Consider the following 57,105-nt stretch of genomic DNA (forward strand, 5'->3'; position numbering starts at 1 on the left):
ACGATCGAGAGGGTCGCGAGAGCGACTCTCTTTTTTGATCAAGAACATGGCGCGGGAAAACCTCGCCATTCTAGGGCGGGGATGCGCCTTGCGTCTTAACTTCCACTTTACCATTCCCAAGATGTTGTGTGAAAATAGGGGTATGTTCCAAACCATGCTGAAATACAAGGCTGAATGGTCTGGAAAGATGTATATTGAAATTGACCGATTCTTTCCCTCATCGAAAACCTGTCATGTTTGCCTCAATCAAGTTGATAGTTTACCTCTCGATGTTCGGGAGTGGACTTGTGACTGTCAACGATTATTGCGCGTCGAGATAGAGAAAAGCGAAAAAATGCCGTAAAATGTCCTCTAAATTTGGAGATGACAGATGGCAGATTGGAAAGAGATTGCAGGTGGAGTAACCGCACCCAGAGGTTATCAAGCGGCGGGAATTACAGCAGGGTTAAAACCTTCAGGAGCACCAGATTTAGCTTTAATTTTCTCAGAAACAGAGGCGATCGCGGCAGGGGTGTTTACCCAAACAATGGTTAGGGCGGCTTGTGTAGATTATTGTCGCCAGCGTTTGCAAGCTAAAGCGAGTGCGAGAGCAATTTTGTGCAATGCTGGACAAGCAAATGCAGCTACCGGAGAACAAGGTTGGCAAGATGCACTCTTAACTGCCAAGCTTTTAGGGAAACAAATGAATATTTCCCCAGACTCAATTTTATTAGCATCCACAGGTGTAATCGGACAACGAATAAAGATGGATGCTTTTCGCAGTGGGATACCTAAATTGGTAGCTGCACTTTCTCCAGAGGGAGGTGATGCAGCAGCGAAAGCAATTATTACCACTGATTTAAAAACGAAAGCGATCGCGCTAGAAACAACAATTGGCGATCGCCCCGTTAGAATTGGTGGTATTGCTAAAGGTTCGGGTATGATTCATCCGAATATGGCAACCATGCTATCGTTTGTGACTTGCGATGCCGCAGTTTCGACTCATTTATGGCAAGAAATGTTAAGCCGCGCCGCCCAAAAAAGCTTTAATCAAATTACCGTCGATGGCGATACTAGCACCAACGATACCTTAATTGCCTTGGCAAATGGTCAATCTCGCACTCCCGCAATTACGGAAATGAGTGTAGAGGCTGAGAAACTAGAAGCCATGTTAACCGCAGTTTGCCAACATTTAGCCAAAGCAGTCGCGCGTGATGGTGAGGGCGCTACTTGTTTAATTGAAGCACAAGTTTCTGGTGCAGAAAACGAATCAGCAGCCCTAAAAGTCGCTAAAACCATCGTCGGTTCATCTTTAGTTAAATCTGCCATTTTTGGACGCGATCCTAACTGGGGACGCATTGCCGCCGCCGCCGGACGTGCAGGCGTACAATTTAAACAAGAAGACTTACAAGTCAAGCTAGGAAACATTTTGTTAATGGAAAATGGTCAACCTTTAGCTTTCGATCGCCAAGCAGCCAGCGAATACTTGAAACAAGCTGCGGCTGGGGCTTATTTACAAGACGATACGGTGTTAATTTCCGTTAAAATCGGCGCTGGTGATGGTAGTGGTAAAGCTTGGGGCTGCGACCTCAGTTATGATTATGTAAAGATCAATGCGGAGTACACCACTTAAGCGCATCTTTATCTTTACTCATGGTTAGGAAAATTGGTCTAATTTGCCTCACCTTTTGCTTAACAATAGCGATTATTGCAGTTTATTGGACACCACTACAAGCTTCAAGTGCGTTAGAATCGCGCATCTTTCGTTTGGAAACGGAAAACAATCAACTAAAATCGCGTCTTAACCGCTTAGAAAATCAAGTTTCTCGACTCGGAGGATTGGATCTTGCTCCTACTACTAGGAGAATTAATCCTCCTCCGAGAGTTCCCCCGGAAGGGATGAGGGGAAATTTATCTTCCGATCCCATGTTTGACCAACTTGCTACTTTAGTAATTGAATTGAAAGAAAGAATTCAAACTTTAGAAGCCGAAGTTGCTCAATTAAAGAAAAATTGATGATTGGGGATTAAGGACTGGAGATTGGGTATTGCTAACTGATAACTGATAACTGCTAACTGATACCTGTTAACTGTTAACTGTTATCTGATTTATCTGCATCACTAACACTATATTCCTTGGCAGCTTCATAGTCTGATTCTACATCAATTTCTGGTGTTTTTTCTTGACCAGATTGCATATTTTCCGCAGCAAGCTGGGCTTCATGACTACTACTTGCTTCTTCTGGTGAAGTTTTTAGTTGTTCTGACATTTAACAAATCCTTTTGAATTAATATTACTTGGTTGATGATAGTAATCATATCAATAACCAAAATAACTTTTTAAACCTCCTAAGACATACCTGTAATCTCTGTCTAAAGGAATAAGTTTTTTCTCGATCCCCGAAAAATTAATCAATTCTGTCTTTTGGCAGGTTACTTAACTTTAGGTATTTTGTTAATCCTAAATAAGAAAGTAAATTGAAGATAATTTTAAATTATGCCTACTCAACAACAACAAGCTAAAACTAATACTTCTTTATCTCCTGAAACTCAAAAAGTAATAGATGCTTTTAATAAGCTCGGTACCGATGACAAACTCGCATTATTGTACTATGCTTATGAAGAAATGGGAGAGCAAATAACTCCTGCTGCTCCTAGTGCAGCCGAGCCAGAACTTGCACCTAAGTTATTAGGAGATTACCTGGAATTGTCCGACGACGAACAACTGCAAATTATGCGCGATATTGCGGAAAAGAAAGACACTGAATGGTCGCGCTTATATGGCGGATTAAAAGCTAATAATCAGCTCGTAGTTTGGTATTCTTGGGCGCAAGAAATGGGCAATAAAGTTGTAGATTTCCCTCAAGATTACAAAGCTAATTCAGCAACGAATAAAGCGCTAGAAAATATAGAAAAACTAGAGTTTGAACAACAAATTTCTTTCTTGCGTCAGGTGGCTAGTGAAATGGGCTATAGTGAAGTTAAACCTACTCCGACACAGCAAGAAACTGGCAAAACTCCAAGTTTGTAAAGCCCGAATGAAGAAAGTTTTTTTAAGCTAAGGTAGGGTGGTTTTAAGCCACTCTACAAATTTATTTGACTAAGAGAACTTTTTTGAAATCTTCTTGATTATAGTTACAGGCGCAAATTGGATATTTTCCACTCATTACTGTAAATTCTCTTTTTGATAAGACCTTAAATTAATTAATGCCGATCGATTAACGCTTTGTAGCGCTTACTCCTAAATAGACTCCCAGCAGAACAATCCCAAAAGCGATCGCATTCCAGAGATTGAGAGTTTCTCGAAAGGCAAACCAAGCAGCGATCGCCGACAAAACCGGATCTAATAACAATACTAATGCAACCAAGCTCGCTGAGAGTTTGCTAGTGCTATAAGCAAACAGCCCTAACGCCACTAATTGACCCACAATCGCCAATGCAGCCACAGCTAGCCAGCCATTAAATGAAACTGGAAAGAGTCGTTCCCCCAAGATCAGAGTCACCACAAAATTAACCGCCACTCCGGTTAAGGAAGCCCAGAACAAGATCTTCAAGCTGCTTACTCTAGTTCCCAGACGTTCTGTTCCCATCAGTTGCATCGCGAAGAAAACTGCTGAAGCTAAGGCTAAAAGATCGCCTTGAATTTTGTGAACATCCAATTGAATGTCATTAATACTCAGGGTTACTGTGCCAATTAAAGCAATGCTAGTTCCCAGCAAAAATCGGCGCTCAAATCGAGTTTGAAAAACTAACCAACCCCCCAGTGTCGTAAATAAAGGAGTTAAGTTGTGCATCAAAGCCGAATTAGCTACACTGGTTTGAGTCAGCGACCATGCCCAAACTACAGGCATCGCAGCAAAAGAAATTAAAGTAACTCCCCAAATCAAATATTGGTAACTAGACTCTGCTTCATTTGTCTCAGCTTCCAAATTCGCCTGCTGCTGAGACACTGATAAATTAGCTTCCGATTTCGGGAATCGAAGTGCCTGGAATCCTTGCCAACTAGCCAAAATCAACGCCGCAATCCAACAGCGATTAAAAATTGTCGCCTCTGGACTCAGTTCCATCTCACACCAACGAACTAAGAGTGGTACAAAAGCAGCAGCGATCAACCCAACGGCAAGAGCTGCGATCGCCAGCCAATGACTAGGTTTTTTTTCTTCGACTGCTTCTGCTCTTTCAGTAGCTAGTTGGCTATTCATACTAGATTTCTCTACTGTGAATAATTTTTAATCGGCACAAAATCAAGGTCAGTCAAAGTTTTCTGCTTCTCTCCTGACAAATAATTCCTTAAAGTGTCCTTCCACTGATTAATCCGACGCAAGAAACACTCTTTCGTATACCAAGCGCGACGGCAACTCAGAACAGTATTGGGCGTTTCCAGAAAAAAGTCTACTACCAGTAAATCCAGCGCCACACCACCAATTTCTCCCCGATTTAGGGCATCACGCACCGCCATCATATCCATTACATCATCTGGAGATGTATTAACAATCAAAGCAGTGGATTTCATCCGTTTGAGGGTATCAGCATTAATCATGTGGTGAGAATCATGATTCAAGGGAGTAGTCAGAAAAATTACGTCAGAGGTTTCCAGGAGTGTATCTAAACTGACACTTTTGGCAAAGCTACTTTGACGTGGAGAGCGGTTGTAATACTGCAACTCCATGTTGAAACCACTCAACAACCGTGCCACGTAACTACCAATGTTACCAAAGCCAATAATTCCTGCTGTTTTACCAGCTAGTTCTGTACCAGGATAATCGAAGCAATCGGTGTTGCCCTGACGCACTTCCCGGTTAAGATCGGGAATTTTACGCATAGCAGACATCATCAAGGCTACCGCGTGTTCTGCCACTGACGAGCCAGTATAATTTTCGGTATTGAAAATCTGGATACCGTGTTGGCGACAGTATTCTGAATCAATAAAGTGGGTGGAAATAGTCGTAGCAATAATTGCCTCTAGGTTAGGCATTTGCTGCAAATACTCCGCCGTCAGATTCATGTAAGTAGTGATGATGATGTGGCTGTCAGCATGAGTTTTAATTGCTTCGCTCAGTGAAAAAGCACTACCAGTTTTCTGATACCAGGCAACCTCCAATTGCTCCCTGAGATCGTCTAAGTGATTTTCAGGGATTGGTTCGCGATCGTTTAAGATCAAACACTTCTTTTTCATCGGTTAATCCTCAGTATCAACTACCTGGTAAATACAATAAATGACTTTGCGATCGCCATATCCTTCACGCTTGGGCAAATACACTACCGGATCGCTAACACTTTCTCGGCGTAGTTCTCCACGTTGCTCAAACCCAGAAAGGACTTTACCATAGTTGTACTGCTTAAACAATACTTCTTGCTGAGTAAATACTAGATATCCCTGGGGACGTACTAAGCGGCGAAATTCCTGCAAGACTGGGGTGGGGTCGGCAATTAGGGAAAAGACTCCAACACAAGCGATCGCTGCAAAACTGTTTTCCGCAAAAGGGTATGGTGTTTTACTCAAATCCTGCAAACTCAGAAAATTATAGTGACCTGTGGCTTCTGCTTGAGCTAGCATCTCTGGTGAAATATCAATCCCAGTAATGTTTTGATAGCCTAAATCTACTAACGCCTGTCCTACTAATCCAGTACCACAACCTGCATCGAGAATAGGTTGGTCTGTGGGTATGTAATGATGCAAAGCCTCTGCTGCGGTGCGATAACACTGATATCCCCAATCATCAACTGATTGGTTATAAACGGGCGCAAAGTTAGTATAGCGTTCTACTACATCCAAGTTCTTTAAGTCAGTTTGGGAAAGGTCAGAAAGTTTTAATTTCTTGTTCATAGTTTTAGTCTTCTCAAGATTAAAGATACAATTAACTTTTGATCGCCAAAACGGGGTTATGTCCTTAAGACTTTTGTCTCTACTCAAGCGACCCGAAATAAGTATACTATCTGAGCATTTGAGTCTTGCAATTGCATCAATACTTTTTTTATAGACATTCCCGAAAAATTGTTAACCCCCCAAACCTAAATAGTTACTGTACTATTAAATCATAATTTACCATTTAACATCCTTGACATAAAGTAAAAATAATGATATTTATATATTATTTGCTGCTTTATTCTTCTTCAAAAATTTATTTTACTGAGGTAGTTAATGATTACTTCTCAAAGTCAATTCGTTAATGAAATTGAGATATCTAGTTCAGATATTCACTCTTTTAGTAAGCAAGGATTTCTCAAACTAAAAAAGTTGTTTACTCCTCAAGCAATAGAGTATTTTAAAGAGTTGACACTCGCTCAAATAGCAGCACCTGCTGGATTTTATCCCAATTCTGAGATGTCAAAACTAAAATATGGAATCAATAACTCTGTAATCAAAGAAATGTACTCATCCAGAGAGTTTGATGTCTTCAATAAACTTACTCAGAAAAAGCTCTTATTTTTGCAAGGTGTTGGCTTCCAAATGGATACAGAAAAAAAAGGTTTTGACTGGCACGTAGGAGTGTTCAGCTTTAATTTTTTGATGCCAGAAGATTTTGCTTGTTCTTTGTGGATACCATTAGATCCTATTAACACTAGACAGCAACATGGTGGAATGGCTTATGTTCCCAAAAATGTTGTTTCCGCAGACACATATTTCTTTCTTGTAGACAGACTAATTAGAGAAGATGATTTCCTGGAAGCTCTTAGTTTAGGTCAATTTAACAATTTTTATCATGCTCCTGAAATGGAAGCTTTTTTACTAGAAAAAGACAAGATAGAAGATGATTTTGAAATTGGTGATGCTCTACTTTTTGACAAATTTGTTTGGCATAGAAGTTGCCCTCTTAAACCAGGAAATTTAAAATCTAGAACTGCATTTGTGATGCGATTTTCTGGCGACAAATCGCGCTACTCGAAAACATTGCTAAATCGGCTTGATTTAGCAATGGAAAGACTAAACTATAATACTCAAACCAAACTGGGTTCTAAATTTTCGGAACTTAGTGATGGTGATTTAATCTTAGAGATGAACAAAAATTATGTTGGGGCAAAAGCTAGTGTTTAATTTACGTATATTTAGCTACTTTTGAAAAAGTTTTAATTTTTTGTTCATCGTTTTAGTCTTCTCAAGATTAGACATTAGCGATACTTTTCTTCGTGCGCCCATGTCGAATACTGACACCTGTTTTGGGGTCGTCAGCAGTTTCTACTTCAAAGAACTTTTGTGTTTCAAAAATGCCGTTATATTGCTTTTCACGCAGGGCAGAATCAGGAACTTTCTCTAAGGGAATGTAGCGGTGATGTTGTTGATTGTCCAGGTTATAAGGCTCGTTACTCACCACATTGTAAGTACAAAATAACGCTACGCGAATGTCATTTGTTTCATTGAGATCGGAACCATGTAAGGTGTTGGCATGGAAGAACACAGCATCACCCTGTTGCAACTCGCAGTAAACAATTTCCAAACGATCCAGCACAATTTTTAAGCGTTCTGGATCTGCACAACTAGAGTTAGAATTAGGCAGCATCACATTTTCTATCCTTCCCAGATGGTGAGAACCCTTAGCAATCTGTAAACAGCCGTTCTTGCGGGTATTTTCATTAATAGCAATACAACAGCTAACAAGTTTAGGATATAAACAATAATCCTCGTACCAGGTACCAAAACCTTGATGCCAAGCAACCGAACCCTCTGTTGGCTTTTTCAAGACTATTTTCGAGTGCCAATGATAGCATTCCTCGCCTTCGAGTGCTTCTGCTGCATCCACTACGCGAGCCATACGAGGTATAACACCGAGCATACTATCTCCTAGCTCACTCCAAACGGAAAGCTTAAAGCCAATTCCACCATAATCAACTTCCGATTGGGTATTATTTAAGCTACGATCGCGATCGCAAGCTTGTCGTAGGGGTTCGATTTCCTCTGGAGCAAAAAAGTTACGGACAATAACATAGCCATGCTCGTGGTAGTGAGCAATTTGTGCTTGGGTCAAGGGAAATTCGGTTTTGATTTTATTCATGAAAGTCAATCTCAATGTTTTTGGACTAATTTGTGCTGAATGTTGAATGAAGAAAGCTCACATAGCTTAGGTTAATCTTGCCTCAAGCTTCTGTTTTGCTGCCTCTTGACCAGCAATACGCCCAAATACCAGACATTCAGTTATAGAAGTGGTACTCAAACGTGACACACCGTGAACGCCACCAGTTACCTCACCCGCAGCATATAAACCCTCAATAACTTTGCCCTCAGTATTAAGAACCTGAGCCTGGGAATTAATCCGCAAACCGCCCGTAGTATAGTGAACTTTGGGCCACAAGCGGACAGCGTAATAGGGAGGCTTTAGGGGTTGGGAAACTGGTGGAATGGGTTTACCAAAATCATCATCGTGACCTTGGATAACAAAGTGATTGTACCGTTCCAACGTATCTAGTAAAACTGAGTAGGGTAGGCTGTAATGAGCAGCTAAATCCTCCAAATTATCAAAAGCATATACTACTTGACGCCGTAAACATTTATCAATAGGCTGTCCAGATAAAGCGACACCTTGAGCATCAGCAATACCTATACAAGGGGATGCGATCGCCAACATCGCATCTACGTGAGTTTTTCGGTCTGCTAACTCGTTAACAAAGCGCTTCCCCGTTTCAGGATGAATTAAAACCCCGTAAGGAAACACTGTATAGCTAGCTAGCAAAGCTGCGACTCCGTAACCTTTTTCATCTGGTGAGGTAAATGGAGCTAGTTGAATATGTTCTAAATCCACCGTGTCAGCACCAATACGCATTGCCTCTTCCAGAGCTTCGGCAGTAGCATGGGGCATATTTGTACAACCAATCTCCCCCCCTAATTTGGCATCGAATTGTTGACGAAATTGAACGTCAGCAGAGAAACCACCAGTAGCTAATATTACTGCTTTTCGAGCATGAATCCATTGTGCATCTTGCTTTCTGTTCAAGAAAGGAACCACCTGAACGCCGTTAACTCGCCCACGGTCATCCAAAGACAACTTAGTCATTTGCCAACCATTTCGAGGTATCACTCCCAGACTTTTCAGCTTCTGCAACATAGGCTTGATAATCGTAGTTCCGATCGCTTTTTTGGGTGTCAAACTACGAGCTACTCTATGTCCAGCAAATTGATTTGGGCTTTGTCGAAAAGCAATACCTAAATCCTCTATTAACCAGTTACAGATATCTGGTGTATGCTCTGCAAGAGTTTTTACCAGAGACAATTGGTTGGTATTCCGCCCAGCTTTGAGCATATCCTCCAATAAATATTCAGGACTATCTTCAATCTGAGCTTGTTGCTGTAGAGAACAGCCTGTTGCCACTAGCACTCCATCGCTGATAATCGAATTACCACCGCAACTCGCACGCTTTTCCAAAAGGATCGCCGCAGCCCCCAGGTTAGCTACTTGAATAGCCGCCATCAAGCCAGCAAAGCCACTGCCAACTACGATTACATCGGTTGTTTCATTCCAAGGAAGCTGATAATTCATTTTTTCTACTTAACATAACCAGCTATCAAGACACTTCATTGTTTTTCTGCCTAGATATCAATCCCAAGTTATCCTGGTGGAAGTGTTTCAACTGCCTGAAATTTAATTTCCTGATGAGAGCTTATTTGCTCATCCCATTCTTCGTGAATGTCGTCTTCTATGGCAGCTTGCCGTCCAGCAATACGACCAAAGACAAGACACTCAGTAATCGCGCAGCATCCCAGGCGGCAAACACCATGAATACCACCAGTAACCTCACCAGCAGCATAAAATCTGGGGATAACTTTTCCGGCTTTGTCCAACACTGCCGCTTGGGGGTTAATCCGGACTCCGCCCATAGTGGAATGTGCCTTGGGCCACAAACGAACGCTATAGAAAGGTGGGTTTAAAGGCTTGGCTTTTGCGGGAATGGGTTTACCAAACTCTTCATCTAAGTGCTTCTCGACATAGCTATTGTAGGTTTGGAGTGTTTCTTCCAGCGCCTTCTCTGGAAGTTGATGATAGTCTGCTAGAGCAGCCAGAGAATCAAAACGCCGGGTCACAGTGTCATCCATGTGTTCGTGAATCATCTCACCAACATTTTCCAAGCCCTGTTGGTCAACAATTCCAACGGGAAAGTTTTCCAAAGCCATCATCGCCTCAGCACGAGTTTTGCGGTCTGTCCATTCGTTGACGAAACGCTTTCCTGTAGCTGGGTTGACCATAAATCCGTAGGGAAAGATTGCATAACTAGCAAATACGGCGGCAACTCCTCTACCCTGCTCATCTGGGGAAGCACAGGGCAACATTTGCAAATGCTCCATGTCAATTAAGGCTGCACCAGCACGTTCAGCAATCCGGAGAGTTTCGCCAGTGGAATCGCTGAGACTGGTTCGCAGAGCATCTTTACCTGCTGCTTCACCACTGAAACCGCCACTAGCCAGGATTATTGCCTTTTTAGCTTCGATTGTGAGACTTTCTGCCCGATCTGGAGTAGAAACTAGAGAGGCTCTAACTGCGATCGCTGTGCCTTGGGAGGTTTGGTAAATCTCTTCCAGGCAAGTGTTAAGACGGATATCCACCTTCAGGCTTGCAGCCCGCTCTAACATGGGATTGATAATGTTTCTTCCTTGGATTTCTTCGACACTGTGGCATCGTGGTACGGAATGACCGCCAAGTTGTTCTAGCCTGTCCATAAACTCGATCCCAAAGTCTTGACGCAGCCACTGTAGCACCTCAAAGGAATGGATACAAACAAGACGCACAAGTTCTGGGTCATTCGTACGTCCTGCCCGCATCATGTCTTCAAACATCAGACGAGTAGAATCTACAACACCGTGGCGGCTCTGCATAACTACATCTACTGCTGCTAATGCACCGCCACTAATCCAGGAGTTACCTCCGTAAGAATCCCGCTTTTCTAAGACAATTACTGAACAGCCTGCTTGGGCAGCTTCGATCGCTGCTGCTAGACCTGCAAAACCACTACCAATTACAATTACGTCAGTGCTTTCATCCCAAGAAGTCTTAGACATAAGCTTCCACCTCCCCGAACACCTGTTCAATTTTCGTGTAAGGTTGGCGGGGAATTTGTTGCAGATAATGGGCTGTTTTCTCCCCATATCTTTCCATCAGTGGCTCTACCCAAAGCTGTGCCAAATTTTTAGCACCAACTAAGTAGTAAAGATAACTCTTTTCTGCTGGCATGGGTACGTCAAAACGGCTCAGTCGCTCCAGAGGCTCGTAACGATAGGGCTTGTTGGGTTCCTTTTGCTGCACAAGTGCGATCGCATATTGCAACTTAGTATTGCCGCTACCTAAGCCTAGTCCATTGACTGTACCATCAATTACTTGACAGCCTGCTTCCAAAGCCATCAACGCATTGACGGTAGCAAATCCGGTGTTGTCATGAGCATGAAAACCAAACAATCCTTGCCAATTTTCCCGCACGATTTCCACTATCCTACTGATATCTTCTGGTCGGCAAGCTCCCCGTGAATCGGCGAGGTAAAATACATCTACTACACCCGATTGTTGGACTTTTTGAGCAGTAGCCGCGAACTGTTGCGGTAGCAAAGTGGAAATATTGACCAAGTTTAAGCTAGTCGCAATGCCGTACTCACTAGCTGCTGCTGCAACTCGCAAAGCGTCGTCTACTTCTTCGACGGTACAGGGAATTCTGACTAAATCTAAGACTTCTTGGCGACTGGCAAATAAGGTTTTTGGCTCTTTTTCACTTAAACTAATCATTACCGCCAGGTTGATTTTGCCTTTGGTATGTTCGCGCAGTTCGCTAAGTAAATCAGCGTCACAACGTGCAGCTAAGGGTTTGTCTGGCTTATCGCTGATGTAACCTACCTCAATAGCTTCGATGCCAGTTTCTGCCACACCTCCTACTACGGCAAAAATTTCCTCGCGAGAAAATGACCAGCCATTCAAGTAACCAGCATCTCGCAAAGTGGCATCCAGTACACTATGAGCATCTAGGAAAAAACTTGTCTGCTTGATAGTTTGTTTTCTCACGATCGTTTGTAGTAGTTCAGATTTATACTCTAACGAACTGCTCGGAGGTTTGCACTAAAGTGCTAGCTTTATCCAGTTTGGCTTGGCTGGTAGCAATCCGTGACTGATAAAATTCCTGGCGGTTGGGATTAATCTCTATCAAAGACTGATAATAGGCAATCTCAAATTCGATTCCTTTCCAGATAGAAGCGGTTACATCTGTTACTCGATTAAGGTCAAACATGGTGTGGATAGTGCTGAGACGGTCAATATTAAATTTTTGAAGAGAGACTGCACTATTAGGATTAACAAAGCCTCCTACAGAAACATGTTTACCCAGACGACGTACTTGATTAGCTAAATCTTGAGTGATTTGGACAACTTCAGGATTATCCACATTGTTCATCTGCATCGAAAGGGATAAATCTAAACGCCCGATAACCACTGTATCAATTTCCTTAAAGTAAGGACTGTTGAGGATTTCATCCAACTTGTGATATCCCTGAATTGTCTCAATATTGATGGCTAAAGTTGGATTAATTTCACTTTCTTCGTAAGCTTTTTGAGTTGTAATGACAAATTTTTCTAGGGCATATTCAGACTCGACCATCGGACAAAGAATTCCATTGACACCTATTGCCCGTAAGTGACGCAAATCTGTTCTAGCTTCTGAACCAGCAATTTTAACGAAAATAGGAATCTCTTTTTGACCTATTCTATAAAGATAATCAATCTCTGAATAGTTCATATCTTCCCACTCGGTTCCAGCTTTGAGTGCATATAAACCATACTGAGAATTCATGAGCTTGAGCATAGCTGTTAAATTGCTCACAAGTAAAATACTCCATTAGTTAGATTGATTAATTAGAGTGAAACAGGGTAAGCTTATCTAATTTAGTGATTATAATCGCAAAAATTTAAAATGCAAATAATTAGTCGGAAATTTGGGTAAAAGTTGCTTATTTATCAGTACATTTATTCTATTAAAGTCTCAAGTTTAACTGGCTTCGAGTAAAAGAAAAAAGCTTTGCTTAGTTTGTTTTGGTTATAGCTGAAGAGTTTTGTTCGAGCGAGTAAAGGTGCTGATGTATAAAGCTTAAAAATACTTATTGGATCGCGCGTTTTGAGATCGACTCAAATAAGGCTTGTTAATAAGATTTGTTACAATTTTAGTTGTTGCCCTATTGCGTAATTAAGTTTAAAAGCTGAGGATTATTATATTGGAGAGGGAATTATTAATGAATGCTAAATTCCACGTACCTAGATCGGTTAAGTTTCCCGAAGCGATCGATCTCGCTCAGTCTTTACTAGCACGCATGGAAGCAGGTAAAATAAGTGAAGAGAAAATTAAAATGGCGATCGCGTCTTTGGTTTCTACGGAAGAGGGTGCAAGAGGTTTCTTTGTCACTTATCTTACCGATGAGAGAAGTTTAGCAGATCGTCCTTCACCTGCAACGATCGCTGCTTTGGAAACTTCTCCAGAAATCGTCGCTGAGTTATTAGTGAAAAACATCGCGATGTCAGCAGCAATGGTTGTTTCCCATCGTCGCAATCATAATGAAAAAATGGCACAGGATTCCGAGCGCGTGTGTCGGCGAACTGCTAATCTAATTAAAGAGGTAAACTTAGTTTCTTTACCTAAGAAATTACAGCAATTACAAGAAAGCGCAGCGACAGGAGAAGGAAGTTATCAAGAGTTTCTCCAGCGTTGGAATTACGATCGCGAACAAAGAGAAGTTATCCTACAAGCTATAGGAGAAATTAATTATTAGATTCGTATAGTTGAGAAACTTTACTTACCACCCAACTTAAAATTGCTCCCAGCATGAGAATGCCGATCGCGGGAGTAAAAATAGGCTCCCAAAGTTTATACCATAAATCCAGACCAAAGGGAAGATCCAGAGTACGACCCAAAACGGCGATCGCTAACCAGATAAAACTTAGAATAACTAAAAATACATCGAACACTAACAAACGATTCAGCCAAATCAGAAATTGCTCTTTCATGCTGTTTTCTGTCAACTCGCGACCCCACAAATATCATAAGCCAATTTTGTCCACTTCTCGCAGCAAATTAGCTTTGATTTCTAGAAAACAAATTTAAAGACGAGAATCTAACAACTCCCAAAGTGATTCATCCGTAAAATCATTAACCACCAACGACGCACCCAAAGCTTGTAAAAATTGGCGATCGTGAGTAGTAGCCACACCAATAGTATAAATCCCCGCCGCCACAGCCGCACGAATGCCCGAAGGAGAATCTTCAAAAGCAACTACCGTATCTGGGGTAAGATTGAGAAGTGCGATCGCGCGATCGTAAGGCATGGGATCGGGTTTGCCTGCGGGTAAATCATCTCCTAAAATTACTATAGGGAAAACTTCCTTTAACGCCAAAGCTGTTAACATAAATTCTGCATTTTCACGCGGTGCATTCGTTACTACAGCTTTTTTTAATCCAGAAACATCGATCCAATTTAACAACTTATCTAAACCTGCTAAACGTTGTAATTGTGACGAAGCTAATTCTCGAAAACGCCTTTCTTTTTCAAGAGCAAACTCTCTCCCCGCTTCAACTGAAAGTTGCGGTAAAATATCTTTAATAATTTCTTGATTTTGCCTTCCACTAATATTCTTCTTATAGAAAACAGAATCTATTTCCAAATCGTATTCCCGCAACATATTTTGCCAAATATTAAAGTGTAGCGGATCTGTATTTGCTAAAGTCCCATCTAAATCTAGAAGTATACCAGCTAACATTATCGATTGTTTTTTAACTACCAAATTATTATATCAAATATCAAAAATCTAATCTGGTTTTTTAAAGCTAAGTTTGCCAATTCTTTTTAGCAAAAATCAATGTTTATAACTAAAAAAATGCCTGTATTTACTCGAGCTTTTTAATGATTATCAAAAAATAGCCCGAAAATTTATGCGTTAAGCTGGGATTTTTGACTAAGTAATTGCGTATATAATGAGCGTTTAAACATCGAGCTTATCTCAACATTTAAACGCTCATTAATTCCTTAACTTTTATCTAATTTTGAGGCAAGGCGCAACTAAAGCAGGAGGATTAACGATTAAACTTGCTGGTAACTTATCTGCTTTTTGGGCAATAATAGGCAAAGCATTACGCATTTTTGCGGCAACTTGAACCGTTTTTAAGTCGTAGGTAGTCGTTGCTAGTTTGGGATATAAACCAATTCCAACAATTGGGATTAACAAACAAAGGGCGATAAAAACTTCTCTTGGTTTAGCGTCGGCGGAAAAACTAGGTATTTCTAAACCAGATTTATTCTCACCGAAGAATACTTCACGTAACATCGATAGTAGATAAATCGGTGTCAAAATTAAACCTACAGAAGCGAGAAAGACTACTACAACCTTGAAATTTGAACTGTAAACATCGCTATTAGTAACACCGAGGAAAACTGTCAATTCGCTGACGAAACCACTCATTCCCGGTAGGGCTAAAGAAGCCATTGATGCGGCGGTGAAAAGGGCAAAAATTTTCGGCATTTGTTTGCCAATACCACCCATTGTATCCATCATTAAAGTGTGAGTGCGATCGTAGGTTGCACCGGAAAGAAAGAATAATGCTGCGGCAATTAAGCCGTGGGAAACCATTTGCAATACTGCGCCATTTAAACCTAATTCGGTAAAGGAAGCAATACCGATTAAAACAAAGCCCATGTGGGAAATAGATGAACAAGCTAAACGCCGTTTTAAGTTAACTTGTCCAAAAGCTGTTAAGGCACCATAAACGATATTAACTACTCCGAGAATTACTAAAACTGGCGCAAATTTAATGTGGGCGGAGGGTAACATTTCAATGTTCATCCGAATTAATCCGTAGCCACCCATTTTTAACAGTACGCCTGCTAAAATCATCGAAACTGGTGCGGATGCTTGGGAATGTGCGTCGGGAAGCCAAGTGTGAAGTGGAAATATTGGTAATTTGACTCCAAAAGCAATTAAGAAACCGACGTAAGCAAACATTTCTATTGCTAAGGGATAATGCTTCATTCCTAATTCGGCGATGTCAAAGGTGATGGTATCGCCAGAGAATGCCATTAATAAGGCTGCGACGAGAATGAAGATAGAAGCAGCAGCAGTATAAAGAATAAATTTAGTTGCAGCGTAGAGACGTTTTTCTCCGCCCCAGATGGAAATTAAAAGGTAAACCGGGACTAACTCTAATTCCCACATAATGAAGAAGAGAAGTAAGTCTTTGGCTGCAAAAACGCCAATTTGGGCGCTGTATAAAATTAGGATTAAGAAGTAATAAAGTTTGGGTTTGCGTTGTACGCCAAAGGAGGCTAAAAGTGCGAGTGTGGTTACTAAGCTAGATAAGACTATTAATGGCATTGATAAGCCATCAACACCGACAGCCCAGTTTAAGCCTAGCTGGGGTATCCAAGTATAAGTTTCTGTAAGTTGGAATTGGGTGTTGTTGAGGTTGTAGTGATGCCAAAAAGTATAAATAGTCAGGGCGAAGTTGGCTAAACCTATACTCAGGGCGTACCAACGTACTGTTTTGCCTTCTTTGTCGGGAATGATGGGGATGAGGAGGGCAGCGATCGCTGGAAGTGTTATTATCGCTGTCAGCCAGGGAAATTGTAAATCTACCATTGTCAATAGGAAAATATGCCTAGCGCTTCTTCCCTATTCTATTAACTTTTATTAACAACTGTAAAGAGGTATTGAGAAAAAAGTTGGAGACAAGGAAGAGAGGGAAGACAAGGAGGAAGCGGATAGCAAACTGTTCACTGTTCACTGATAACTGAATTCCCAATTCCCAATCCCCTCCTCCCCAATCCCCTCCTCCCCAATCCCCAATCCCCAATCCCCTCCTCCCCAATCCCTAACTGCTAACAGCCCCTTGGGTATCGAGGGAAAGACACATACCTTCGGCAGTTACTCCTTGGGTTTGCCAAGCTGCTATCATTGCCTCAGCGACTGCTTCTTGGCGTTTGGGGCTGGTTAAAGCGAGTAAAGTGGGTCCCGCCCCACTAATAACCATTCCGTATGCGCCAGCAGATATGGCAGCAGAATGTAGTGTTTCGTAACCTTTAATTAATCCTTGACGATATGGCTGATGTATGGTATCGTTCAGAGCAACTTCTAGCCAATCTGGTTGATTGATTTCGAGGGCGCGTAAAAGTAAGCCGAGACGGGAAACATTGAAAATTGCATCGACACGGCTGATTTGTTGCGGTAATACCGATCGCGCTTCTTCTGTAGATAATTCAAAGTCGGGAATGGCGACAACGGGAATAATCTCTTGATGCCAGGGAATTTGGCAAATTGACCAGTTATCAAGGCTTTGAACGGCGAGGCGACAACCGCCAATTAATGCAGGAACGACGTTATCGGGATGACCTTCGATCGCGATCGCTAATTTAACGATCTCTGATTGGTTTAAAGGTTTTCCGGCTAATTCGTTTGCACCCATTAAACCCCCAGCGATCGCGGTTGCAGAACTTCCTAAACCTCTAGCTAAAGCTATGCCTAAATTAATCTCGATCTCTACTGCGGGTGGAGTTTTGCCCAAATATTGGTAAAATTCAACAAAAGATTTATAAACTAAATTACTCGCATCAGTAGTAACTCGTTCGGCTTCTTTTCCAGTAACTTGAATTTGTAATGCTGGACTAGATTGGTTTGCCAAAGTAAATTTAAATTCGTTATATAGCGTCAACGCCGCCCCCAGACAGTCGAAACCGGGACCGAGATTTGCAGTTGTCGCAGGAACTTTAACCGTAACAGTAGAAACAACAGCCATAGTTTTAGATTAAGTGATTGGGGACTGGTGATTGGGGATTGGGAGTTCAATTATCAGTAAACAGTGAACAGTTTATTCGCTAATTGCTTCTTGTCTCCAATCTCTACTGATAACTGATAACTGATAAATGTTTGCTGACTAATTTTTCCCGATGCAAATAAAAAGCTTGCGAAGAGTGTCTTAACAGGAAGAACTTCTGCTGCTATTTAGCTTAAACAGTTCCCGTGCGGGAAACAATTTGACTTAATTTTTCTTCAATAAGCTTGACAAAATATTTATTCTATGTATCTGAGGTTGCGTTGGTGAGTATACCGAAGCAACCAACAGAGAAATTTATATAGATAGTCAGAGGTAAAAAAATGGCAAATGGATCTAGCGATCGCCACCAAAACCAATGTTGTTGTTGCTGTGGTTGCAATCGTTGTCGAGGATCTCGCGACAGTGAAGGTCAACCTTGGTTAATTTTTCTTGCTTTTGCAATTTTGATGGCATTATTAACTACAAATGGCTCGCTTCAACAGTTACTTTCCAATCAAGAATACCCGAATCTACCTGCGGTAGAAGTTCCTTAATCCGACAGAGAAGGAATTTGTTCAGTGGGTTTCACTCGCCGAATCGGAAGATTAGCGATTAATGCTGTCATTTGTCGATCGCTTTCGAGGGCAAATTCTGACTCTTCGGTGTCAATATCCACATAGCGGCTAACCACCTCTAAAATTTCTTTGCGCATTGATTCTATCGCCTCCGGACTCAAACCAGCCCGATCGTGGGCAATGACCAACTTTAGGCGGCGCTTGGCTTCCATGCTGCTACTGGCAGCACTTTTCCACTTGAAAATTTTTTCGATCAGTTCGCTAATCATGGGCTGGTAGGTTTGCTTCACATTTATTTTTGGTCAGGCGGATGGCAATATAGAGGTAGGTTTGGTAACTTCGATGACGAAGAGAGAGTTAATTTTGAAAGCAGCGAGAACAACTGAAATATTTTAACTGCGGAAAAAACGTCGAATGCGGTTTAAAAGGTTATCGTGGGCTGCCATGAAATCCAGGAAAGGAACTTTTTCACCTTCTAAACGACGAGCGATATTATTAAAGGCGATCGCTGGCAAACTCGAATCATTAGTTAACACCAGAGGTTCGCCTCGATTACTAGAGACAATTACCCTTTCGTCGTCAGGAATAATTCCTAATAAAGGAACGGCAAGAATTTCTAGCACATCTTCTACACTCATCATATCGTTAAGCTGAACCATTTCTGGCTTCAAACGGTTAATGATGAGATGAATCCGTTTGATGCCGTGAGCTTCGAGTAAACCCACAACGCGATCGGCATCTCTAACTGCGGCTACTTCGGGAGTAGTAACAATAATAGCTTCTGAGGCAGCAGCGATCGCATTCCGGAAGCCCATTTCAATACCTGCCGGACAATCAACGATCGCATATTCATAACGTTTGGTTAAGGCATTAACCAGCAATTTCATTTGTTCGGGAGTGATTGATTCTTTGTTACGATTTTGTGCCGCAGGTAGCAAAACTAAACCATTTAAGCGTTTATCTTTAACCAATGCCTGTTCCAATCTGCATTCGCGCGCCATCACTTCCACCGCCGTGTAGACAATCCGATTTTCTAGCCCCAGCAGCAGATCCAGATTCCGCAAACCAAAATCCGCGTCTACAAGTGCAACTTTTCGTCCCCGTTGGGCGATCGCCGCGCCTAAGTTTGCCGTAACAGTTGTTTTACCCACTCCTCCTTTACCGGAGGTAACTACGATAATGCGACTCATAACTGATTGCTTGGTGATTAATTATTTGGAGAAAGAATAACTTTTCATAGCATCCATTGCTGGCTTAATCCTAATTCCTTCGGCGGTGACATAAGCTATTTCCGGATCGAATCGATCTGGTGATTTTGCTGGCGCTCTGGCAACCGCATCGGCAATTCGTAGCTGCGTTGGCTCCATTTGCAATGCCATAATTTGACATTCTCGATTGCCCGATGCTCCTGCATGGGTAATTCCTCGCAGACGACCCCAGACTATGATATCGCCTGTGGCGATAATTGTACCTCCAGGATTGAGATCGCCCATCACGATTACTGTACCTGGATGGCGTACTTCCACACCCGATCGCACTGTAGTTTTCAGATACAAAGGTTCGCTAGTTGCTTCAGGATTTGTTTCTGGTTGTGCTGTTAGCGGAGCGGCAGGAATTACTTGTTCCACTGAATAACCAGCCGTTGCACCTGCTACTGCGGTTTGACGGCGAGAGGTTTCTACTCTTTTCAATCGTAGTTGAAATTCATCTAAGGCATCAGCGATCGCTTGCAGTTGTCTAGCATCTACTAACCGATCTTGGGCGATCAAAATTACTTCTGTTTCTGGTTGCCAAAAAGGTTCTTGTCCATTTAAACGCTGTTTTAACTCTAACCAAACTTCTGACCAATCTGTACCTACAGGCGTTTGAGCTTCAGTGGGTAAAATTAATTTCATCCGCGAGCCTTCTTGCTTCAAACGTAATTGCGAAAACGGATTTAGTTTTCTCGGTGTTTCTGTTTCCAAGAGTTCATCTGTTAATTCTGTCAGTGAAATTGATTCTTCGTTTGTCTTTTCACTTTCCTTGGTATCACTTTCTGTAGTTTGATTAACAGAGATTGAATTTTCACTAGATTGTTCGTTGTTCATCGATGGTTGATAGTTAATAACGGCGAGTATGTCCAAAATTGACGTTGGGCAACAATTTTGTCAAAACCCGTGGTACTGTAGTTGGAATTGGCAAGTGCTAACTTAAATTTCTTTTCTCAGTTAACAATCTCTAATTACTGTTGTTTAAGCGCTGATAAACCGTAACTAACCCTTCAGTATTTCCGACATTGCCTGGAAATAATACCACAGGTAAATTCGGAAATTGCGGATGTTCGGCTGGAGTCCGAACAAGCGAACATCCCGGTAAAATTTGACCAAGAAGTCTTGCCAATCTCAAGTTTAAACCTTTACTCAAAACGTCGTTGGAAGTAATTCCACCTTTACTAATTAAAAAGCTAATTTCTTCAGGTAATCCTTTGACGACATCCATTAATAATGCAGAAACTTTTGCCCCAAATTCTAAACGTTCTTGGGCGTTAATAAAGGTGATTTCTTGACGACTGGTGTAAACTACTGGAGTTTTTCCTTCGTCAAAACTTACTTTGACCTTTTCTAGAGTTTCTGCCAAGATTTTAGCTCGCTCGGATGACAAATTTCGCAAACGAATTACTTTAACTTCAATTCCTTCTACATCTGATTCTTCGAGCAATTGTTTTAGTTGTTGTGTAGTCTTCTTCACGTGAGAACCCACTAAAACAACTCCCGGTTTTGCAGTTCTTTTATACTGGGACATATCTGTAGCAGCAACAGGTTGTTTGTCTAAGTTGGCTAAAGAAGTTAACAAACTGGCAGCACTGCGAAATAAAAAGCGTTTTCCTGCGGCTGTGGCTGCGAGAACGTCGGCTGCAAAAATATCGAAATCTCCTTGATTTGTAGCATCGACAGCGCAGCATTGATTCCCCCTTAAACTCATTAATCGCTCTCGGCTACCTTTGCGAATGTCTCCTAATAAAAATTGTTGTACTTTTTCGGTTGGTACTCTTCCTTTGGTCTTTTCTTCTACATAGGCTGGAAGGTAACTATTTTTGTAGCCAAAAACCGAGTCGCGAGCAAATTCGGTTTCGTGTACTGGTGTCTCGATACCATTAATTAAGAGGTAATGAATGTTGTCGCGAGTTATTCGTCCTCCTTCAAAAAAGGCAGGAGTTAGAAAATGAGCGTCAAATTCGCCTAGTTCTTCGGCGATTATGTCAGTTTCAATTGGATAATGTCCTCGTAAGGTAGAATCGGAACGGCTGACAATGAGAAATTCTTCGATTCCTTCTGCTTCGAGGGCAAGTTTCAAGTTGTGGCATACTTCTCTGGTAACGTCTGCTGCTTGCTCTGGTGTCAGCGCTCTGGTATTCGTGAGAATGAAGAATATCGGTGAGTCGTCTGCTAGCCCCAGACGCAATGTTTCTACGTCCCAACGCATCAGTAATAAGCAGCTATGTACGGTTTGAGAACCTGTTGGATCGTCATCTAATACGATTATTTTTGTTTGATTTGACATTGTGCATTCCCCACGATCGCCAGACTCTCTATTTTACCTCCCTTGGTTGGGCTTGGGAAGTCACTATTTTTTCTCGATGGCTGGAAAGTTTGTTCCTCTCCTTGCACTATTTTTTCTTTTTTGCTATACTTTTTTGTATAATATCAGTGGGTTTTGTGTTAAATAAATAAGAATATTTCCATTATACAAAAATAATAGCAGAAAAAATCTTTTCTAGCAAGCGATCGCCGAAAAATTATCTCCAAAACGATAGCGATCGCGAGCAAAAACACCAAAACTAAAGTAACAAACTATACTCAATAAGAATAGCGATCGCGCGTCGCTGGAGCATTAAAATCAAGATTAGATTTTATCGAACTAGTAATGAGACTATAATCGGCAGAAATATTTTTTCCCAGGGCATTTTGGACGATATAAGCATAAACAGCATCTTTATTAGCATCAGAAACGCGATCGACAACGTGCAAAGATGTAAGTAGCTTATGATTTTCCTGTAAACTTTTGTGGAAACTATTAAGCTGTTCTAAAGATTTACCGTAAACCACAAACAAAATACCTGCAACCACTTCCACAATCGCGCCAGAAACCGTAGAATAAATCAAAGTTTTAGAGCTACCTTGAGAATAAGAAACAATAATTCCCGTAGCAAAAATAATAAAACCAAGACAGCAAACAAATAAACCAGTAGAAAAGATATTTCTCACTTGTTGCTTGCTAATCACATAAGCTTCCTTCAACTCATTAACATTGCGACGCATCAAAGCCAAAATATCGGCAGTATCGCTATTCAGAAGACCTAAATAATCGCCAATTTCCTCCTTAATTTCCTTTTTCTCTTTGATTAACTTCTTCTGCTCATAAATACTCAACAAACCAGCAAGTCCAGCCGTAAAAGCCAAGATAATTACCATAAAAATTAGACTTGCACCTACCAGCGTCGTCAAAGAAACAGGTTCCATAAGCTTGTAATTCTGTTGGAGAAATTACAGAGCTAGTGTATCAGATAGCGTCTCATTAGCAACCTAACCAAGGGAGAGAATAATGAGAATTTTTGCTTAGAAAACTCCTAGATTGGCGAAATTTTGACATTACAAGACAATTACCTAATTTAACACTTGTTCTTAAACAGCGATCGCCTGCTTCGACATTTTCTCACACCACTGTAAAACCCGATTCCAAGCCCACCAACAATCAGGATCTTTTGTACTATGTTGACAAGCTTTGCTACTAATATAACCTACGTGACCCCCACGAGCAGTTAAAATCAAATCTAAAGCTGAATTTCGAGTACAAATCTTCTCTAATTCAGGTATAATTGTCGGATCGAATAAAGGATCGTCAGCAGCATAAATAATTAAAGTTTGCTTAGTAAATTGAGGTAAAATTTGCATCGGGCTACTAGCATGGTAATAATTTTCAGTAGAAGCAAAACCGAGTGGTTTAATCGCCAACTCGCGATCGAAACCACGAATACTATTAACCCGTTTTATCGCAGTCAAATCTATTTTATCGGGATAATTTTGAGCAAATTGCCAAGCAATTTTGCGGAGATTGCGTGCAATTGACTTTTCTAAATACTTACCCCACTGATGATTTTCCAAATAAGTTAAAGAACGATTAGAATCGAGACTAGGACAAATTACCGCACCACCTTGAATCTCCGACTCAACTAAATTTAAATCCTTTCCCCAACTAGCAAGATTCGCTGCGGCTTTTACACCCCACAGTGCTAATTGTCCACCTAAAGAATAACCAGTAAACCAAAAAGGTGCAGGACAACCTATTGCTTTTGCTGCTGCGGCAATGCGAACAAAATCTTCTCCTTCATAGATACCATCAGAAGTAAGTGTTGGCGATAACTCAGCAGTTTTACCATGCGCTCGCCAATCGAACAAAACCACGGCATAATTATTAGCATAAGCTTTCCGTCCCCAAATTCTCAGAAACCATTGATTATCGAGATTTCCCGTAATTCCATAAGTACCAATAATTGTCCCGCGAGGCTTTTTGGGAATAGCAACAATACCGTAAATCGGGACATTTTCTGCACCGATAAATATATGTTCGCTATAATCTGGTTCGGGAAGCTTAATCTTCTTTTCCCAGTTACGGGAAGCGTATTTAGAGGTATAAATGGTCATCAGTAAACCATTTTTTAAACTTTTGGGTGGTTCGTATTCCGGATAAATCATTTTTGTAGCTGTTAGAGGTTGGCGATCGCGCAAACGAATTTACCCGATCCGATAGCGATTATCTTACTAAATACTTGCTCTCCAATTCAAGTTGTGATAGTTTAAATAAAACTATGGTAAGATTTTTGAGATAATCGAGCAAGTTTATTTGAGAATATTATCTACCGCTCGATATAATTTTTGCTAATGAAACGCTATTCGCAATTAAATGAACTACTTGCTCATATTTGGGAACAAGTAGAATTAGGTGCAACTCAAGCCGATCATCCTTATCATGTGTCTAGTTTTGCTACAGTAGGAAGTAAGGAAGTTAACTTACGAACGGTAATTTTACGATTTGCTGAACGAGAATCTCGTAGTTTATTGTTTCATTCCGATCGCCGCGCTGGTAAAATAGAAGATCTTGGCGATCGTTCTCGGATAGGTTGGTTATTTTGGGATCGAAGTAGTAAACAACAAGTGCGTTTTTGGGGTGAAGCTAAACTGCATTTTGATGATGAATTAGCTAACTGGGTTTGGGAAAATAGTAATCCTCAAAGTTTGAAAATTTATCTGAAGCCAGTTGCACCAAATACTGTAGTAGAAAAACCTAGTTCGGGATTAATCAAGAAAGTTGAAACAGCAAATTTAACCAATCTCGAACAAGTGGCGGCGGGAAGAAAAAATTTTGCGGTTATTCAAACTGTAATTGATAAAATTGATTTTCTCCATCTTCATTCAGAAGGTAATTATCGCGCTTGCTTTCAGTGGAAGAAGTCAGAATTTCAAGGTAGTTGGTTGATTCCTTAAAACTTGGCTTATCCTCATTCAGTTTGCGAGATTGAATACACAAATATTAGCGGTCAATTTTATTTCAGATGCCATCTATAAACTAGGTTTTGAGTCCAAAACTTGGTTGATAAATTTTTGCATTTTCTCGTAATGAGAACCTTTCCAATAAATCTGGTGGCAGTCTTGACAGCGATGGAATTCTTCGATTTCCAATCTAACTGTCGGTGGGATTTCTGCGCTAATTGCTTGTTTTTCCACTGCTTGTAATTGACCATTGCAGCGAATGCAACGTTGAAATGGTTTGACTAATTGAAACAAGTCGAAACGTTGCATTACTTCAGTTAATTGTTGTTCGGGTTTAGTTGAACGAACGTAATAACCATAGGTGACGATACTCCGCATTAATAAACCTTTATCGCGAGTGAGAAGAATGCGATTTTTGTCAGCAGAAATTGTGGCTAATTCTTCATCGTCGTAGTCGTTGCGGTAGAGAGTATCGAAGCCTAACATCCGTAAGGATGAACATAGTTTACCAAGATGAACGTCTAAGACAAAAGTAGGGTGTTCGGCTAAAGGAGGTCGAAGAGAGACGGTTGAATTATTTTGAGTCGAAATAGGATAAACTTGGATGCGATCGCCATCCGCAATCAAGTAGGAAAAATCTACTGACTCACCATTGACGACGATGGAGTCAACTTCGGGATGGGGAACGCCAAGACTCTCGATGGTATCTTTAATTGAACCCCTTTCTTTGAAATAATGGGAAAACTTGACACCTTTTTGCGACGGCGCTAAAAAGTAGTTGAGTTCGGCGAAGAATTGAAACTCGGCTGTACCCATAGCGAAAAACTGCTAAAATTGATTTGCTTGCCTGTAGTTTAGCCCTCTTCTCGTCGAAAAGCTGGTGTAGCTAGTTGTGGCTCTTCAGCACTCATGAAAAAGAAGAGTAAGTTTGATTCCTAAATAACTTTTTGTGTTAAAATTATGTTGCATTCGCGCCAACCAGACGGTTTGATTTGCATTACCCAAAACCATCACGCTTGGATTTCTGGTCAGTTAGCGCGAGTTTGGGGAAATGAAACGTTTGGCGAGTTTGCCCCTGCTACAGAGGTTTGTTTAGCTGCCGAACAACATGATATTGGTTGGTTACATTGGGAACAAAATCCGACTTTGAACCCGCAAACAGGTTATCCTTATCGCTTTTCACAACTTCCTACTTCCGTACATTTGGAAATTTGGACGAGTGCAAAACACCTCGCAGCACAATTTGGGAGATACGTCGCATTACTGGTTTCACTTCATGGTACGCGACTTTACGATCGCTATCGCAGTTGGGAAAATTCTCCTCAAGCTTCTCGTCTCGTGGAAGGTTTTTTGCAGCAAGAATCTATTTTTCAAGCAAAAATCTTGGCGAGCTTGACAAATGATGAGTTTTATGCTAAGGATTCAAAACCAGAAAGGATTAAGCGCAACCAAAAATTAATTGGGGTATGGGATGGACTCTCAATTATGTTTTGCGAAGGATTTGTCGGCGAGCAAGAAATTAGTGGAGTTCCGACTTCTAGAGGCGAAACTAGCTTAAAATTAACAAGGACAGAAGATAAGCCCAAGCAAATAAAAATCTCGCCTTGGTGTTTTCAGCAAAGCGAGATTGACTTGGTCATAGAAGGAAAACTACTGCAAGAAAAGTTTACTGACGAGACAGCAATGCGAGAAGCTTTGAGGAGTGCGAGATCGGTTACTCGTCAGCTTACTTTGAAACCAAATTAATTATAATTGTCTAATTGGGGTTTAGTAAGATCGGCGCAATAACTGGGAGAGACAACCGAAGTGCGAATAGTTACCGCTTGTTTATCTGAATTAGGTAAAGTTTGGTTTTTGGGACGAACAACTATTTGTTGACAAACTAAATGACTGCTACCTATACGGGCAAAGTCCCAGGTATAAGTAGTTATATCGGTATTTGTAGCTTGAGCCGAAGTTGTGGTTAAAGTAAGCAGTAAAGCTAAATTTAGTCCAACCAGCGCGAAAATTATTTTTCTCAACATAGCAGTAGATTAAGTTTAAAATTTGGTTTATGAGGTATTTGCCTTCATTCTCGCTAAGAAATCGAGTTTTGGCGATCCGGGAAATTACTAAAATTTAAGGAACCATTTCCCTACATATCTCTACATCAGCGATCGCCCGAATTTCGGTAATTGAGGTAACAATCAGTCTCCAGCATAGCCTCTCCTACTGACACGCTACTCTTATAGGCTACTTCACACAGCCCCGAACTTGGTGAAAACAGCAAGCCGAAAATACTGGACTAGACTAGATCCGAAAATCCCACGACTTAGCGCGGTATACTCTTTTCCAGTGTTAAGGCTAACCTTCATCCTCAGCTAAAGTAATCAAAGCATCATCGAGAGAAAGAAACAAACGTCGGTCTAACTTCGGTAATAAATTAATCCCGTAATTTTTTTCTCTAATCCCAATTTCTGAATTAATTCTCACACCAAGACAAATTTCATCTCGCGATTGAGCCGCAAGTACGCAATCAGCAAAAGTCACTTGTCTGACCACTTCTTCTGGAAAATACAGAGAAATTGGCTTAATATAAAGTTCGCTTCCATCCGCCGAAAATAAATCGAGATAGATTGACATAACATCAGGTTCTTGTGAAACCTGAGCTAAAATTTTAGAAACAAACTGATTCGACAACAGAAAATCTTTAACACCTGCCTTCACAACCAAGTCAGTATCTTCGGTATTAATAATTTCGGCAATCAAGTCCGTCATTACTTTGTTGGCAGTTTGAGCTGTATATTCTCGGAAGATTTGCCGTAATTCTAACAAAATTGTTAGAGTTTTGGCATCTATTTCTTCGGCTTTTTTACCGCTTCCCGCCAAAATTGCGATACTATCAAACTCATAGGGACAGAGAGTTTTTAATTGTTCAATAGAATCAACATTTACTTCTTTTACCTGTAAATTAACATCCGGATAAGCTTTAGCAATTTGGTCAAATTTAGCTTTGATTTCGTCAGTTAAATCTCTGACTACCAGATTAACTTGAGAACCTGGAATTACATACTTAGCATATTCTCCTAAAGCAATTGCAGTTTTGTTATTCCAACCAATTAAAAGATACTTTTCCATCTTTCTCTCGGCAACTTTTAACTCATCTTGATAACCAATTTCTCTTGGTTGTACTGTAGGTTCGGGATAAAATTCAATTGCGGAGTCATCTTCTGCTAAAACAATCGCTTCGTCATTATTAGCTAAGACATAATCTTTGGGGGGGTTTAGCATTAAACTTCCATCTATTTGACGTACTCCCAATGGTATAGTACCTGGTAAATGAAACTGTAATTTACTAAAAGATATATTTTTCCAACCCAAGGTTGGACGATAAAAATAAAACTCGTTTCCTTCAAAACCTACTAAGTTTAAATAAACTGTTGCTAATCCGACATTGCGTGAAGTTTGGACTAAAATACGAGCTAAAATATCAGCTTCATTAAGAGTAGTGACCACTCCGGGAGCTATCGTTTCGGCGAGACGGCGATATTGTTCTGAATGTATTTCTACAACAATTGATGGCAATTTTACTTCTTCATTAGCGGCGACGACTGCTAAGATTGCTTTAACTACTCTCGAATCCGATAAACTTTTAAAATCTTCCAAATCTGCACCTTTAGCTTCATTCAAAATGATTACTGATTTGGCATCATTTACTCCTACTTTTTTGAGATTTTTTAAGTTAGTAACTGAACCATTACGAGTAACTAAACGAGTTGTTTTAAAGTCAGCTATATTGTTCCGAAAAAAATCATCCATTACTTCTTTATCTTCTTCAGCTAGGATAACAATTACCGCATCTTCTTCTGATTCATTAGCAACTATTAACTCTTCGATAATATCGCTAATTCTGTCAGTAAACCCAAGGATTAAAGTATGGTCTTTTTCGACAACAATACTCTTGCCTTTACGCAACATTAATAGTTGTTCTTCAAAAGTTTGGGTGACAAAAGCAACCAGGCTGGAAAAGAAAATTAAACCAATAAAAATGGCGAATACTCCGACAATTTTAGCTGCAAAATTAGCGTCATCTCCTACATCTCTTAAGCCAATAAGTTGCACAAATACTTCCCAAAGAATATCGGGAGAACCTTCATTGGGGAATATTAGTTCGACCATATAGCGAACTAAAGTCATGAGGACAAAAGCGGCGAAAAATGCTGATAATAATGCTAAGAAAACAGCAAAGCCTCCTTGGGACATAAAATTATCAAATTGGTAGCGGAGGCGCTTTTTCAAGGATAAGTTGTCTTGGGAATCCATAAGCGAGTAATTTTTTTTCAAAACACAAGTTTAGTTTCGATCTTTATATTTTATCGTGAAACAAGAAATCAGGAAAGTGTTTTTTCTCTAATTAATTTTTTCAAAGACAAAATTCAATTTTTGATGACATTTATAGCTAAAAATAGTTAAGTTTAGGGGCAAAAGCTAGAAGCTGTTTTAGCTTAGTTAGGAAAAAGCGAGCTTGGCGATCGCTGCTAATTTCTATGTAGTCGAAAATCTCTCGTCCAAAGTTATTTGCCAAATTTTTGTTTTACCCTAGCAACTAAAATGTCTACTTCGGGTAATCTTAACTGCGTCACAAACAAGATAAAAATTCCTAAACCGACAATCGTACCAATTCCCAATTGTAACAATTGCAGCAGAAAAGTATCCGTACCAAAAGCAGAAGCAAAACTCCAACTAGCACTAAAACTCGCTAAGCCAGCAACTAAACTACCTCCAGTTAAAGCTAATAAAATCAAACTCCACTCTAGTAAAGGTAAACCATTTAAGCGACGGTGTAAAATTGCTAACATCACAATAATTGAAGTAACATTTACCCCAATAGTTGCTAGCACTAAACCAGGTGTAGCAAAAGCTTGAACTAAAAAATAATCTAAAACAGCATTAAGCAAAATATTTGCCATACTGATTTGAAAAGGAGTTTTGCCATCTCCTAAAGCATAAAAGACTCTCACCAAAACATCTCTACCCAGATAAAAGAACATCCCTAAACCATAAACAATTAATACGGGTGCGACGATCGCCGATGCCTCCTCGCCAAAGGCAAATCTTTGGTAAACTACTCGCACAATGGGAAATCCGAGGGCAACAAATAAAGCAGTTAAAGGTAACATTGTCAAGGCAGTCAGCAATAAACCTTGACGAATGCGGATTTTGAGTTGCTGCCAATTTTCCGGGGCGGCAAGTCGAGAAAAAATCGGCAGCATCGGCACTAAAATCATGTTAGAAATAATGCCTAGGGGTGTGAGGACGATAAAGTTGGCATAGCGTAGCGCTGCCGCCGCATTTTCGATGTAGGAAGCGAAAAATAAGTCCGTATAAACATTAACGTGAAGCATTCCGGAGGAAAAAGTGGCGGGAATCATCACTTTCATCACCTCTTTGACTCCAGAATTACCCAAGTTAAAGCGCAAGCGTAATGTCCCCAAACCCGATCGCCATTGGGCGATTAATTGAGCAAACCATTGCCAAACTCCGCCAGCTAAAGTTGCTCCGGCGAGTAAAATTGCCCCAAATTTAAGATACTGAGGAGCGTTAATATCTACACCGAGGAAAAAGACTAACCAACCAATCCCAAGCAAAATTGCCAAACTGGAAAATACGGGGCTGAGACTAGGTAGCCAATATCGATCTGAGGCGTTGAGAGTGCCGAAACCAATGCCAATTAATCCTGCTAAAACTGCTAAAGGAGCCATAATTTGTAATTGCAGGATAGCAAGATTCCTTACTTCTAAGCCCTCAGCCGTAGCGCTTAAACCAGGGGCGACAAGATCGATACAAGTCGGGGCAAAAACATACAGCGCGATCGCCACTAACAACAAAGTTCCACCGACTATTGTCGTTACTGTCTCGACAATTGGTGCTGTTTCTGATTGGTTGCGTCTAGCTAAGACGCTGACTAAAGCACTATGAAACGGACCGTTAATCCCGCCCAACAAAACCAGTAAAAAGCCGGGGATCACGTAAGCAAAAGCATAAGCATTAACCACCGGACCGACACCAAAAGCCGCCGCGATCGCTTGTTCGCGAAATAAGCCAAATACTTTACTAATTAGCGTCGCTGCTGCCACAATCGAGGCAATGCTAGCTAGAGAACGAGTTGGTTTCTTGTTTACAGCCACAAGCAGTTACAATAGGATCTCACTAAAGTCCTTCAATACATTACATTTAATCGCGTTAAAGTCAACGATCGCTACTGAAGATTTTTTTAGCTTTGGTTTAGTGGTGGCGATCGCTGACTACTCACTCCTGAAAAAATACCGCTTAACCCGATCTAGCCCTAATCTTCAAGTTAAATTAACTAAAATTTATCTTCCATAATGACTTCTCAGCTAATTTATCAATATCCCCCTCTAATGAGTGGAATTTTGCTCAAACGTTATCAGCGCTTTTTCGCCGATATCGAACTAACTTCCGGAGAAATTATTACTGCTCATTGTCCAAATACAGGTCCAATGACTGATGTGTGTATTCCTGGGAGTTTAGTACAGGTATCAAAAAGCGATAATCCTAAACGTAAGTTAGCTTATACCTGGGAAATGATTAAACTGGAGCGAACTTGGGTAGGAGTTAATACAAATTTGCCGAATCGAGTTGTGAAACTGGCTTTAGAAAGGCAATTATTTCCTGAATTAGCTGACAGTTATACTCAAATACTTCCCGAAGTTATTTATGGAAAAAACAAAAAAAGTCGTGTCGATTTCTTTCTTCCTAGCAGTCAAAAAAATATTTATTTAGAAGTAAAAAATGTCACTTGGGCGCAAGGCAAACTAGCTTTATTTCCCGATACAGTAACGACGAGAGGACAAAAACATTTGCAAGAGTTAGTCGAATTACTACCCGAATTTCGTTCAGTAATGCTTTATTTTATCAATCGCAGCGATTGTACCAGCTTTGCTCCGGGAGAAATTGCCGATCCTGTTTACGGAGAATTATTGCGTCAGGCGATCGCGCGAGGGTTAGAAGTTTTACCTCTACGCTTTGAAGTTACGCCCAAAGCAATCTCCTATTTAGGAAAAGCAGATTTGTTGCTCCAACAACCCGATCCCCAACCAAAGAAAATTAAACAGGAGAGAGAATTAAGTTAGACAATAGTAAAATAAAATAATTAGCGTTCAATAGCTGAGATCGTGTCCGGTAAAATACCAAGAAAATCTTGATTATGCCCCGAAAAGTAAAATCGCGGGAGAAATAAACTTTCCCAACGCGGGTTAACTTTTGGGACAGGAAATTTGTCGGAAATGATTTTCTACATCGGGAGCATTAATGACACAAAAAATTAACAACCTACTTATTTATCTACTATTGCTACTGACAGGGATAGCAGGGTGCAATTCCGTTGTCCCTCAAGCCCAAGAAACTAAAGCCCAGATAGAAATTCCTCAAGCAAGTTGGCACGAAATCTCCGGTAACGGAGTTGTTTTAGAATTACCTCAAGATTATTTTGGTGGGAATCCTCGCACAGAAATCGACGAAATTACTAGCCAACTGAAAACGATCGCTCCCATTTACGAAGAAAAAATTACCGAAATCAAACAAAACTCTCACGCGATCGCGCTTTTAGCTTTCGATCGTACCAGTGGAAAAGCCCAAATCCCCACAAATGTCAATATCACTACAGATCGCTCTGCTCCAGAGGAGACAATAGAAGATTATTTGGATCGGCTAACTACTCAACTATCCTCGCTGTATCGTATTCAGGATCAAAAGTTGCTCTCTCTAGAAGATTATCAAGCCGGACGTATTGTCGCGGAAGCGGAAATCAATCAAACTAGGATCAAACAACTTTTCTATACTATTAAAAATGACGATACTTTTTGGATCGTTACCTATACGACCACAGCAGAGCAATTTGAGCGACGCTTGCCAGATTTCGAGAAAAGCATGAGGACTTTGAAAATTACCTCTTGAATAACTATGGTTCGATTGCTAATTGCTCGATGACCAAGAAAGAATAAGAAGGACAGCGATCGTGCAGCTTAAGCAAGTCATTATCGTACACAAAGCAGGAAGTTCCCAAGGTAAAGCTTGGGCGGAAAAATGTGCCGCTTTTCTAGAAGCACGTTCTTGTCAAGTATTGATGGGACCGAGTGGTTTTAAGGATAATCCTTATCCGGTGTTTCTCGCTTCTAGCCATTCGCAAATCGATTTAGGAATAGTCTTAGGTGGTGATGGGAGTGCGCTAGCCGCCGCGAGGCATTTAGCCCCCGAAGGAATTCCCATTTTGGCAGTTAACGTCGGCGGACATCTTGGTTTTCTTACCGAACCTTTTGAGGAGTTTAAGGATTTCGAGCAAGTTTTGGATCGTTTGCAAGAAGATCGCTATGCAGTTCAAAGGCGAATGATGTTGCAAGCACGTTTATTATCAGGCGATCGCCTCGAACCTGAATTTGAAAGCGATCGCTTTCTCTGTCTTAATGAAATGTGTATTAAACCTGCTAGCATCGACCGAATGCCCACGTCAATCTTAGAAATGGAGGTTGATGGGGAGGTAGTCGATCAATATCACGGTGATGGCTTATTGGTAGCGACTCCTACAGGTTCGACTTGTTATACTGCTTCGGCTAATGGTTCGATTATGCACCCAGGAATGGAGGCGATCGCCATTACTCCAATTTGTCCTCTAAGTCTTTCTAGTCGCTCTTTGATTCTACCTTCGGGTTCGGTAGTTAATGTTTGGCCTCTCGGAGACTACGAACTGAATACTAAACTTTGGACTGACGGCGTTTTAGCTACCAGTATTTGGCCCGGACAGCGTGTTTCTGTCCGCATGGCTGATTGTCAAGCTAAATTTATTATTCTTCGCGAAAATCACTCTTTTTACCAAACTCTACGCGAAAAATTACAATGGGCGGGAGCGAGAGTCCCCTACACTGAAAGTTACCGCATTAATGGGAAATGAGGGGACTGGGGACTGGGGACTGGGGACTGGGGACTGGGGACAGGGGACTGGGGACTGGGGACAGGGGACTGGGGATTGGGGACTGGGGACTGGGGATTGGGAGACAAGACAAACTGATGCGGCTACGTGATAACTAAAAAAGCCTGCCACCCCTAATTGGTGACAGGCTTTTTTTGCTTAGTGGCGGGAGGCGGATTTGAACCACCGACCTTCGGGTTATGAGCCCGACGAGCTACCAGACTGCTCTATCCCGCGTCGCCTTTCTTACTATAACAAACAGTAAGCTAGATGACAACTTTTATACCAAATTAATTTGTATCGGTCAGAAATCTTGGGGATTGGGGATTGGGGATTGGGGATTGGGGATTGGGGATTGGGGATTGGGGATTGGGGATTGGGGATTGGGGATTGGGGATTGGGGGGACAACGGGGATAAACTTGTAACTGATAACTGTTCCCTGCTAACTGATAACTGTTCCCTGATAACTGATAACTGTTCCCTGTTCACTGAAAAAGCCTGCCACCTTGAACCAGTGACAGGCTTTTCCTGATGAGTAACGGGAGGCGGATTTGAACCACCGACCTTCGGGTTATGAGCCCGACGAGCTACCAGACTGCTCTATCCCGCGTCGTTTTTCTTAGTATAACAAACAAGTAAGCTAAATAACAACTTTTATCCCAAATTAGTTTGCATCGGACAGAAATCTTAAAGCATCGAGAGTTCGCCCATCACTTCCAAACGCTTATACTTACCCAGATTCATAAACATTTCTGCTAGCTCTTCGGATACAGAAGGACTAATCCAGCCAACTTGCCTGAGTAAATGAATTGCGACAGCATATTTAGCTCGTTTTGCACCGTCAGCCACTTTAATAGCTAAACCCATACCCTCGCCAACTCGCCCAATACATTGAATACCTTCTGCGCCCGACTTACTCACCAATTCACCTTCAGTTAAACGCATTAACTCAGTATCAAAAGCACCGTCTCCAGCTACCATCCTTGGATGATAAGTCATCGCCCGGACAATTCGTTCGAGATCTAAACTATTTCCCGACGCTAGTTGAGCATATAGTCCCGCCATTTGTCCTAGCTCCAGAAAATAAGTTGGCGCACCGCAGTCATCGTGGGCGCTAATAAACTCTTCTCCGGGCATCCGGAGTAACTCAGCTATTTTGCTCAAAATTAACTTTTGCACTGGGCGATCGCGCTGTAAATAGTCTTCGAGAGACCATTGACGTTGTTTGCAGACAGCTAACATTCCCGCGTGTTTTCCCGAACAATTATGTTGCAGTGGGCTTTGAGCATTAGCTGGAATCGGACACTGAAGGGCGCTAGGATCGAGATCGCAACGCCAAAGAATATTAAATACCTGTCGAGCTTGTTCTACCGTACCTTGGTGAGAACTACAGATAATCGCTAAATCTTTGTCAGTGAGATTGTAACGTTCTGGGATACCAGAAGTAACCACTGCCAAAGCCTGGAAAGGTTTCAATGCCGAACGGACGAAGGAAGCAGTTGCGGCATTACCTGCTACTGATAAGACACGCCCTCGCTCGTCACAAACTGCGGCAGTAACGCGATGGGTGGATTCAACAATTCCTTCCCGCAGTAAATGAACTTCTAGTTCTGGTGCTTGAGTTCTTTTTCCCCTTGTCATGCGTTCGTTTTTAACATTTTTGATCTGATGAAATCGAAGTCTTTGTTACAATTTTTAACTTGCCTACAGTAACCAAAGTAAACTACCACTAACGATGAGCAAGGTAAAAATAGCGAAAGTTTGCTCTAAGCGAAGCAAAACTGGCTGAACTTGGTAAGAAACAATCAGGCGATCGCGTTCTAAGACTTCAGTTGGTTTTTGCCAGCTTTGACCATCGTACCAGCCGGACTCTTCATAAAATACCGTTTCTGTTTGAAGGCGATCGCGAATGTAGCGCCAGCCTAAGTATAGCCGCAGGACAATCAGTGTCACCAATGCCCCTGCACCAGCCGCACCGCAAAGGGCAAATTTAAGCGGATCTTTTTCTGGTGTAAAACTAGCCGCCGCGATCGGTCCAGCGACAATCCAGCCCCACAGCCAAACCCAAGCTAATTTCCGCCAATAAGCTAATAAATCAAGTTTTGCCCAACTATAAAACCAAGAATCTTTTAATTGTTCGTACTCATTCAGTGGTTGTTGTTCGCTGGGAACCGGACAAACAGAAACAAAAGATTGCTTCATTGATTATTGCTCCCACTACCTTCGAGACTAGAAAATTCTAGTTTTTCAGCGTGTCCCCAAAAAGCTTCCAGGTTGTAATATTCCCTTTCTTTAGGCAGCATAATGTGAACGATGACTTCACCGTAATCTAGTAACACCCAACTTCCTTCAGTTTGTCCTTCGATTCGCAGGGGACGACGCTGCCAATTTTCTGCGACCTTTTCTTGAATCAAGTCAGAAATAGCGCGTACCTGCGCCTTAGAATAACCCGTTACAAGGGTGAAGTAATCAGCGATATAGGAAACTTCTTCAACACCCAGGATAACTATATCCCCTGCTTTGCGGTCATCTGCGGCGGCTGCAATAGTCATCGCTAGGTTTTTGCTGGTATCCTGTTCTCTTGCCTCACGGGCGATCGCGGTAGGCGAATATTTATTGAGATTGTGTTGATGATTTTCTGACATTCAATCTTTAAATTACTAAACTTTTTCAGCTTCAAGGAAAGTCTCTTAAGCGATCGGTTGCTGATGCTTTCTATGATAGTAGCGATCGCTTGTTTGTTAGTCAGCTTGAAGCAGATTTTTATTTTTGGCTAGTTTTATCTTAGCTAAAGCCCAATTACGAGTAAAAATCGTACGCGGATGAATCGCTCGTTTCTTCGCGAGTAAATGACGTAGACAGAGATCGCTGGTTTGCCAAACAGCTTGATACAAATTTTTCCGACTGACTTGACGGATTGCCTCTAGTTCTGCACTTTCGCCTCTACTTGGCTCTAAGGCATCAGCTACATAAAGAATACAACTTAGGTCACTCATCTCAGCATTTCCCAAAGTATGATTGCGGATTGCGGCTAAAACTTCTTCATCCTCAACACCAAATTTATCTCTGGCGATAATCGCACTCACATCGGCGTGCAATAAGTGAGGATTAGCCTCGCAGATCGAATCTATGGCTATTTTTTCTGCACGAGCAATTTCTAATAAGCGAGTAGGCGGAAAATATTTTGCCAAATCATGTAGCAAACCTGCTTTGGCTGCTTTTTGCTCGTCCAACTGGTAACATCGAGCTAAATCTGAAGCCATATTTTCTACGCCCTGGATATGGATTATTCTTGAAGCAGGTACATTGTCTGCTAACCAGGCTAATACCTGTTCGCGCTGACAAGCCATAAAATTTTTTCGCTGCAAAATTGTTTTTATTGTAGATCAACCTTGAGTAACAGCTAGAAAAAGTTGCTCATAGCGTTCTAAAGCCGACTCAAACGAATAATTAGCGATCGCGTGTTCTCGGCTTTGCTTACCCAATTGAGCTACTTTCTCTGGATTGAAATATAATTCTTTAATTGCATTGGCAAGTGCCTGGGGATCTTCGGGCGGAACCACAATCCCCCCTCCACTAGCTTTAATTGCCTTAGCAGCAGTCCCCGTGGCTGGAACAGAAGCGATAATTGCTCGACCACTAGCTAACAACACTTGGATTTTAGAAGGCATATTAAAAGCAATTACGTTGCGCTTTTGCACCACTAAACCAATATCCGCCGCCGCTAACATTTCTGGTAGTCGAGGGCGGGGTTGAAAAGGTAAAAGTAAGACATTATCCGCACCACATCGCTTACACCGTCGTTCCAGTCTGGCTAAAGCTTTTTCCTCGCCAACAATCACAAATTCGATCTTTTCGAGATCTCGTAACTGACTAGCTGCTTCAATAACAGTTTCTAAACCTTGAGTCAGGGCAATATTTCCTGAATACATAATGACAAACTTACCTTCTAGGTAATGTTCTTGACGAAAGGTATTGTTTTCCTCCGGTAAGGGTTTAATAAAGTTAACATTTACCCAGTTAGGAATCAGCGTAATTTTCTCTGCGGGAACTTTTTTCATCAGGAGATTATCCACAAAACCTTCAGAAATCACGCTGATTTTTGTAGCAATGCGATAGGCAAATTTTTCTAAACCTTCAAAAATGCGAATTAGTTTTTTGTTTGTCAGTAGTCCCACATGAACAGCAGCATCGGGAAGAATATCCTGAAGATTTAAAACTACTGGAACCTGATACAACCATCCCAACACTGCCGCAGGTACGCCCACTGGTAGTCCCGGTACTGTCAGCAGAATTACATCTGGACGAGGACCAAAGAGTGCTTGGATAAAGCTAAGAATCACAAAACTAATTTCAAATAAGGCTCGATTGCGAAAATTTCTTTGCGGACTAGCCCTCACGTAACAGCGCTGTACTTTAACGCCATTAAGTTGTTCGGTGAGATACAATTTGCCTTTGTATTCATCATAAATTTCGCTGTTTGGATACCAAGGCATAGCGGTGACTACTCGCACTTGATGACCCCGTTTGACTAAACCTTCTGCTAGTTCCGTCATTAACGGGGCAATACCGATTGGTTCTGGGTAGTAGTTGTAGGAATAAATGAGGATGCGCATACTACAGTCTAGGTCGATTTGTTGATTTTTGGTCAGCAAGAATAGTCACCCGATTACAGGGTACCCACACTGTTGCAAGACGATCGCATTGGTGAAAGTAAAATTTGGCATTCTTTAACAACTTATAAAGATTAGTTAGATTTTTGGGTTTTAGCTTTCTGTTGACTTATACTTGCCCCAGAACTAGAGATCGGGTAATTTATTCTCCCTAACAATAAAAAACCTGTCTGTTGGGATAGGGAACTTTTCTGGTTACAAGTCAAAATTAAAAGCATTGGTGATGACAATTAGTATGTTTATGAAGTTCTTTAAACGTTTGCCAAAAATTTTTGCTCCTTTATTGCTAGCTGCCTTGCTATTATTTACTGCTTGTGCTAGCGAACCTCCTTCTCGTTTCGATCGAGCTCAACAAGAAAGCACTCAACGGGGTGCTAGTTCTGTTTCTCAAGAATCGGTAGCTGGCGGTCAATTTAACAAGTTTTTCCCGAAAGCTGCGGGAGGTTACGATCTGGTTTACACCCAAGAGAAAAAAGGTTTTGCCGAAGCGAAACTGAAACGCGATGGTCAGGAAGTGGCAGTGTTATCAATTTCTGATACTGTTAATAATCCTAGTGCTACCAACAAGTTTGAGAATAGCAATCAGACAATCGCTGGCTATCCAGCAGCTAGTCAAGGAAGTACGGGTACTGCGATTTTAGTATCCAATCGCTACCAAGTGAAAGTACAAAGCCGCGATCCAGCTTTTAGCGCTAGCGATCGCCTTGATTGGTTAACTAAATTTGACCTGAGCAGTTTGGCTCGATTGCAATAACTAACTGCTTTCATTAAAACAACCTCTTCTCAAAAAAATCATTACATACTGCGTTTAAGGAGTAATTCAAGTGAGCGAAGCAATTTTTCGCTTGGTTGACGATCTACCAACCAATAATTTAACAGTTCGTGCTTTAAGAGCGCTCGATTTTATCGTTCCCGGTCATTGGGATAATACGGTTGGTTTTGAAAATACGATCCGTAAAGTCACGGGCGAAACTGATGAAGAACTAATTCAGCAAATCGGCGATCGCGCGATCTGGCTTTATAATGACAAATCTCAAGGTTATCAGCGAGCAATGTGGCTCTATCGCACTGTCGATCGTACTGATAAAGCTTTGGCAACTGCTGCTTTGGCTAATAAAGTTGGAGACAAAATTCCTTTAATTGGTGGGCTTCTCAATCGCGTTACGCCGAAGGCTGATAAAGCTCAATCAATCGACCTTGCTCTTAAGTTAGTGGTTGAGTTAGTTGCTTTCTGTCAAATCAATGGCATTCCTGGAGACAGTATTGGCGATTTTGTCAAGTCCTTGGGCGAATATAGTGGCGAATCTTTGATGCGAATGGCGGCTTTAGTTTGTTTTGATGGTTTAATTCCTCTCGGACCTGATTTCATTAAGCAAACACAAGCGACGATCGACCGCATTAGTCCGCGAGATTTAGAAGAGAATGCTACTTTTTCCCAAGTTAGTGATTCGATTCCTGGAGAAAATAGCTCAGGGAAATTAAACTTTATCGGTCGTAGCTTCGACTCGGTAAAAGGCTGGATGGGTGGTTTCGTAAATAATCATAATTTGACTCCGCAAAAAGTTGCCAACCAACTACAAAATTTTGTCGAATTTTCCGACGATAAGTTAGACTATTTGGCTGCTTTCCTCGACTTAAGTACCAACTACTACGAACATACAGGAACCCAAACTTTGGCTCGTCGGTTAATTGAAAGAGCGGCGGCAGAAATTTAAAGCAAAATTTTTCTAGTAGTGGGCTAAACAATTCACCCACTACTAAGTTGTTAACGGTTTGATTAACCAAGATTTTTCCGCAAAATTAGACAATTACGTCGGTTAGGCATTCGGATGTATTTAACTTTGTCCATTACTTCGTGCATAAAAATAAGTCCTCTGCCTCCCTCTTTCATCAAGGGTTCGCTATTGTCTAATTTTTGAGTGTGAAGTTGGGCTTTCAAATTGAAAGGTTTTCCCCAATCGTAAATACGGATTTCGAGATAGTTAGTCAGAATAGTTACTTCCAAATCGATCGCCGTAGTTGGAGGTAGATCGGAATGAGCGTGGAGAACCGCATTGGTAAAACCCTCAGTGAGAGCCAACTTGCACTGCCACAAACATTCTTCAGGTAAAAATGGTGCAGTAGTTTCTTCAAACCAAGATAAAACTCGGTTTAATTCCGTTATTTCAGTCTGCACCTGGAAGTGTAAATTTTGCCTCGGTTGACGATTAAGCAATAGTTGAAACCGTTGCTCGGGAATTGATTTAATAAGCACCACTATTTTTCCGAAACAAGATCAAAATTGTTTTCGCAATCAGTTTAAAGTCGTACATTAGGCTCCAATTTTGCTGATAACGGAGGTCGAGTTCGATCACATCTTCAAAATTTTTTACTTGCGATCGCCCGTTGACTTGCCACTCACCTGTCATTCCTGGCTTAACATCTAAACGTTGCCATGCGGGAACTTCATAGATATCAACTTCGTTGGGAGTTGGTGGTCTGGTACCGACCAAACTCATTTCTCCTTTAAGAACGTTCCAGAATTGAGGCAGTTCGTCGAGACTGGTACGTCTTAAGAAGCGCCCAACACGAGTAACGCGGGGATCGTTTTCGTTTTTGAAAATTGCACCACTGGCTTGATTCTTGACTTTAGCTTTCATCGCTTCGGCGTTGACGCACATCGAGCGAAATTTCCAAATTTTAAATCGCTTACCCATCCAACCGCAGCGAGTTTGTCCAAAAAAAAGTGGTCCTGGACTATCGATCTCGATGGCGATCGCGATCGGGATTAATAACACCCCGGTAATTGCTAAACCGATGATACTGCCAACAATATCTATACTTCGTTTTACCCAGGAACGTACCGAAGGATGAGTAGTGGGTAGATGCTTCTCTGATAATTTTTTGGGACTTGCGCTGGGATCTTGGACGGGGGATTTGATGGTTAAAGTCCGATCCAGTCCGGTGATCGATAAAACTGCCATCATTGGCGGATGCACGTTCTGAAGTATTAATTTTATCTCTTTTTCCCGAGCAAGTTTAAGATTACTTACTAAGGCACCAATCCCACTGCTGTCTATGAATGTGGTTTTGTTACAATCAAGAACAATTTGTTCTGGAAGTGCATCTTTCAAAAGCAGTAAATGTTGAAAGGCTTTCTTAAAGGCAACTGCTTCTAGTACCGCAATTCTGTGTGGCAGTTCCATGACCGCAGTGTCCTCAAAGAAAGTAATGGGGAAATCTACTTCTGGAGTTTGACTAATCATCAGCAACCCGCTACTTACTCTGGCTCATTTCCTATCCTGACCTATATTTGGTCTCAATCTCACCTACTTCATCAAAACTTTTCACTAATTTACTAATTTAAAGGTACTTTATTTTACCTATGACTGAGTTAACTGAGCAAAAGGCTCGACTGGTAGAACTTTTCAGTGCAATTCAAGGTGAAGGATTCAATGTTGGTTCGCGGCAAATTTTTATCCGTTTTGCTGTCTGCGACTTGCGCTGTCACTTTTGTGATAGTGCTAATACTTGGAGCGTTCCTTCTACTTGTCGGATTGAGAAAACCCCTGGACTGCGCGATTTTGAAATTCACTCTAACCCAGTGAAGCTACTAACGTTACTCAATTGGGTCGAAAGACAAAATTTACCTCGATTGCATGACAGTGTTAGTCTTACTGGGGGCGAACCGCTTTTACACGCTCGCTTTTTGCAGGAGTTTCTGCCGAAGCTCAAAGATGTTACTCAACTATCAGTTTATTTGGAAACTGGCGGTCATCGCTCACAAGAGTTATCTTTAGTTTTGCCCTACTTAAATTCCGTGGGTATGGATATTAAACTACCAAGTGTGAGTGGAGAAGAACATTGGCAAAGTCACCGCTTGTTTTTGCAACGGTGTTTTGATGCTTCGGTGCAGGTTTTTGTGAAGTTAATTATTTCCGATCGCACTAATCCGGATGAGTTAATTCAGGCGGCAGAACTAGTGGCTGCGGTTAGTCCGGAAATTCCGGTGTTTTTGCAGCCAGTAACTTCTTTGCAAGTACCTTTGGCAGCCGGGGCGGTACTTCCTCCTTCTCCAGAGCAAGTTCTGGCTTGGCAAAAGTTAATGAAAAACTTGCTCTTGTCGGTACGGGTAGTGCCACAAACCCATAAATATCTGGCTCAACTTTGAGTTCTGCCTTCTTTTTGTGCTTTCATTTGGGCTTTGGCTTTGGCGGCGCTACGTCGCAAGGCTTGCAGTCTGGCTTCGTATTTTTTCCGTTGCCGACGACCGGGGGTTTGCTCGATTAGGGTTTTTAAGGCGCTGCCAAGGCTCTTATAGGCGTTAGGGAGAGTGTAATTAAAGCGGGTTGCTAGGGCGATCGCTTTTTCGTCTGCTTCGATGGCTTCTTGTAAGGTTCTCTCTCCGTTATTTTTCTGCCAGAGTCGGTAGCCGGAAATGCCGCATAAGGCTAGGGCTAACAAGAGTAACAGTCCGTCTTGTACCCAGAGTTCGCCGACTGCGCCGCCTAATCCGATGGCTAAGGCTGCCATCTCCCATCCTTCTCTGGGAATCGTATCGTTTTGAATCCGGGCAACTTCGTGCCAAAATACGAGGTTGCGCTGGTCAATGGCAAGGTTTTCCCATTTGGCAAGGTCGATTTGGATTTCCACCTCGTCTCTGCCGATTTCTTCACAGCGAATTAAGGGTGGGTTGATTTCTGTGGTTGCTTCTACCATGACCCAACTTTGCAATTCCGGCGGTAATAAGGTTTTTAAGCGCCGGAGTTCGCTCATTTCGGCTCTAGCAGAATAGGTTGCATAAGATGTCATAAATCTGTCTTGTACTTCCTCAAACAAACATGAATATTATTTAGTATCTTAGCGGTCTGGATCGACACAGACACGCCTTTTCTTGACTTTAGCAATGATTTGTGGTTTTGAGGTGGTCTGCTTTTCCCTACCTGGTTTTCTTGTTTGGTGAAATTAGGTTATTTTGGCTGAATAGGTTGAATATTTAAGAGCATTTCCAGTTTATCGGCTCGATTGACTCTTTTTCAACTTTTCCTGCTTGGATTTAGTCGAGATTGGCAAATCAAAGTTATTGGCAACCTTGACAATTTTCTAAAAATATGTGAATGCTTAGTTCAATTTTTCTAAGTGACTGAGAGCGAGTTGATAGTTAGCAAGATCTCCTTGCTGACGGAAAAGTTGTGCAGCTTTTTCTAAATCGTCGATCGCTTGGGGATTTTGTTGTAGCTCGAAGCGGACATTCGCGCGATTGTAGTAAGCAAAAGCGTCGTTAGGCTGAAGTTCGATCGCTTGAGTGTAGTCAGCGATCGCGCCAATTCGATCGCCAATCGCGCGACGGGCGTTGCCTCGGTTGTTATAAGCTTCGATATAATCGGGGATGAGTTGAAGCGCGGCGGTATAGTCAGCGATCGCGGCTCGAGTCTCTCCCATTTCGTAACGGGTAACGCCACGGTTATAATAAGCTTTAGCTAAGTCAGACTTACTGGGTTTGAGTTCGATAACTTTGGTATAGTCAGCGATCGCACCTTGATAATCTTTTCTTTCTGTCAAAGCAGCACCGCGACTCAGATAAGCTAACGCGAGATTCGGTGCTAACTCGATCGCCTTGGTATAATCATCGATGGCGCTTTGATAATTTTCTAAATTAAAATAGGCATTACCGCGATTGTAGTAAGCCGCCGTATAATTAGATTCGACACGAATGGCTTGAGTGTAATCGGCGATCGCCGCACGCTCATCGCCCATTTCAAAACGAGCATTACCCCGATTATTGTAAGCCGCCGCATAATCAGGTTTCAACTCCAAAGCTCGAGCGAAATCCGCGATCGCTGCTTGATTATCGCCTTGGCTAGAATAAACAGTACCTCGGTTATAGTAAACCCAAGGATGAGGTTTAATTTTAATTGCCTGAGTATAAGCAGAAATTGCTTCCTGGTTTCGCTTTAACTCTTGAAGTACCTCTCCGCGCAAAGCATGAAGTGCAAAGTCACCAGGACTAATCGCGATCGCTGCTTGAAAAGATTTTAAAGCTTCTTGATCGGCATTTAAACCAATTAAAGCCTGACCTTTACCACGCCAAGCAGGAGCAAACTCCTGTTTACTTTGAGCAATTGCTTGCTCAAAAGCAATTACTGCTTCTCGATAGCGTTTTTGAAACCTCAGAGTTAATCCCTTGGCATACCAAGCTTGATAAAGTTGAGGATTAAGAGCGATCGCGCGATCGAAAGCCAAAATTGCTTCATCATATTGTTCCAAGCGCCAAAGCTTATTACCATAATTCAACCAGGCGATCGCGTCTTGACTATCTTGCGGAACTTGCAGTTTATCTAACAAAGATTCATTAAGTCGGGTAATTTCCTGTCCTGTCAAGGTTGGTGGAAGTGAATTTTCTACTTCTAACCACTCTGAGTGAATTTCGATCTCATCTAACGAACTTAAAAAACTGCTCACGGGCACGCCGAGACTATAACCTAATTGAATTTGTCGTCCCCATCCAGCTTCGTTATTTCCAACTTCTCCTTCTGCTCGTCCGTGAATACCAATTACCCTTCCCAGAGTATCTAACACCGGACCGCCACTCATTCCCGGCTCGGTAATATTGCTATAAAGTAATTCGTAACCATAAGTAAGAGAAAAAGAATCCTGCGCTCGAATCGCTCCCCACTCATCACTAAAAAGCAAACCCGCCGTAAACAAACGATTTGGTTGGTTATTTTTTAACTTGGATGCGGGCCATCCAGAAAGATAAACAAAACTTGATTCCTCTTGGCGATCGTAGTTGGCGAGAGTAGCAACTTGATAAGGTTGTTCGCTCACAAACTCTAACACTGCTAAATCCAATCCTGGCAACCTTTTTAGCCGATCTTTTTTCACTGGATAGCACCTGCCATCAGGAGTCATAACTTGGTATTTTGAACCCGAGCGAACAACGTGTTCGGCAGTAAGAATATAGTAAGAGTTATTTTGGCGAGCAACAATTACACCCGATCCATTACTTTTATTACCTGAAATTAAGACAGTAATTTCTTGAGCAATATCATCAACTTTATCGGTAAGATGAGCAGGGGCAAATTCGGGAAGTAAAGGAGGAAGATCGTTTTCTGCTCGAGAAGCATTTTCCATTGCCTCAACTACAGTTTTAATCGGCAATCCCCAACTGAGGCGAATCATCTCCTCTCTTTGGTTTATTGAAGGTAACTCACCATTGGCAAATACATAAGGATTGCCCCAAAGTGGATAAGCCAGAATACCATTAAGCCCAATAACTTTGCCTTGACTATTAAGTATTGGTCCACCACTCATTCCTTTTTGGATTTCATTGCTATAGCCAATTTCATAGCCTCCTTGTAGAGCTTGCTCTGACAACCAAGATATTTTCCCGGTTGTCAAAACTAATTCCTGGCTATCGAAAGAAAAACCCGCCGCAACAATTGTTTGATTTGCTCCTATGGGCGAGGCTTGTCCCAGTTTTGCTATTGAATAATCTTCTTCGGCTTTAAATGTCAATAAACCAAAATCTTTGTCAGGAAAAGCGATCTCCTCCATCACTGTTGCTTGATGAAGTTTACCATCGGGTGTTTGAATGCGATAGTTTTGTCCTACTGCTAAGACATGAGCCGTAGTAATTACGGTGTAGACTCGATCGACTCGATTAACTATCAAACCCGAACCACCACTGCTTCCCGCGATTACTTTCACCGTAATTGCTCTAGCTAGCTCCCTTAACTCACTCAAAGACAGTTGGCTAGAAAATTCGAGCTGTTCGCATTGAGAAGTCAATATCTGCCGATTCAGTCTAATATTGTTGATTAGACTAATAACACCAATATAGGCAACGGCGATCGCTGCACCAGAGGCAAACAATACTATTCGGCTACGCTTCATCTTCGTCGTGCTAAAAAGTTTTAGGTAAGAGCGATCGCTACTACCATTTTGCTCATCATGAACAGATACATTCCTGTCTTCTTAACCGCGCCCTTTTGTCCGGAACTATTTCTCTGTTTCAAACATCTTCAGTGTTTACACCTAGTTATTGTTTGACAGCGATTCAGAGTATCTATCTTTCTCTACAAAATGATTAACAAGTTTTTGGCTAACTAGCGCTTTACTTGCTCGCCATTTTGAATCAGAAAATTTCCTCCCCAGAGAATTTTAACACTTTCTAGGCGGTCTCAAAAACCTCAATCGGTAGTTTTACCTAATTCGTTTCTTTGGGAGCAGTTTCGAGGAATTTGTGAAAATCGATATAAATTTGGCTTTCTCCGGAACTTTGTTTGAGGGGGTTTAAGCCAAATTTACCAATGTCAAACAGTCCTTGAATCACGCGGCTGGCACTTTCTCCTGGTTGTAGCGTAAATAATACCCCGTCACAAGGCCCACCATAGGCACTGGAGACGCAAATTACTTCTTGACGTTCGATAATTCCTGTGGTGATGTAATTAAGGATACCTAATTGGTAATACTTTTGGAAACGTTGAGAAACTTGATTGCATCTTTTCTGCGGATGATAACCTGAGGAACTAAAATATTCAGAAACCCAGCGAATTACTGCTGTTTTTCCCTGAGACGTACTAGCTAATGTTGTTGGTACACCGTCGCTCGAAGCACCACAAAAAAATGCAATATTTCTAGTTGGTTCAGTTTGACACCCAGTAACACTAAGTTCAAGAGCTGTTAATGTTAAAAACGCGATCGCGGATCTAAGCTTCATTGCGATGCCAACCTATCATCAAGCAATTGGATTTATTCTAGTTATAACATGACTCTAGAGCCTGTCCAGTAAGGATTGCTGTTAATTTATTTTCCTAGCGATCGCGAAATTATACTTATTTAATTTAAATAAAAGTAGGATAAGTCGTTTAACTTATCCTACTCAAGGAGATTAGCGCGGAGAAACTTTTAAACCTTTGCTTCTTCTTTAACTAACTTATCCCAACCTAAATCTTTCAAAGAATTATTGCGACGCAGGGGACGAGTTACTAGTTCGAGAATATCGCGAGCATTAGTAAAGCCATGAATTTGAGCAAAAGTAAATTCAACTGACCATTTAGTATTGATACCTCGTGCTTCTAAAGGATTAGCATGAGCCATTCCTGTAATTACTAAATCTGGCTGCATTTCATGGATACGCTGCAACTGATTATAGTTATCGGGTTTTTCGATAATTTTTGGTGTCGGAACGCCCATTTCTTGACAAGTTTTTTGCAGGAAATCTAACTCGGCTTTTTGATAGCGTTTGTCCATATAAGGAATGCCAATTTCTGGTACTGTCATTCCACAACGAACTAAGAAACGAGCCAAAGAAATTTCCAACAAATTATCGCCCATAAAGAAGACAGATTTGCCGCGAATTAGTTTGAGATAGTCTTCTAAACTTTCCCAAATTTTTGCTTCTCTTTCCTCTAATCCTGTGGTTTCTACACCAAATACCGAGCAAATTTTTTCAATCCAAGCGCGAGTTCCATCGGGACCAATTGGAAATGGTGCGCCGATTAATTTACACTTGCGGCGACGCATTAAACTAGTAGCAGTACGGCTGAGAAAGGGGTTAACACCAGCAACATAATAACCTTCTTGAAGTACGGGTAATTCTGTGTAACGTTTTGAAGGTAGCCAACCAGAAACTTGAATTCCTTGTTTCTTTAATTCGAGGGTAAGATTGGTAACAACTGGATCGGGTAAAGAACCAAATAATACTAAAGGTGGACGATCTTTGTCTTCAGATTCTTCTTTAGTTTCTGATTTTTTCTTACCAAAACTAAGCAGTTTTTTAATTGAGTTGCGTTCTTCTTTTTCTTCTTCGGTAGCGGCTTGAGTAGGACAACGTTGCGCCATTGCAGCAAGTACGGTATCTTCTCCTTGGGTGAAGGCATAGTCCAAGCCATTAGCACGTGCAACTACAATCGGAATACCAATTTCAGCTTCTAGTTTCGGAGCTAAGCCTTCTAAGTCCATTTTAATAATTTCGGTGGTACAAGTACCAATCCAAACGATTACGCTGGGATTGCGATCGCGTTTTATTTGCAAGCACAATCTTTTTAATTCTTCGTAATCATTTAACTGGGCAGAAATATCACCTTCTTCTAATTCCGCCATTGCGTAACGAGGTTCGGCGAAAATCATTACTCCCATTGCATTTTGGAGGAAATAGCCACAGGTTTTGGTTCCGATAACTAAGAAGAAGCTATCTTCAATCTTTTGATAGAGCCACGCTACACAGCTAATCGGACAAAATGTGTGGTAATTTCCTGTTTCGCATTCAAAATCTAGTGCTTGGGGTTCTTGGGCTACAGTCATTTATTGTTCTCCTCTCTTAGATTTCTTAAATATTCTAATTCTGGATCGCTAGATAAATCGTCAATTTCTTCTTGTGCAGTTTGGGCTTTTTCTGCCGCTCTTTTTTCCAGTTCTTTTTCTGGATCAAAATGTAGTCCTAATGCTTCTACGACGCGATCGCGATTGTCTGAAACTAGAAAAAAGTGAAATAAGATTTCTGTTACTTTCGGCTCTAACGCACTAACTGCTCCGATAATTAAGTAAGAGTCAGGGCGATAACCACCATCAGGCGTTCCTACAATCCATTTGTAATTTTTAGTTCGTCGGAACCAAGATCGATTAGCTTGATAATAATCCAACCATTTATCTTTTAAAGTTGGCTTTAGTTCCTCAAGCAATCCCATAGTGTTCTCTCAGTGAAAATTTCCAGCGAACAGATACTATTTTTAACTATTCGCTGAAAACTGCTAACTCGCTTACACCATCATTAAATCGAGTTCTTCTTCTGCTTTAGCGGGTTGACCTTGTGGCGGATTGAGGTAAAAATCAGATAGCAATGAGAACAATTCGCGATCGGGTGCATCATTAGGTACAACACCTTCTGGTAAGGCTAAAATTTGGTCAGCAATGTTGAGATAATACTGACAAACAGGTTCTAAAGTAGGATCTGTTTCTGCCATCTCAAAGATAGTTTTACCTTTGACGCGGGAAACGCGAATGTCTTCAATTAAAGGCAGAATTTCTAAAACTGGCATTGGTACTGCTTCGATGTATTTGTCGATTAAATCGCGCTTTGAGGTACGATTGCCAATCAAACCTGCTAAACGTAAGGGGTGAGTGCGTGCTTTTTCGCGAATTGAGGCGGCGATACGATTCGCAGCAAATAAAGCGTCAAAACCATTATCGGTGACGATCGTGCAGTAGTCGGAATAGTTGAGGGGTGCTGCAAAACCGCCGCAAACTACGTCACCGAGTACGTCAAACAAAATTACGTCGTATTCGTCAAAGGCGTTCAGTTCTTTGAGCAATTTTACTGTTTCGCCGACGACGTAACCGCCGCAACCTGCTCCTGCGGGCGGTCCACCTGCTTCGACGCAATCGACTCCTCCATAACCTTTATAAATTACGTCTTCGGGCCAAATGTCTTCGTAGTGGAAGTCTTTTTCTTGCAGGGTGTCAATAATTGTGGGAATGAGAAATCCTGTCAAGGTAAAGGTGCTGTCGTGTTTGGGGTCGCAACCGATTTGTAGCACTTTTTTGCCGCGCCTGGCGAGAGCAACTGAAATGTTGCAGCTTGTTGTTGATTTGCCGATTCCGCCTTTTCCGTATACTGATAGTTTCACGTTTGGTGTTCTCCTAGATTGCGACGATCGAAGTTTGTTTGTTTATTGCCGTTAGTCGCTTTCCGACTCTGGTTAATGGGTTTTTGTTTATCTCGTTATTGGCATTATTGTCTAAGTTTCTCGGAAAGGAAAGGGGATGCTGATTTATTTTTGGGTTTAATTGAGCTTATGGTAAACCATGAAAGATTATTTTTCTGATAAATTAGCTTTATTAACTTTTAGTCTTTTAAAACGATTTTTTGATTACTTTGTTTACTTATTTATAAAAATGTGGTACAATAAACAAATAATGACTATCCTGGAAAATTTTCCCTGAAAAACAGTAGTAAAAATGAAGTTATGATTAGGATTAACTTGATTGACGAAAGTGACAGGCTGGTCAAAAAAATGCTCAAAACTGAGTTAGGGTAGTTAATTTGTCGCTTAAATAGATCGTGCGGGCAATCCTGTGGAGCGATCGCTCCTGAGATTTTGGCAGTTTATAAAGAATGGTTAATTTTTCTCGTTCAGTGATCCAAAAGCGGTTTCAGTAGAGTTGGAATAGACTAAGCGCGATCGCGCTACTCTACGAAGAAAATTCTCTGAAAAAACTGATATGAGCAGATCCCCAAACTCTGGAACGACTATCTTGCTATACATTTTAGGCATTGGTTTAGTCATCACTGCCATTTTGGTAGTCTTGAAAGGAACAGGCATTCTTGAGTGGATTCCCCCTTATGCAATCTGGGCTACAGCTTTATTTTCCATCGGTGCAGGCATTCTCTACGGAATTAATAGCTATCGTCGATGAAAAGAAATTTGTTTGACTACTATTGAGGTTAAATTTGTGAGTTCATCTCCCCGTCGCGACTCAGAATTGATTGCTTACGTCTTTTGGACTGTACTAACGATTACAATCCTTGTCTATATTCTCAGAGGATTTGGCGTTCTCACTTTCATCCCTGGAGGAATTATCTACTTCCTAATTTTGCTGTCCCTAATTACTGGAATCTGGTTTGGAGTAGAGAAAACCAAGCGTTTTTAAACAGTGAACAGTTACCAGTGAACAGTGAAAACCCCAATTCCTAATTCCCTCTTAGGGGCGATTAAAGGTCAGGTTAAGATTTATTACCGTTCTAGAGGCAGAGAAAAAATGCCTACGGAGGGTAAATTAAATATGGCTGAAGATTATCGCGCAGAAAGAACAGTATCTGCGGTATTTAAAGAAGAAAAACAGATAGATAATGTTGTTCGTCGCTTGCTAGATCGCAACATTCCCCAAGACCACATTTCCGTAATGGGGAAAAACTTTACTTCAAAAACGCGGATTTCCGGTTTTATCTCCAAGAAAGACGTAATTTTAGGCGGATTGCGAACGGGAGGGCTGTTTGGTTCCTTATTCGGTTCCGTACTGGCATTATTAACAGGAGTAGGAGCCTTGTGGATTCCCTTTGTGGGTTGGGTTGTTGCAGGAGGTCCAATTGGTGCAGTATTATTAGGGGCGGCTGGTGGCGCGATCGCTGGTGGTGCTGGGGCTGGTTTAGCTTCTGCTTTAGCAACTTTGGGAATGTCTAAGGACAAGGCAGCAGTTTATCAAACCCGTCTCGAAGCTGGAGAATTTCTCGTCATGGCAGAAGTTCCGGCTGGTAAATCAGGGGAAATTACTATGCTGATGGAAAGTGCTGGTGGGGAAGAAGTGTATACCAGTGAAATGACTTTACCACGTCCTTGTCCGGGAACTTGTAACTCTCCAGAAGACTTATCGCCCGAAGTGCGATCGCATCTCTCTTCCGAAGCACAACAAACCTTTATTGAACGCTATAACCAAGTTTTCCAGCAATCTCAAGACTCAATGGAAGCCGAACAAGCTGCATGGGAAACAATTTACCAGCAGTATGCAGAAGATGAAAATGGCATTTGGTCGAAGCAAAAAGTCACTGCTTAAAGACAAGGAACAATTTTGAGTAAAGAGACGTGAGATTTCACGTCTCTTTTGTTTTTTTTAGAGAAAAATTAGTATTGCCAAGGCAAAATCAGCTTACTTTCTACTAGCAGTTGACTGTCCTGGAGAGCCTTTGACAACCTGTTGATTTACCTGCGGTTCGTATAACTGCAAATAATTCCAGTAATTACCAAAAACTTGTTTAACGTAGTTTTTCGTCTCATAAAAAGGGATGCTTTCCACAAATTCGTCAAAATCTATTTCATCTTGATTGTCAAGCCATCTTCCCAGATTACCCTGACCAGCATTGTAACTGGCAACAGCGAGTAAAGAGTTATTTTGATAAGGACGATGAATTTCTTTCAAAAACCAAGTTCCCAGCTTGATACTATCTTGAGGATTTGTCAGAGAATATTTTTCTACCTGCAAATTTTTAGCTGCCCAATCCGCCGTACTAGGAAGCATTTGCATTAAACCCACTGCCCCAGCAGTAGATTTGATATCCTCTTCAAAGCGAGATTCTTGTCTCATAATCGAAATGACAAGTAAAGGATTAATATTACGTTGTTGAGCGAAACTGGTAATTTCTTCTTGATAGGGAAAGGGATAAAGAGCTTGCCAGTAAACAAGTTGTCTGCTTAACTTTTCATATTCAGCTTTTTCTTCTGGTTTCTCACGATCTTCTAAAGAAGCTATTTCCGAAATACCGTCTAAGTAATTATCTTGGTCGATTAACAACAAACCATTAGTAAACTGTTCGGCAACAGTTGGTTCAAGCTTGTTAGTAAATTCTCCTTGCCAAAGCACCCAAGCATACTCAGTTTGAGCTAGTTGATACAATTCTTTTAACGTCGGAGATCCCGCAGGTAACATGGGTCGTTCTTGAGGTATTTCTAAAGTAGGATTCAATTTAGCGATCGTCTTAAAATCTCCTACATCCCAACCCAACATCACTGCCGATCGCCAAGCATAATAAGATTGAGGATGATCGGCAATTACCTGCTCAAAAGCAGTGGTTGCGTCTGCGGTACGTCCTAGTTTGCTTGCCCATTTTCCTTCCCAAAAGCCAGCAATCCTCGCCCATTGACTATGAGGATTTTTGTCTGTCACTGGCTTAATCCATTCCCAGGCAGCTTGAATATCTCCTTGGGCAGATTTTCCTTGGGCTACTTGTAAACGATACTCAGCCGCAGCATCAGAATCGTCATATTTGGTAATTAATAATTGACGAGCTTCTGCTGCAGCTTTGGTACTATTGAGACGATCGAGAATTTTAGCTTTGGCTAAAAGTGCTTCACCTGCGCGATCGGGGAAGTTGGCAATTACCCGATCCAGGTAAGGTACTGCGTCTAAGTCGGGGACAATATCGGCAAGACGCAACAGGGCGGAGGCAGTTTCTTCGGCGTGAGGAAAATCTTTGCTCATTTGTTCGTAAGCTTGTTTAGCTTCTCTGAGTTTTTCGGCATATTCAAGTCCGAGAGCTTCCAAATAAGCATTCTTAGGCTTAGAATTGGCTTGGGCGTAAGCTGCGCTAGCTTGTCCATATTTGCGGTCTTTCCAATATCCCAGCCCAATTACTTCCCAATCTTCTAAACTGATAATCGGACGGTTGCCTTTACCTGTAGCCGTACTGTAATAAGCGACTAAGGTATCTAAGATTGAGATGGTTTCTGGGTCGTCAAAGGCATAGCGAGCTATTAATAATAAGAGTTCGGGGCGATCGCCATCTTCGGCAAGTTTTTCTCGCACTAGGGCTAAAACGCGAGGATGAGAAGGATATTTTTTCAGGGCTGTTTGCCAATATTTCCGGTGATCGGCGCTGAAGGCGTAGCTATGCTCTAGTCTCTCGCGCAGGGTAGGATTTTCCGGTAGTTTGGGGATAGCTAAATCTTTGTATTTCGAGTCTTTAGATAAGAGAACATAAAGAGCTTCTGCGGCTATGGGATGATTGTAATGATGCTGGAGTAAAGTTCTCCACGCTGAAAATGCTCCGGCTTTGTCATCAAGCAGTTCGTAAGCCTCGGCTCGTTTGTAGAGAATTTGGGGGGCTAAAACTCGATAATCCCATTCTAATTCTTCTAGCCAACGGATTGCTTCTTCTGGTTTATTTTGCTCAATTAAGTCTGACGCTAACAGATAACGGGCGCGATCGCGATCGAGAGATTGTTCGGCTTCAGACGCGATCGCCTTTAGCTGTGTGGCTCGTTCTGCGGGCGCTAGTTCAACCAGTTGTAACACTGGTGTGTGAACCCTTTTTCCCTGTAAAACTGGGCTTTGTTCTTGGAATGGAAGCCAATTTGTGAAAAGCCTTAGTTCTCGACTATATCTGCTAGCTAGTACAACTGAGGTAATTACTAGCACGCAAATTCCAGCACCAGTAGCCCACCGTAGTCGTCTTTGCCTCTGTTTATTTTTATATGGATTATAGCGGGAGAAAACTAGACGTGAATTTTTTCTGTTCATAGTACCTCGTGCGTGATTGACATCCCTTTTTGGTTTGAGTCAGGATGGCTAGGACGGGTGTGGCAATACTTGATTTTCAATTTGGACATCAAAGTCTTAATTTACCTATCTGGTTACCCCTAACTTCCGGAGATTATCAATCTTCTTGGGGGAAAACTAGAGGAGATTGTCAAACGATCGCTGTTCAGGTAGCGATCGCTAAGCGATCCTTGCGGTCAGCCCCTTCGGGCGCTGGGCTTTGCCCCCTTGCTACTCGCTCTTTAAGATTTTGGGAATTATCGTCCTGCCGAAATCCCCCTAAAATTTGTTTGAGTATTGACATTTTTTCTTTAATATGTATTACTACCAAGAACTGCACCAAAGTCACTAAGGCGAGCTTTATTGCTCTGAAAGCGGCGACATTGCCAGAAGATTTCCTACTTCTATTGTGCAACAGGACAACTTTTTCTCCTGAGCAATTTAAAAATATCGAACTACAACTTGTAAAATCGATCCCAGAGATGGAGCAAGCAAATATGTCAAAGTATGAGTGTAACGTTTGTGGATACGTTTACGATCCCGAAGTAGGCGATCGAGATAATGATATCGAACCGGGAACGACTTTTGAAAATTTACCTGACGATTGGGTTTGTCCTGTTTGTGGTGCAGGTAAAGAAGAATTTGAATCAGAATAGAAAATTTTTCAGGTAATTGCGTGAACGAACAACCTTTAAAGGTAATAGTTATTGGTGGTGGTGCAGCAGGATTTTTTGGCGCAATTACCTATGCTACTACCTATCCTGACGCTCAAGTTACTTTACTAGAAGCTGGACGCATCCCTTTAGCTAAGGTACGCATTTCTGGTGGTGGTAGGTGTAATGTTACTCATCATTGTTTCGATCCCGTCCAGTTAGTGCAAAATTACCCTAGAGGTGGAAAAGCACTTCGAGGTGCTTTTACTCGTTTTCAGCCCCAGGATACAGTTGCTTGGTTTGAAAACCACGGTGTAGAGTTAAAAACTGAGGCTGATGGGCGAATGTTTCCGGTTACGGATAATTCGGAATCTATTGTCAATTGTCTGCTAAAAGTAGCCAGAGAGGCAAAAGTTCAACTTCGTACTGGTGCAAAAGTAGAGTCAGTAGCAAAGCTTGACTCTGATTTTGAGATTGGGTTGAAAACAGGAGAAAAGTTAATATGTGAAATTGTTTTACTCGCTACGGGTAGCAATCCTACAGGTTATCGTTTTGCTCAATCTCTCGGTCATACTCTTGCTTCTCCAGTACCTTCTTTATTTACTTTTAATATTGTTGACCCTCGTTTGCAAGATTTAGCGGGAATTACTGTGGAAAAAGTAGATTTGCGATTAACTACAGGCAAAAAAAAGTTATCCCAAACAGGTGCTTTACTTATTACCCACTGGGGAATTAGCGGACCTGCTGTCTTAAAACTTTCTGCTTGGGGAGCAAGAATTTTACACGAACATAAATATCAAATGCTCTTGCAAATTAACTGGTTGCCTCAGTATAATTGGGAAAGCTTACGCGATTATTTATTAGCAACTAAAACTCAATATCCTCGCCGTCAAGTGACAACAATTTCCCCAGTTCCGTTACCGAAAAGACTTTGGCAGAGTTTGGTTATGCAATCTGGTATTTCCGAACAACAACGTTGGACAGAATTATCAAAAAAATCTTTAAATAATTTAGTCCGAGAATTAATTCAGGGAAGTTATCAAATTCAAGGAAAAGGTGTTTTTAAAGAAGAATTTGTTACCTGTGGGGGAGTTAATTTGCAAGAAATTAATTTTCAAACAATGGCTAGTAAACTTTGTCCGGGACTTTATTTTGCTGGCGAAATTCTCGATATTGATGGTGTTACTGGTGGCTTTAACTTTCAAAGTGCGTGGACTACAGGTTGGTTAGCAGGTCAAGCAATGGGAAAAAGATAATTATAAGAATAATTTAATTAGCTAGGGTGTGTTTAGATTTCCTGGTAATTATTTGACCAAAAAACACACCCTAGGAAAATTATTAACTATGAGGAATAATATTGGTCTACAAATTTTTGTAGTCCTGCATTATAACCTTGTCCAACAGCTTGAAATCGCCAAGAACCATCTTTTTTATATAAACGTCCAAATTCTACGGCTGTTTCTAAAGAAAAATCTTCTTCTAGTTGGTATTTAGCAACTTCTTTTTCGGTAGATAAGTCATAAATTCGGATATAAGAATTTCTGACTTGTCCAAAATTTTGTTTTCGTGATTCAGCTTCGTGAATAGTAACGACAAAGACTATTTCTGTAATTGAAGGATCTACTTTGGGTAGTTCAACTTCAATAGTTTCGTCATCACCACCACCTTCACCAGTGCGGTTATCTCCTTCAGATTTTACCGCACCATCGGGCGATTGTAAATTGTTGTAGAAAACAAAGTATTTTTCGCTAGGAATTTTTCCATTTGCTCCTAGCATAAATACAGAAACATCTAAGTCAAAATCTGCTCCTGTGTCGCTGACGTTGATATCCCATCCTAAACCAATTCCAGCATACTGTAAGCTAGGTGCCTCTTTGGATAAATCTACTCGCTGTCCTTTACTGAGGTTAATAGACATAATTCCTCTTGGGTTCTACAAGATAAATTTTAGCGAATTTGAGCGACAATTTA

At 41.4% G+C, this 57,105-nt stretch carries 60 protein-coding genes and 2 tRNA genes; 20 read left to right on the forward strand and 42 right to left on the reverse strand.

The window, feature by feature from the left end; genetic code table 11:
• The 3 genes from G3T18_RS07125 to G3T18_RS07135 all read left to right on the forward strand — a co-directional run.
• On the forward strand, positions 1-343 hold a 343-nt coding region (locus G3T18_RS07125), incomplete at its 5' end, for a zinc ribbon domain-containing protein (RefSeq protein ID WP_224409852.1).
• 27 nt (positions 344-370) lie between these two features.
• Entirely contained in the window at positions 371-1,612 is a 1,242-nt protein-coding gene (argJ, locus tag G3T18_RS07130; RefSeq protein WP_224409853.1) for a bifunctional ornithine acetyltransferase/N-acetylglutamate synthase, read from the forward strand.
• Between the two features lie 20 nt (positions 1,613-1,632).
• Positions 1,633-1,995, forward strand: a complete 363-nt coding sequence (locus G3T18_RS07135; RefSeq protein ID WP_224409854.1) for a hypothetical protein — start codon at positions 1,633-1,635, stop codon at positions 1,993-1,995.
• A gap of 76 nt (positions 1,996-2,071) precedes the next feature.
• Here G3T18_RS07135 and G3T18_RS07140 read toward each other — a convergent pair whose 3' ends face one another.
• A complete protein-coding gene (locus tag G3T18_RS07140; protein ID WP_224409855.1) occupies positions 2,072-2,248 on the reverse strand; it encodes a hypothetical protein in 177 nt (58 codons plus the stop codon).
• A 227-nt stretch (positions 2,249-2,475) separates the two neighbouring features.
• Between G3T18_RS07140 and G3T18_RS07145 the strand changes: the two genes are divergently transcribed.
• Positions 2,476-3,009 carry an orange carotenoid protein N-terminal domain-containing protein gene (locus G3T18_RS07145; RefSeq protein WP_224409856.1) on the forward strand — a complete coding sequence of 178 codons (534 nt, stop codon included), beginning with the start codon at positions 2,476-2,478 and terminating at the stop codon, positions 3,007-3,009.
• Between the two features lie 187 nt (positions 3,010-3,196).
• Here the strand turns inward: G3T18_RS07145 and G3T18_RS07150 are convergent, their stop codons facing one another.
• Genes G3T18_RS07150 through G3T18_RS07160 form a run of 3 tightly spaced genes read right to left on the reverse strand, consistent with a single transcriptional unit; the run spans position 3,197 to position 5,805 of the window.
• Positions 3,197-4,180 carry a DMT family transporter gene (locus tag G3T18_RS07150; protein WP_224409857.1) on the reverse strand — a complete coding sequence of 328 codons (984 nt, stop codon included), beginning with the start codon at positions 4,178-4,180 and terminating at the stop codon, positions 3,197-3,199.
• A gap of 11 nt (positions 4,181-4,191) precedes the next feature.
• Positions 4,192-5,154 (reverse strand): 2-hydroxyacid dehydrogenase, encoded by a 963-nt coding sequence (locus G3T18_RS07155; protein WP_224409858.1) that lies wholly within the window; start codon positions 5,152-5,154, stop codon positions 4,192-4,194.
• Positions 5,155-5,157: 3 nt separating this feature from the next.
• A complete protein-coding gene (locus G3T18_RS07160; protein ID WP_224409859.1) occupies positions 5,158-5,805 on the reverse strand; it encodes a class I SAM-dependent DNA methyltransferase in 648 nt (215 codons plus the stop codon).
• A 315-nt stretch (positions 5,806-6,120) separates the two neighbouring features.
• Here G3T18_RS07160 and G3T18_RS07165 point away from each other — a divergent pair, with 315 nt between their 5' ends.
• Positions 6,121-7,014: a phytanoyl-CoA dioxygenase family protein gene (locus G3T18_RS07165; RefSeq protein WP_224409860.1), complete on the forward strand. Its 894-nt coding sequence runs from the start codon at positions 6,121-6,123 to the stop codon at positions 7,012-7,014.
• A gap of 67 nt (positions 7,015-7,081) precedes the next feature.
• Here the strand turns inward: G3T18_RS07165 and G3T18_RS07170 are convergent, their stop codons facing one another.
• The 5 genes from G3T18_RS07170 to G3T18_RS07190 form a co-directional block, all read right to left on the reverse strand.
• Positions 7,082-7,969 carry a phytanoyl-CoA dioxygenase family protein gene (locus tag G3T18_RS07170; protein WP_224409861.1) on the reverse strand — a complete coding sequence of 296 codons (888 nt, stop codon included), beginning with the start codon at positions 7,967-7,969 and terminating at the stop codon, positions 7,082-7,084.
• A 66-nt stretch (positions 7,970-8,035) separates the two neighbouring features.
• Entirely contained in the window at positions 8,036-9,448 is a 1,413-nt protein-coding gene (locus tag G3T18_RS07175) for a flavocytochrome c (protein WP_224409862.1), read from the reverse strand.
• A 68-nt stretch (positions 9,449-9,516) separates the two neighbouring features.
• Complete coding sequence (locus G3T18_RS07180; protein ID WP_224409863.1) at positions 9,517-10,962, reverse strand: flavocytochrome c; 1,446 nt, start codon at positions 10,960-10,962, stop codon at positions 9,517-9,519.
• Positions 10,955-11,950, reverse strand: coding sequence for a beta/alpha barrel domain-containing protein (locus G3T18_RS07185; protein WP_224409864.1), 996 nt, complete (start codon positions 11,948-11,950; stop codon positions 10,955-10,957). Before G3T18_RS07185 ends, G3T18_RS07180 begins: the two co-directional genes overlap by 8 nt.
• A 22-nt stretch (positions 11,951-11,972) precedes the next feature.
• Positions 11,973-12,761, reverse strand: coding sequence for an aldolase/citrate lyase family protein (locus G3T18_RS07190; RefSeq protein ID WP_224409865.1), 789 nt, complete (start codon positions 12,759-12,761; stop codon positions 11,973-11,975).
• Between the two features lie 406 nt (positions 12,762-13,167).
• On the opposite strand from G3T18_RS07190, the gene G3T18_RS07195 reads away from it, so the two are divergent.
• Positions 13,168-13,701: a hypothetical protein gene (locus G3T18_RS07195; RefSeq protein WP_224409866.1), complete on the forward strand. Its 534-nt coding sequence runs from the start codon at positions 13,168-13,170 to the stop codon at positions 13,699-13,701.
• On the opposite strand, the gene G3T18_RS07200 is transcribed toward G3T18_RS07195, so the two are convergent.
• The 4 genes from G3T18_RS07200 to thrB all read right to left on the reverse strand — a co-directional run bounded on the left by G3T18_RS07200 (position 13,691) and on the right by thrB (position 17,711).
• Entirely contained in the window at positions 13,691-13,936 is a 246-nt protein-coding gene (locus G3T18_RS07200; protein WP_224409867.1) for a hypothetical protein, read from the reverse strand. The two genes, G3T18_RS07195 and G3T18_RS07200, sit on opposite strands and share 11 nt — an antisense overlap.
• 93 nt (positions 13,937-14,029) lie before the next feature.
• The gene (locus G3T18_RS07205; protein WP_224409868.1) at positions 14,030-14,686 is read right to left on the reverse strand and encodes an HAD family hydrolase; all 657 of its coding nucleotides are present in this window, start codon (positions 14,684-14,686) and stop codon (positions 14,030-14,032) included.
• Positions 14,687-14,959: 273 nt separating this feature from the next.
• Positions 14,960-16,558 carry an NAD(P)H-quinone oxidoreductase subunit 4 gene (locus tag G3T18_RS07210; RefSeq protein ID WP_224409869.1) on the reverse strand — a complete coding sequence of 533 codons (1,599 nt, stop codon included), beginning with the start codon at positions 16,556-16,558 and terminating at the stop codon, positions 14,960-14,962.
• Positions 16,559-16,790: 232 nt separating this feature from the next.
• The gene (gene thrB, locus G3T18_RS07215; RefSeq protein ID WP_224409870.1) at positions 16,791-17,711 is read right to left on the reverse strand and encodes a homoserine kinase; all 921 of its coding nucleotides are present in this window, start codon (positions 17,709-17,711) and stop codon (positions 16,791-16,793) included.
• 359 nt (positions 17,712-18,070) lie between these two features.
• Between thrB and G3T18_RS07220 the strand changes: the two genes are divergently transcribed.
• On the forward strand, positions 18,071-18,283 hold the full coding sequence (locus G3T18_RS07220) for a hypothetical protein (protein ID WP_224409871.1): 213 nt from the start codon (positions 18,071-18,073) through the stop codon (positions 18,281-18,283).
• Here the strand turns inward: G3T18_RS07220 and minE are convergent.
• The 6 genes from minE to G3T18_RS07250 all read right to left on the reverse strand — a co-directional run bounded on the left by minE (position 18,280) and on the right by G3T18_RS07250 (position 24,036).
• Complete coding sequence (gene minE / locus G3T18_RS07225; protein WP_224409919.1) at positions 18,280-18,573, reverse strand: cell division topological specificity factor MinE; 294 nt, start codon at positions 18,571-18,573, stop codon at positions 18,280-18,282. The genes G3T18_RS07220 and minE overlap by 4 nt on opposite strands.
• 123 nt (positions 18,574-18,696) lie before the next feature.
• Positions 18,697-19,494: a septum site-determining protein MinD gene (gene minD / locus G3T18_RS07230; RefSeq protein ID WP_224409872.1), complete on the reverse strand. Its 798-nt coding sequence runs from the start codon at positions 19,492-19,494 to the stop codon at positions 18,697-18,699.
• Positions 19,495-19,515: 21 nt separating this feature from the next.
• A complete protein-coding gene (gene minC, locus G3T18_RS07235; protein ID WP_224409873.1) occupies positions 19,516-20,391 on the reverse strand; it encodes a septum site-determining protein MinC in 876 nt (291 codons plus the stop codon).
• A 130-nt stretch (positions 20,392-20,521) separates the two neighbouring features.
• Positions 20,522-21,844 carry a four-carbon acid sugar kinase family protein gene (locus G3T18_RS07240; protein WP_224409874.1) on the reverse strand — a complete coding sequence of 441 codons (1,323 nt, stop codon included), beginning with the start codon at positions 21,842-21,844 and terminating at the stop codon, positions 20,522-20,524.
• A gap of 296 nt (positions 21,845-22,140) precedes the next feature.
• On the reverse strand, positions 22,141-22,803 hold the full coding sequence (locus tag G3T18_RS07245; RefSeq protein ID WP_224409875.1) for a TRADD-N-associated membrane domain-containing protein: 663 nt from the start codon (positions 22,801-22,803) through the stop codon (positions 22,141-22,143).
• Positions 22,804-22,965: 162 nt separating this feature from the next.
• The gene (locus G3T18_RS07250; RefSeq protein WP_224409876.1) at positions 22,966-24,036 is read right to left on the reverse strand and encodes a YheT family hydrolase; all 1,071 of its coding nucleotides are present in this window, start codon (positions 24,034-24,036) and stop codon (positions 22,966-22,968) included.
• A gap of 186 nt (positions 24,037-24,222) precedes the next feature.
• On the opposite strand from G3T18_RS07250, the gene G3T18_RS07255 reads away from it, so the two are divergent.
• Positions 24,223-24,825: a PNPOx family protein gene (locus G3T18_RS07255; protein WP_224409877.1), complete on the forward strand. Its 603-nt coding sequence runs from the start codon at positions 24,223-24,225 to the stop codon at positions 24,823-24,825.
• Between the two features lie 75 nt (positions 24,826-24,900).
• On the opposite strand, the gene G3T18_RS07260 is transcribed toward G3T18_RS07255, so the two are convergent.
• Positions 24,901-25,647 carry a Mut7-C ubiquitin/RNAse domain-containing protein gene (locus G3T18_RS07260; protein WP_224409878.1) on the reverse strand — a complete coding sequence of 249 codons (747 nt, stop codon included), beginning with the start codon at positions 25,645-25,647 and terminating at the stop codon, positions 24,901-24,903.
• A gap of 144 nt (positions 25,648-25,791) precedes the next feature.
• Between G3T18_RS07260 and G3T18_RS07265 the strand changes: the two genes are divergently transcribed.
• A complete protein-coding gene (locus G3T18_RS07265) occupies positions 25,792-26,577 on the forward strand; it encodes a DUF3891 family protein (protein WP_224409879.1) in 786 nt (261 codons plus the stop codon).
• Here G3T18_RS07265 and G3T18_RS07270 read toward each other — a convergent pair.
• From G3T18_RS07270 to murJ, 4 genes are all read right to left on the reverse strand, one after another.
• Positions 26,574-26,855: a hypothetical protein gene (locus G3T18_RS07270; RefSeq protein WP_224409880.1), complete on the reverse strand. Its 282-nt coding sequence runs from the start codon at positions 26,853-26,855 to the stop codon at positions 26,574-26,576. The two genes, G3T18_RS07265 and G3T18_RS07270, sit on opposite strands and share 4 nt — an antisense overlap.
• A gap of 319 nt (positions 26,856-27,174) precedes the next feature.
• A complete protein-coding gene (locus tag G3T18_RS07275) occupies positions 27,175-29,133 on the reverse strand; it encodes a CASTOR/POLLUX-related putative ion channel (RefSeq protein ID WP_224409881.1) in 1,959 nt (652 codons plus the stop codon).
• A 136-nt stretch (positions 29,134-29,269) separates the two neighbouring features.
• A complete protein-coding gene (locus tag G3T18_RS25445) occupies positions 29,270-29,395 on the reverse strand; it encodes a hypothetical protein (protein WP_263480313.1) in 126 nt (41 codons plus the stop codon).
• Entirely contained in the window at positions 29,385-30,998 is a 1,614-nt protein-coding gene (gene murJ / locus G3T18_RS07280) for a murein biosynthesis integral membrane protein MurJ (protein ID WP_224409882.1), read from the reverse strand. The genes G3T18_RS25445 and murJ overlap by 11 nt, the downstream gene beginning before the upstream one ends.
• Before the next feature lie 198 nt (positions 30,999-31,196).
• Between murJ and sfsA the strand changes: the two genes are divergently transcribed.
• From sfsA to G3T18_RS07295, 3 genes are all read left to right on the forward strand, one after another.
• Positions 31,197-31,964 carry a DNA/RNA nuclease SfsA gene (gene sfsA / locus G3T18_RS07285; RefSeq protein WP_224409883.1) on the forward strand — a complete coding sequence of 256 codons (768 nt, stop codon included), beginning with the start codon at positions 31,197-31,199 and terminating at the stop codon, positions 31,962-31,964.
• 178 nt (positions 31,965-32,142) lie between these two features.
• Positions 32,143-32,787, forward strand: a complete 645-nt coding sequence (locus tag G3T18_RS07290) for a DUF1795 domain-containing protein (RefSeq protein WP_224409884.1) — start codon at positions 32,143-32,145, stop codon at positions 32,785-32,787.
• 61 nt (positions 32,788-32,848) lie between these two features.
• Positions 32,849-33,778, forward strand: coding sequence for an NAD(+) kinase (locus G3T18_RS07295; protein WP_224409920.1), 930 nt, complete (start codon positions 32,849-32,851; stop codon positions 33,776-33,778).
• Positions 33,779-33,959: 181 nt separating this feature from the next.
• Here the strand turns inward: G3T18_RS07295 and G3T18_RS07300 are convergent.
• From G3T18_RS07300 to G3T18_RS07330, 7 genes are all read right to left on the reverse strand, one after another.
• Positions 33,960-34,033: transfer RNA gene (locus G3T18_RS07300), tRNA-Met, on the reverse strand.
• Positions 34,034-34,333: 300 nt separating this feature from the next.
• Positions 34,334-34,407, reverse strand: a tRNA-Met gene (locus tag G3T18_RS07305).
• 77 nt (positions 34,408-34,484) lie between these two features.
• Positions 34,485-35,438 carry an asparaginase gene (locus tag G3T18_RS07310; RefSeq protein ID WP_224409885.1) on the reverse strand — a complete coding sequence of 318 codons (954 nt, stop codon included), beginning with the start codon at positions 35,436-35,438 and terminating at the stop codon, positions 34,485-34,487.
• 63 nt (positions 35,439-35,501) lie between these two features.
• Positions 35,502-35,999 carry a CGLD27 family protein gene (locus G3T18_RS07315; RefSeq protein WP_224409886.1) on the reverse strand — a complete coding sequence of 166 codons (498 nt, stop codon included), beginning with the start codon at positions 35,997-35,999 and terminating at the stop codon, positions 35,502-35,504.
• Positions 35,996-36,442: a ribosome silencing factor gene (rsfS, locus tag G3T18_RS07320; protein WP_224409887.1), complete on the reverse strand. Its 447-nt coding sequence runs from the start codon at positions 36,440-36,442 to the stop codon at positions 35,996-35,998. Before rsfS ends, G3T18_RS07315 begins: the two co-directional genes overlap by 4 nt.
• A gap of 96 nt (positions 36,443-36,538) precedes the next feature.
• Complete coding sequence (yqeK, locus tag G3T18_RS07325) at positions 36,539-37,147, reverse strand: bis(5'-nucleosyl)-tetraphosphatase (symmetrical) YqeK (protein WP_224409888.1); 609 nt, start codon at positions 37,145-37,147, stop codon at positions 36,539-36,541.
• A gap of 36 nt (positions 37,148-37,183) precedes the next feature.
• Positions 37,184-38,413, reverse strand: a complete 1,230-nt coding sequence (locus G3T18_RS07330) for a glycosyltransferase family 4 protein (RefSeq protein WP_224409921.1) — start codon at positions 38,411-38,413, stop codon at positions 37,184-37,186.
• Positions 38,414-38,711: 298 nt separating this feature from the next.
• Between G3T18_RS07330 and G3T18_RS07335 the strand changes: the two genes are divergently transcribed.
• Both G3T18_RS07335 and G3T18_RS07340 read left to right on the forward strand, forming a co-directional pair.
• On the forward strand, positions 38,712-39,224 hold the full coding sequence (locus tag G3T18_RS07335; protein WP_224409889.1) for a hypothetical protein: 513 nt from the start codon (positions 38,712-38,714) through the stop codon (positions 39,222-39,224).
• Positions 39,225-39,294: 70 nt separating this feature from the next.
• Complete coding sequence (locus G3T18_RS07340; protein WP_224409890.1) at positions 39,295-40,185, forward strand: hypothetical protein; 891 nt, start codon at positions 39,295-39,297, stop codon at positions 40,183-40,185.
• Between the two features lie 62 nt (positions 40,186-40,247).
• Here the strand turns inward: G3T18_RS07340 and G3T18_RS07345 are convergent, their stop codons facing one another.
• Positions 40,248-40,724 carry an ATP-binding protein gene (locus G3T18_RS07345; protein WP_224409891.1) on the reverse strand — a complete coding sequence of 159 codons (477 nt, stop codon included), beginning with the start codon at positions 40,722-40,724 and terminating at the stop codon, positions 40,248-40,250.
• Positions 40,714-41,715 carry a sugar transferase gene (locus tag G3T18_RS07350; protein ID WP_224409892.1) on the reverse strand — a complete coding sequence of 334 codons (1,002 nt, stop codon included), beginning with the start codon at positions 41,713-41,715 and terminating at the stop codon, positions 40,714-40,716. Before G3T18_RS07350 ends, G3T18_RS07345 begins: the two co-directional genes overlap by 11 nt.
• 119 nt (positions 41,716-41,834) lie before the next feature.
• Between G3T18_RS07350 and G3T18_RS07355 the strand changes: the two genes are divergently transcribed.
• Positions 41,835-42,620, forward strand: a complete 786-nt coding sequence (locus G3T18_RS07355; RefSeq protein ID WP_224409893.1) for a 7-carboxy-7-deazaguanine synthase QueE — start codon at positions 41,835-41,837, stop codon at positions 42,618-42,620.
• Here G3T18_RS07355 and G3T18_RS07360 read toward each other — a convergent pair.
• From G3T18_RS07360 to bchL, 6 genes are all read right to left on the reverse strand, one after another.
• The gene (locus G3T18_RS07360) at positions 42,611-43,261 is read right to left on the reverse strand and encodes a DUF3318 domain-containing protein (protein WP_224409894.1); all 651 of its coding nucleotides are present in this window, start codon (positions 43,259-43,261) and stop codon (positions 42,611-42,613) included. The two genes, G3T18_RS07355 and G3T18_RS07360, sit on opposite strands and share 10 nt — an antisense overlap.
• Before the next feature lie 309 nt (positions 43,262-43,570).
• On the reverse strand, positions 43,571-46,345 hold the full coding sequence (locus tag G3T18_RS07365) for a tetratricopeptide repeat protein (RefSeq protein WP_224409895.1): 2,775 nt from the start codon (positions 46,343-46,345) through the stop codon (positions 43,571-43,573).
• 313 nt (positions 46,346-46,658) lie between these two features.
• A complete protein-coding gene (locus G3T18_RS07370; RefSeq protein ID WP_224409896.1) occupies positions 46,659-47,171 on the reverse strand; it encodes a COP23 domain-containing protein in 513 nt (170 codons plus the stop codon).
• A 188-nt stretch (positions 47,172-47,359) separates the two neighbouring features.
• Positions 47,360-48,757, reverse strand: a complete 1,398-nt coding sequence (locus tag G3T18_RS07375) for a ferredoxin:protochlorophyllide reductase (ATP-dependent) subunit N (RefSeq protein ID WP_224409897.1) — start codon at positions 48,755-48,757, stop codon at positions 47,360-47,362.
• Positions 48,754-49,140, reverse strand: coding sequence for a DUF5331 domain-containing protein (locus tag G3T18_RS07380; RefSeq protein WP_224409898.1), 387 nt, complete (start codon positions 49,138-49,140; stop codon positions 48,754-48,756). The genes G3T18_RS07375 and G3T18_RS07380 overlap by 4 nt, the downstream gene beginning before the upstream one ends.
• A 72-nt stretch (positions 49,141-49,212) precedes the next feature.
• Positions 49,213-50,079: a ferredoxin:protochlorophyllide reductase (ATP-dependent) iron-sulfur ATP-binding protein gene (gene bchL / locus G3T18_RS07385; protein WP_224409899.1), complete on the reverse strand. Its 867-nt coding sequence runs from the start codon at positions 50,077-50,079 to the stop codon at positions 49,213-49,215.
• Between the two features lie 595 nt (positions 50,080-50,674).
• Here bchL and G3T18_RS07390 point away from each other — a divergent pair.
• From G3T18_RS07390 to G3T18_RS07400, 3 genes are read left to right on the forward strand one after another with little or no spacing between them, the layout of a single operon-like run.
• A complete protein-coding gene (locus G3T18_RS07390; RefSeq protein WP_224409900.1) occupies positions 50,675-50,869 on the forward strand; it encodes a hypothetical protein in 195 nt (64 codons plus the stop codon).
• Positions 50,870-50,905: 36 nt separating this feature from the next.
• Positions 50,906-51,103, forward strand: coding sequence for a hypothetical protein (locus G3T18_RS07395; RefSeq protein WP_224409901.1), 198 nt, complete (start codon positions 50,906-50,908; stop codon positions 51,101-51,103).
• 24 nt (positions 51,104-51,127) lie between these two features.
• A complete protein-coding gene (locus tag G3T18_RS07400; protein ID WP_449867784.1) occupies positions 51,128-52,003 on the forward strand; it encodes a ChaB family protein in 876 nt (291 codons plus the stop codon).
• 93 nt (positions 52,004-52,096) lie between these two features.
• On the opposite strand, the gene G3T18_RS07405 is transcribed toward G3T18_RS07400, so the two are convergent.
• Both G3T18_RS07405 and G3T18_RS07410 read right to left on the reverse strand, forming a co-directional pair.
• Positions 52,097-54,238, reverse strand: coding sequence for a lytic transglycosylase domain-containing protein (locus tag G3T18_RS07405; RefSeq protein WP_224409902.1), 2,142 nt, complete (start codon positions 54,236-54,238; stop codon positions 52,097-52,099).
• A 409-nt stretch (positions 54,239-54,647) separates the two neighbouring features.
• The gene (locus tag G3T18_RS07410) at positions 54,648-54,785 is read right to left on the reverse strand and encodes a hypothetical protein (protein ID WP_224409903.1); all 138 of its coding nucleotides are present in this window, start codon (positions 54,783-54,785) and stop codon (positions 54,648-54,650) included.
• Positions 54,786-54,978: 193 nt separating this feature from the next.
• Between G3T18_RS07410 and rd the strand changes: the two genes are divergently transcribed.
• Both rd and G3T18_RS07420 read left to right on the forward strand, forming a co-directional pair.
• Positions 54,979-55,137, forward strand: a complete 159-nt coding sequence (gene rd, locus G3T18_RS07415; RefSeq protein ID WP_224409904.1) for a rubredoxin — start codon at positions 54,979-54,981, stop codon at positions 55,135-55,137.
• 20 nt (positions 55,138-55,157) lie between these two features.
• The gene (locus G3T18_RS07420; RefSeq protein ID WP_224409905.1) at positions 55,158-56,390 is read left to right on the forward strand and encodes a BaiN/RdsA family NAD(P)/FAD-dependent oxidoreductase; all 1,233 of its coding nucleotides are present in this window, start codon (positions 55,158-55,160) and stop codon (positions 56,388-56,390) included.
• A gap of 86 nt (positions 56,391-56,476) precedes the next feature.
• On the opposite strand, the gene G3T18_RS07425 is transcribed toward G3T18_RS07420, so the two are convergent.
• Positions 56,477-57,052, reverse strand: a complete 576-nt coding sequence (locus G3T18_RS07425; protein ID WP_224409906.1) for a TerD family protein — start codon at positions 57,050-57,052, stop codon at positions 56,477-56,479.
• Positions 57,053-57,105 lie beyond the last annotated feature (53 nt).

The sequence above is a fragment of the Oscillatoria salina IIICB1 genome (assembly GCF_020144665.1).
In the GTDB taxonomy this organism is placed as follows: domain Bacteria; phylum Cyanobacteriota; class Cyanobacteriia; order Cyanobacteriales; family SIO1D9; genus IIICB1.

Coding starts and splice junctions, on each gene's coding strand:
- argJ (WP_224409853.1), top strand. CDS start 371: ATGGCAGATTGGAAAGAGATTGCAGGTGGAGTAACCGCACCCAGAGGT.
- G3T18_RS07135 (WP_224409854.1), top strand. CDS start 1,633: ATGGTTAGGAAAATTGGTCTAATTTGCCTCACCTTTTGCTTAACAATA.
- G3T18_RS07140 (WP_224409855.1), bottom strand. CDS start 2,248: ATGTCAGAACAACTAAAAACTTCACCAGAAGAAGCAAGTAGTAGTCAT.
- G3T18_RS07145 (WP_224409856.1), top strand. CDS start 2,476: ATGCCTACTCAACAACAACAAGCTAAAACTAATACTTCTTTATCTCCT.
- G3T18_RS07150 (WP_224409857.1), bottom strand. CDS start 4,180: ATGAATAGCCAACTAGCTACTGAAAGAGCAGAAGCAGTCGAAGAAAAA.
- G3T18_RS07155 (WP_224409858.1), bottom strand. CDS start 5,154: ATGAAAAAGAAGTGTTTGATCTTAAACGATCGCGAACCAATCCCTGAA.
- G3T18_RS07160 (WP_224409859.1), bottom strand. CDS start 5,805: ATGAACAAGAAATTAAAACTTTCTGACCTTTCCCAAACTGACTTAAAG.
- G3T18_RS07165 (WP_224409860.1), top strand. CDS start 6,121: ATGATTACTTCTCAAAGTCAATTCGTTAATGAAATTGAGATATCTAGT.
- G3T18_RS07170 (WP_224409861.1), bottom strand. CDS start 7,969: ATGAATAAAATCAAAACCGAATTTCCCTTGACCCAAGCACAAATTGCT.
- G3T18_RS07175 (WP_224409862.1), bottom strand. CDS start 9,448: ATGAATTATCAGCTTCCTTGGAATGAAACAACCGATGTAATCGTAGTT.
- G3T18_RS07180 (WP_224409863.1), bottom strand. CDS start 10,962: ATGTCTAAGACTTCTTGGGATGAAAGCACTGACGTAATTGTAATTGGT.
- G3T18_RS07195 (WP_224409866.1), top strand. CDS start 13,168: ATGAATGCTAAATTCCACGTACCTAGATCGGTTAAGTTTCCCGAAGCG.
- G3T18_RS07200 (WP_224409867.1), bottom strand. CDS start 13,936: ATGAAAGAGCAATTTCTGATTTGGCTGAATCGTTTGTTAGTGTTCGAT.
- G3T18_RS07205 (WP_224409868.1), bottom strand. CDS start 14,686: ATGTTAGCTGGTATACTTCTAGATTTAGATGGGACTTTAGCAAATACA.
- G3T18_RS07210 (WP_224409869.1), bottom strand. CDS start 16,558: ATGGTAGATTTACAATTTCCCTGGCTGACAGCGATAATAACACTTCCA.
- thrB (WP_224409870.1), bottom strand. CDS start 17,711: ATGGCTGTTGTTTCTACTGTTACGGTTAAAGTTCCTGCGACAACTGCA.
- G3T18_RS07220 (WP_224409871.1), top strand. CDS start 18,071: ATGGCAAATGGATCTAGCGATCGCCACCAAAACCAATGTTGTTGTTGC.
- minE (WP_224409919.1), bottom strand. CDS start 18,573: ATGATTAGCGAACTGATCGAAAAAATTTTCAAGTGGAAAAGTGCTGCC.
- minD (WP_224409872.1), bottom strand. CDS start 19,494: ATGAGTCGCATTATCGTAGTTACCTCCGGTAAAGGAGGAGTGGGTAAA.
- minC (WP_224409873.1), bottom strand. CDS start 20,391: ATGAACAACGAACAATCTAGTGAAAATTCAATCTCTGTTAATCAAACT.
- G3T18_RS07240 (WP_224409874.1), bottom strand. CDS start 21,844: ATGTCAAATCAAACAAAAATAATCGTATTAGATGACGATCCAACAGGT.
- G3T18_RS07245 (WP_224409875.1), bottom strand. CDS start 22,803: ATGGAACCTGTTTCTTTGACGACGCTGGTAGGTGCAAGTCTAATTTTT.
- G3T18_RS07250 (WP_224409876.1), bottom strand. CDS start 24,036: ATGATTTATCCGGAATACGAACCACCCAAAAGTTTAAAAAATGGTTTA.
- G3T18_RS07255 (WP_224409877.1), top strand. CDS start 24,223: ATGAAACGCTATTCGCAATTAAATGAACTACTTGCTCATATTTGGGAA.
- G3T18_RS07260 (WP_224409878.1), bottom strand. CDS start 25,647: ATGGGTACAGCCGAGTTTCAATTCTTCGCCGAACTCAACTACTTTTTA.
- G3T18_RS07265 (WP_224409879.1), top strand. CDS start 25,792: ATGTTGCATTCGCGCCAACCAGACGGTTTGATTTGCATTACCCAAAAC.
- G3T18_RS07270 (WP_224409880.1), bottom strand. CDS start 26,855: ATGTTGAGAAAAATAATTTTCGCGCTGGTTGGACTAAATTTAGCTTTA.
- G3T18_RS07275 (WP_224409881.1), bottom strand. CDS start 29,133: ATGGATTCCCAAGACAACTTATCCTTGAAAAAGCGCCTCCGCTACCAA.
- sfsA (WP_224409883.1), top strand. CDS start 31,197: ATGACTTCTCAGCTAATTTATCAATATCCCCCTCTAATGAGTGGAATT.
- G3T18_RS07290 (WP_224409884.1), top strand. CDS start 32,143: ATGACACAAAAAATTAACAACCTACTTATTTATCTACTATTGCTACTG.
- G3T18_RS07310 (WP_224409885.1), bottom strand. CDS start 35,438: ATGACAAGGGGAAAAAGAACTCAAGCACCAGAACTAGAAGTTCATTTA.
- G3T18_RS07315 (WP_224409886.1), bottom strand. CDS start 35,999: ATGAAGCAATCTTTTGTTTCTGTTTGTCCGGTTCCCAGCGAACAACAA.
- rsfS (WP_224409887.1), bottom strand. CDS start 36,442: ATGTCAGAAAATCATCAACACAATCTCAATAAATATTCGCCTACCGCG.
- yqeK (WP_224409888.1), bottom strand. CDS start 37,147: ATGGCTTGTCAGCGCGAACAGGTATTAGCCTGGTTAGCAGACAATGTA.
- G3T18_RS07330 (WP_224409921.1), bottom strand. CDS start 38,413: ATGCGCATCCTCATTTATTCCTACAACTACTACCCAGAACCAATCGGT.
- G3T18_RS07335 (WP_224409889.1), top strand. CDS start 38,712: ATGAAGTTCTTTAAACGTTTGCCAAAAATTTTTGCTCCTTTATTGCTA.
- G3T18_RS07350 (WP_224409892.1), bottom strand. CDS start 41,715: ATGATTAGTCAAACTCCAGAAGTAGATTTCCCCATTACTTTCTTTGAG.
- G3T18_RS07355 (WP_224409893.1), top strand. CDS start 41,835: ATGACTGAGTTAACTGAGCAAAAGGCTCGACTGGTAGAACTTTTCAGT.
- G3T18_RS07360 (WP_224409894.1), bottom strand. CDS start 43,261: ATGACATCTTATGCAACCTATTCTGCTAGAGCCGAAATGAGCGAACTC.
- G3T18_RS07365 (WP_224409895.1), bottom strand. CDS start 46,345: ATGAAGCGTAGCCGAATAGTATTGTTTGCCTCTGGTGCAGCGATCGCC.
- G3T18_RS07370 (WP_224409896.1), bottom strand. CDS start 47,171: ATGAAGCTTAGATCCGCGATCGCGTTTTTAACATTAACAGCTCTTGAA.
- G3T18_RS07375 (WP_224409897.1), bottom strand. CDS start 48,757: ATGACTGTAGCCCAAGAACCCCAAGCACTAGATTTTGAATGCGAAACA.
- G3T18_RS07380 (WP_224409898.1), bottom strand. CDS start 49,140: ATGGGATTGCTTGAGGAACTAAAGCCAACTTTAAAAGATAAATGGTTG.
- G3T18_RS07390 (WP_224409900.1), top strand. CDS start 50,675: ATGAGCAGATCCCCAAACTCTGGAACGACTATCTTGCTATACATTTTA.
- G3T18_RS07410 (WP_224409903.1), bottom strand. CDS start 54,785: ATGTCAATACTCAAACAAATTTTAGGGGGATTTCGGCAGGACGATAAT.
- rd (WP_224409904.1), top strand. CDS start 54,979: ATGTCAAAGTATGAGTGTAACGTTTGTGGATACGTTTACGATCCCGAA.
- G3T18_RS07425 (WP_224409906.1), bottom strand. CDS start 57,052: ATGTCTATTAACCTCAGTAAAGGACAGCGAGTAGATTTATCCAAAGAG.